General features: G+C 49.0%; 53 protein-coding genes and 1 pseudogene. 26 read left to right on the forward strand and 28 right to left on the reverse strand.

Annotated features, from left to right (window positions below):
• The 5 genes from C7B16_RS16770 to trmL form a co-directional block, all read left to right on the forward strand.
• On the forward strand, positions 1–2579 hold a 2579-nt coding region (locus tag C7B16_RS16770; RefSeq protein ID WP_181244196.1), incomplete at its 5' end, for a YadA family autotransporter adhesin.
• 408 nt (positions 2580–2987) lie between these two features.
• Complete coding sequence (gene lldP / locus C7B16_RS16775; RefSeq protein WP_001055313.1) at positions 2988–4643, forward strand: L-lactate permease; 1656 nt, start codon at positions 2988–2990, stop codon at positions 4641–4643.
• Positions 4643–5419, forward strand: coding sequence for a transcriptional regulator LldR (gene lldR / locus C7B16_RS16780; protein ID WP_107179927.1), 777 nt, complete (start codon positions 4643–4645; stop codon positions 5417–5419). The genes lldP and lldR overlap by 1 nt, the downstream gene beginning before the upstream one ends.
• On the forward strand, positions 5416–6606 hold the full coding sequence (gene lldD / locus C7B16_RS16785) for a quinone-dependent L-lactate dehydrogenase (RefSeq protein ID WP_107179928.1): 1191 nt from the start codon (positions 5416–5418) through the stop codon (positions 6604–6606). Before lldR ends, lldD begins: the two co-directional genes overlap by 4 nt.
• A 47-nt stretch (positions 6607–6653) precedes the next feature.
• Positions 6654–7127, forward strand: a complete 474-nt coding sequence (gene trmL, locus C7B16_RS16790) for a tRNA (uridine(34)/cytosine(34)/5-carboxymethylaminomethyluridine(34)-2'-O)-methyltransferase TrmL (RefSeq protein ID WP_085449447.1) — start codon at positions 6654–6656, stop codon at positions 7125–7127.
• Between the two features lie 55 nt (positions 7128–7182).
• On the opposite strand, the gene cysE is transcribed toward trmL, so the two are convergent.
• The 5 genes from cysE to C7B16_RS16815 form a co-directional block, all read right to left on the reverse strand.
• Complete coding sequence (gene cysE, locus C7B16_RS16795; protein WP_001277564.1) at positions 7183–8004, reverse strand: serine O-acetyltransferase; 822 nt, start codon at positions 8002–8004, stop codon at positions 7183–7185.
• 79 nt (positions 8005–8083) lie between these two features.
• Positions 8084–9103 (reverse strand): NAD(P)H-dependent glycerol-3-phosphate dehydrogenase, encoded by a 1020-nt coding sequence (gpsA, locus tag C7B16_RS16800; RefSeq protein WP_001517467.1) that lies wholly within the window; start codon positions 9101–9103, stop codon positions 8084–8086.
• Positions 9103–9570 (reverse strand): protein-export chaperone SecB, encoded by a 468-nt coding sequence (secB, locus tag C7B16_RS16805; protein WP_000003377.1) that lies wholly within the window; start codon positions 9568–9570, stop codon positions 9103–9105. Before secB ends, gpsA begins: the two co-directional genes overlap by 1 nt.
• A gap of 62 nt (positions 9571–9632) precedes the next feature.
• Positions 9633–9884, reverse strand: a complete 252-nt coding sequence (grxC, locus tag C7B16_RS16810) for a glutaredoxin 3 (RefSeq protein WP_000024387.1) — start codon at positions 9882–9884, stop codon at positions 9633–9635.
• A 139-nt stretch (positions 9885–10023) separates the two neighbouring features.
• Positions 10024–10455: a rhodanese-like domain-containing protein gene (locus tag C7B16_RS16815; RefSeq protein ID WP_001517466.1), complete on the reverse strand. Its 432-nt coding sequence runs from the start codon at positions 10453–10455 to the stop codon at positions 10024–10026.
• A 244-nt stretch (positions 10456–10699) separates the two neighbouring features.
• Between C7B16_RS16815 and gpmM the strand changes: the two genes are divergently transcribed.
• From gpmM to C7B16_RS16835, 3 genes are read left to right on the forward strand one after another with little or no spacing between them, the layout of a single operon-like run.
• Entirely contained in the window at positions 10700–12244 is a 1545-nt protein-coding gene (gene gpmM, locus C7B16_RS16825; protein WP_001517465.1) for a 2,3-bisphosphoglycerate-independent phosphoglycerate mutase, read from the forward strand.
• Between the two features lie 33 nt (positions 12245–12277).
• On the forward strand, positions 12278–13537 hold the full coding sequence (envC, locus tag C7B16_RS16830) for a murein hydrolase activator EnvC (protein ID WP_001517464.1): 1260 nt from the start codon (positions 12278–12280) through the stop codon (positions 13535–13537).
• Positions 13538–13540: 3 nt separating this feature from the next.
• Positions 13541–14500 (forward strand): divergent polysaccharide deacetylase family protein, encoded by a 960-nt coding sequence (locus C7B16_RS16835; protein WP_000483843.1) that lies wholly within the window; start codon positions 13541–13543, stop codon positions 14498–14500.
• Here C7B16_RS16835 and waaH read toward each other — a convergent pair.
• The 3 genes from waaH to kbl form a co-directional block, all read right to left on the reverse strand.
• The gene (waaH, locus tag C7B16_RS16840; RefSeq protein ID WP_107179929.1) at positions 14487–15521 is read right to left on the reverse strand and encodes a UDP-glucuronate:LPS(HepIII) glycosyltransferase; all 1035 of its coding nucleotides are present in this window, start codon (positions 15519–15521) and stop codon (positions 14487–14489) included. The two genes, C7B16_RS16835 and waaH, sit on opposite strands and share 14 nt — an antisense overlap.
• A 238-nt stretch (positions 15522–15759) precedes the next feature.
• Positions 15760–16785 carry an L-threonine 3-dehydrogenase gene (gene tdh, locus C7B16_RS16845; protein ID WP_000645981.1) on the reverse strand — a complete coding sequence of 342 codons (1026 nt, stop codon included), beginning with the start codon at positions 16783–16785 and terminating at the stop codon, positions 15760–15762.
• A gap of 9 nt (positions 16786–16794) precedes the next feature.
• Entirely contained in the window at positions 16795–17991 is a 1197-nt protein-coding gene (gene kbl / locus C7B16_RS16850) for a glycine C-acetyltransferase (RefSeq protein ID WP_001213851.1), read from the reverse strand.
• Positions 17992–18204: 213 nt separating this feature from the next.
• On the opposite strand from kbl, the gene rfaD reads away from it, so the two are divergent.
• Genes rfaD through C7B16_RS16870 form a run of 4 tightly spaced genes read left to right on the forward strand, consistent with a single transcriptional unit; the run spans position 18205 to position 22431 of the window.
• Positions 18205–19137, forward strand: a complete 933-nt coding sequence (rfaD, locus tag C7B16_RS16855; RefSeq protein WP_000587764.1) for an ADP-glyceromanno-heptose 6-epimerase — start codon at positions 18205–18207, stop codon at positions 19135–19137.
• Positions 19138–19146: 9 nt separating this feature from the next.
• On the forward strand, positions 19147–20193 hold the full coding sequence (gene rfaF, locus C7B16_RS16860) for an ADP-heptose--LPS heptosyltransferase RfaF (protein ID WP_000699256.1): 1047 nt from the start codon (positions 19147–19149) through the stop codon (positions 20191–20193).
• Between the two features lie 3 nt (positions 20194–20196).
• The gene (gene rfaC / locus C7B16_RS16865; protein WP_001264628.1) at positions 20197–21156 is read left to right on the forward strand and encodes a lipopolysaccharide heptosyltransferase RfaC; all 960 of its coding nucleotides are present in this window, start codon (positions 20197–20199) and stop codon (positions 21154–21156) included.
• Between the two features lie 9 nt (positions 21157–21165).
• The gene (locus tag C7B16_RS16870) at positions 21166–22431 is read left to right on the forward strand and encodes an O-antigen ligase family protein (RefSeq protein WP_107179930.1); all 1266 of its coding nucleotides are present in this window, start codon (positions 21166–21168) and stop codon (positions 22429–22431) included.
• A 25-nt stretch (positions 22432–22456) separates the two neighbouring features.
• On the opposite strand, the gene C7B16_RS16875 is transcribed toward C7B16_RS16870, so the two are convergent.
• From C7B16_RS16875 to rfaQ, 10 genes are all read right to left on the reverse strand, one after another.
• Positions 22457–23530: a glycosyltransferase family 9 protein gene (locus tag C7B16_RS16875; protein WP_105281920.1), complete on the reverse strand. Its 1074-nt coding sequence runs from the start codon at positions 23528–23530 to the stop codon at positions 22457–22459.
• 32 nt (positions 23531–23562) lie between these two features.
• Positions 23563–24414, reverse strand: coding sequence for a 3-deoxy-D-manno-oct-2-ulosonate III transferase WaaZ (gene waaZ / locus C7B16_RS16880; RefSeq protein ID WP_000790282.1), 852 nt, complete (start codon positions 24412–24414; stop codon positions 23563–23565).
• Between the two features lie 74 nt (positions 24415–24488).
• Complete coding sequence (rfaY, locus tag C7B16_RS16885; RefSeq protein WP_107179931.1) at positions 24489–25187, reverse strand: lipopolysaccharide core heptose(II) kinase RfaY; 699 nt, start codon at positions 25185–25187, stop codon at positions 24489–24491.
• A gap of 17 nt (positions 25188–25204) precedes the next feature.
• Positions 25205–26221: a lipopolysaccharide 1,2-glucosyltransferase RfaJ gene (rfaJ, locus tag C7B16_RS16890; RefSeq protein ID WP_000376837.1), complete on the reverse strand. Its 1017-nt coding sequence runs from the start codon at positions 26219–26221 to the stop codon at positions 25205–25207.
• Between the two features lie 39 nt (positions 26222–26260).
• The gene (waaO, locus tag C7B16_RS16895) at positions 26261–27280 is read right to left on the reverse strand and encodes a lipopolysaccharide 3-alpha-galactosyltransferase (protein WP_105263475.1); all 1020 of its coding nucleotides are present in this window, start codon (positions 27278–27280) and stop codon (positions 26261–26263) included.
• Positions 27280–28359 carry a lipopolysaccharide 1,6-galactosyltransferase gene (gene waaB, locus C7B16_RS16900; protein ID WP_105270815.1) on the reverse strand — a complete coding sequence of 360 codons (1080 nt, stop codon included), beginning with the start codon at positions 28357–28359 and terminating at the stop codon, positions 27280–27282. The genes waaO and waaB overlap by 1 nt, the downstream gene beginning before the upstream one ends.
• Positions 28360–28402: 43 nt before the next feature.
• Entirely contained in the window at positions 28403–29338 is a 936-nt protein-coding gene (gene rfaS, locus C7B16_RS16905; RefSeq protein ID WP_107179932.1) for an LPS core biosynthesis protein RfaS, read from the reverse strand.
• 35 nt (positions 29339–29373) lie between these two features.
• Positions 29374–30171 carry a lipopolysaccharide core heptose(I) kinase RfaP gene (gene rfaP / locus C7B16_RS16910; protein WP_061090976.1) on the reverse strand — a complete coding sequence of 266 codons (798 nt, stop codon included), beginning with the start codon at positions 30169–30171 and terminating at the stop codon, positions 29374–29376.
• Positions 30164–31288, reverse strand: a complete 1125-nt coding sequence (rfaG, locus tag C7B16_RS16915; RefSeq protein ID WP_000634289.1) for a lipopolysaccharide glucosyltransferase I — start codon at positions 31286–31288, stop codon at positions 30164–30166. The genes rfaP and rfaG overlap by 8 nt, the downstream gene beginning before the upstream one ends.
• The gene (gene rfaQ / locus C7B16_RS16920) at positions 31288–32355 is read right to left on the reverse strand and encodes a lipopolysaccharide core heptosyltransferase RfaQ (RefSeq protein WP_107179933.1); all 1068 of its coding nucleotides are present in this window, start codon (positions 32353–32355) and stop codon (positions 31288–31290) included. Before rfaQ ends, rfaG begins: the two co-directional genes overlap by 1 nt.
• Before the next feature lie 406 nt (positions 32356–32761).
• Here rfaQ and waaA point away from each other — a divergent pair, with 406 nt between their 5' ends.
• Together waaA and coaD are read left to right on the forward strand one after the other, a co-directional pair.
• A complete protein-coding gene (gene waaA / locus C7B16_RS16925; protein WP_000891578.1) occupies positions 32762–34039 on the forward strand; it encodes a lipid IV(A) 3-deoxy-D-manno-octulosonic acid transferase in 1278 nt (425 codons plus the stop codon).
• A gap of 7 nt (positions 34040–34046) precedes the next feature.
• Positions 34047–34526 carry a pantetheine-phosphate adenylyltransferase gene (gene coaD / locus C7B16_RS16930; protein ID WP_001171877.1) on the forward strand — a complete coding sequence of 160 codons (480 nt, stop codon included), beginning with the start codon at positions 34047–34049 and terminating at the stop codon, positions 34524–34526.
• A gap of 38 nt (positions 34527–34564) precedes the next feature.
• Here the strand turns inward: coaD and mutM are convergent, their stop codons facing one another.
• The 4 genes from mutM to radC form a co-directional block, all read right to left on the reverse strand.
• Positions 34565–35374: a bifunctional DNA-formamidopyrimidine glycosylase/DNA-(apurinic or apyrimidinic site) lyase gene (mutM, locus tag C7B16_RS16935; protein WP_001114550.1), complete on the reverse strand. Its 810-nt coding sequence runs from the start codon at positions 35372–35374 to the stop codon at positions 34565–34567.
• Between the two features lie 96 nt (positions 35375–35470).
• Positions 35471–35638, reverse strand: a complete 168-nt coding sequence (gene rpmG / locus C7B16_RS16940; protein ID WP_001051798.1) for a 50S ribosomal protein L33 — start codon at positions 35636–35638, stop codon at positions 35471–35473.
• A gap of 20 nt (positions 35639–35658) precedes the next feature.
• Complete coding sequence (rpmB, locus tag C7B16_RS16945; RefSeq protein WP_000091955.1) at positions 35659–35895, reverse strand: 50S ribosomal protein L28; 237 nt, start codon at positions 35893–35895, stop codon at positions 35659–35661.
• A 216-nt stretch (positions 35896–36111) separates the two neighbouring features.
• Entirely contained in the window at positions 36112–36780 is a 669-nt protein-coding gene (gene radC, locus C7B16_RS16950; RefSeq protein WP_001517452.1) for a RadC family protein, read from the reverse strand.
• Positions 36781–36951: 171 nt separating this feature from the next.
• Here radC and coaBC point away from each other — a divergent pair, with 171 nt between their 5' ends.
• The 3 genes from coaBC to slmA all read left to right on the forward strand — a co-directional run bounded on the left by coaBC (position 36952) and on the right by slmA (position 39311).
• On the forward strand, positions 36952–38172 hold the full coding sequence (gene coaBC, locus C7B16_RS16955) for a bifunctional phosphopantothenoylcysteine decarboxylase/phosphopantothenate--cysteine ligase CoaBC (RefSeq protein WP_000050132.1): 1221 nt from the start codon (positions 36952–36954) through the stop codon (positions 38170–38172).
• Positions 38150–38608 carry a dUTP diphosphatase gene (dut, locus tag C7B16_RS16960; protein WP_000976070.1) on the forward strand — a complete coding sequence of 153 codons (459 nt, stop codon included), beginning with the start codon at positions 38150–38152 and terminating at the stop codon, positions 38606–38608. The genes coaBC and dut overlap by 23 nt, the downstream gene beginning before the upstream one ends.
• A 106-nt stretch (positions 38609–38714) precedes the next feature.
• The gene (slmA, locus tag C7B16_RS16965; RefSeq protein WP_000818603.1) at positions 38715–39311 is read left to right on the forward strand and encodes a nucleoid occlusion factor SlmA; all 597 of its coding nucleotides are present in this window, start codon (positions 38715–38717) and stop codon (positions 39309–39311) included.
• 36 nt (positions 39312–39347) lie between these two features.
• On the opposite strand, the gene pyrE is transcribed toward slmA, so the two are convergent.
• Together pyrE and rph are read right to left on the reverse strand one after the other, a co-directional pair.
• Positions 39348–39989, reverse strand: coding sequence for an orotate phosphoribosyltransferase (pyrE, locus tag C7B16_RS16970; RefSeq protein WP_016249415.1), 642 nt, complete (start codon positions 39987–39989; stop codon positions 39348–39350).
• A gap of 65 nt (positions 39990–40054) precedes the next feature.
• Positions 40055–40771: a ribonuclease PH gene (gene rph, locus C7B16_RS16975; RefSeq protein ID WP_001247086.1), complete on the reverse strand. Its 717-nt coding sequence runs from the start codon at positions 40769–40771 to the stop codon at positions 40055–40057.
• A 126-nt stretch (positions 40772–40897) separates the two neighbouring features.
• Between rph and C7B16_RS16980 the strand changes: the two genes are divergently transcribed.
• Positions 40898–41761, forward strand: coding sequence for a YicC/YloC family endoribonuclease (locus C7B16_RS16980; protein WP_000621334.1), 864 nt, complete (start codon positions 40898–40900; stop codon positions 41759–41761).
• Between the two features lie 253 nt (positions 41762–42014).
• Positions 42015–42632 (forward strand): trimeric intracellular cation channel family protein, encoded by a 618-nt coding sequence (locus tag C7B16_RS16985; RefSeq protein WP_001517449.1) that lies wholly within the window; start codon positions 42015–42017, stop codon positions 42630–42632.
• On the opposite strand, the gene ligB is transcribed toward C7B16_RS16985, so the two are convergent.
• Entirely contained in the window at positions 42629–44314 is a 1686-nt protein-coding gene (ligB, locus tag C7B16_RS16990; RefSeq protein ID WP_107179934.1) for an NAD-dependent DNA ligase LigB, read from the reverse strand. The two genes, C7B16_RS16985 and ligB, sit on opposite strands and share 4 nt — an antisense overlap.
• A 257-nt stretch (positions 44315–44571) precedes the next feature.
• On the opposite strand from ligB, the gene gmk reads away from it, so the two are divergent.
• Genes gmk through recG form a run of 5 tightly spaced genes read left to right on the forward strand, consistent with a single transcriptional unit; the run spans position 44572 to position 50435 of the window.
• Positions 44572–45195, forward strand: a complete 624-nt coding sequence (gmk, locus tag C7B16_RS17000) for a guanylate kinase (RefSeq protein ID WP_001517448.1) — start codon at positions 44572–44574, stop codon at positions 45193–45195.
• Positions 45196–45249: 54 nt separating this feature from the next.
• On the forward strand, positions 45250–45525 hold the full coding sequence (rpoZ, locus tag C7B16_RS17005; RefSeq protein WP_000135058.1) for a DNA-directed RNA polymerase subunit omega: 276 nt from the start codon (positions 45250–45252) through the stop codon (positions 45523–45525).
• Between the two features lie 18 nt (positions 45526–45543).
• The gene (spoT, locus tag C7B16_RS17010) at positions 45544–47652 is read left to right on the forward strand and encodes a bifunctional GTP diphosphokinase/guanosine-3',5'-bis pyrophosphate 3'-pyrophosphohydrolase (RefSeq protein WP_000280466.1); all 2109 of its coding nucleotides are present in this window, start codon (positions 45544–45546) and stop codon (positions 47650–47652) included.
• Between the two features lie 6 nt (positions 47653–47658).
• Positions 47659–48348, forward strand: coding sequence for a tRNA (guanosine(18)-2'-O)-methyltransferase TrmH (gene trmH, locus C7B16_RS17015; protein ID WP_001070171.1), 690 nt, complete (start codon positions 47659–47661; stop codon positions 48346–48348).
• A 5-nt stretch (positions 48349–48353) separates the two neighbouring features.
• Positions 48354–50435 carry an ATP-dependent DNA helicase RecG gene (gene recG, locus C7B16_RS17020; protein ID WP_001517447.1) on the forward strand — a complete coding sequence of 694 codons (2082 nt, stop codon included), beginning with the start codon at positions 48354–48356 and terminating at the stop codon, positions 50433–50435.
• A 33-nt stretch (positions 50436–50468) separates the two neighbouring features.
• Here the strand turns inward: recG and gltS are convergent, their stop codons facing one another.
• Complete coding sequence (gene gltS, locus C7B16_RS17025) at positions 50469–51674, reverse strand: sodium/glutamate symporter (protein WP_000468834.1); 1206 nt, start codon at positions 51672–51674, stop codon at positions 50469–50471.
• Between the two features lie 278 nt (positions 51675–51952).
• On the opposite strand from gltS, the gene xanP reads away from it, so the two are divergent.
• Complete coding sequence (gene xanP, locus C7B16_RS17030; RefSeq protein ID WP_001517446.1) at positions 51953–53344, forward strand: xanthine/proton symporter XanP; 1392 nt, start codon at positions 51953–51955, stop codon at positions 53342–53344.
• Positions 53345–53464: 120 nt separating this feature from the next.
• Entirely contained in the window at positions 53465–55174 is a 1710-nt protein-coding gene (locus C7B16_RS17035; RefSeq protein ID WP_107179936.1) for an AsmA family protein, read from the forward strand.
• Positions 55175–55225: 51 nt separating this feature from the next.
• Here C7B16_RS17035 and yicI read toward each other — a convergent pair.
• A pseudogene (gene yicI / locus C7B16_RS17040) lies at positions 55226–56404 on the reverse strand (alpha-xylosidase); the annotation flags it as partial.
• Positions 56405–56417: 13 nt separating this feature from the next.
• A partial coding sequence (locus C7B16_RS25340; RefSeq protein ID WP_224465868.1) for a hypothetical protein occupies positions 56418–56526 on the reverse strand: 109 nt, incomplete at its 5' end.

The raw sequence follows: 56526 nt of genomic DNA on the forward strand, positions 1-56526 counted from the left end.
CCAACGTCATGGCCGGTGACCTGTCAGACACCAGTACCGATGCCGTCAACGGCTCGCAACTGAAAACGACAAACGATAACGTTGCCACCAACACCACCAACATCACCAACCTGACCAATGATGTCGCAGATATCAATACCACAATCACGGGTCTGGAAGATGATTCCCTGCAGTGGAATGGTACGGCGTTCAGTGCCAAACACGGCACCAGCACCACCAACAAAATCATTAATGTGGCGGCGGGAACACTATCGTCGTCAAGTACCGATGCCGTAAATGGCGGACAACTGTATGGTTTGAGCAGTTCTATCGCTAACTATTTGGGTGGAAATGCCTCTGTTGATTCAAGCGGCGTGTTTACTGGACCAACCTATAATATCGGGGGCACTGATTACGATAACGTAGGTGAAGCATTAGCCGCTATTGACTCCTCAGTTGTAGCCTCACTCGGTGATGCCCTTGCCTGGGATGCCAAAACAGGCACATTCACAGCCAGTCATGGTGGTAGTGCCAGTAAAATCACTAACGTCGCCGCCGGTTCAATTTCTAAAGACAGCGCAGACGCAGTGAACGGTGGACAGCTCTATGATGTAAGCAACTCTATTAGTGACATTCTTGGCGGTGGTTCCACTGTTAATGCTGACGGCACAATCAACGCACCAGCCTATACTATCGCTAATACTGACTACGATAATGTAGGCGATGCACTGAGCGCGATAGACTCGACGCTTGATGATGCAATGATTTGGGATGATAACGCAGGTGCCTTTAGTGCGGCCCACGATGGTGATACCACCAGTAAAATCACTAATGTAAAAGCCGGTAACGTGGCGGTTGATAGCACCGATGCGGTTAATGGTTCTCAGTTGTATGCCACAAATGTGCTCATCAACCAGAATAGCGATATGATTAACCAGCTCGCTGGCGACACCAGTACGACCTATATTGAAGAGCATGGTGCAGGTGTAAATTACGTCCGTACAAACGATACCGGCTTGACCTTTATAGATGCCAGCGCAGCGGGCGTCGGCTGCTCTACCGCGTTGGGTTATAACGCGACCGCATCGGGTGAAAACAGCCTCGCTATTGGTCGAGACAGTGTCAGCTCGATCGACTCCGGTATAGCACTGGGCAGTGGCTCAACCTCTGACCGTGTCATCGTCAAGGGCTCCCGTTCTGGCAGCGTAACGGAAAACGGGGTTGTCATTGGTTATGACACCACTGATGGCGAATTACTCGGTGCGCTATCTGTAGGTAAAGATGGTGAAAGTTATCGCCAAATCATTAACGTCGCAGATGGTTCAGAGGCTCATGACGTCGTCACTGTCCGTCAGTTGCAAAATGCGATAGGTTCAGTTGCAAGCACTCCTGCTAAGTACTTCCACTCAAACTCGAAAGAAGAGGATTCACTGGCCGTTGGGACGGACTCTCTGGCGATGGGTGCAAAAACAGTGGTCAATGGTGATGCCGGAATTGGTATTGGTTTTGGCTCCTTAGTGGTACAGGACGCAATTAACGGTATCGCTATCGGTTCCAGTGCTCGCGCGAACCATGCTAACAGCATTGCAATGGGTAATGGTTCTCAAACCACCGTTGGGGCCCAAAGCAACTATACCGCTTACAATATGGATGCCCCGCAAAACTCGGTGGGTGAATTCTCTGTAGGCAGCACCAATGGTCAGAGGCAAATCACTAATGTGGCAGCGGGCTCACAGGATACCGATGCGGTTAATGTTGGCCAGTTGAAAGTGACGGATGCGCGCGTTGAGATCAACACGACCAGTATCAATAACCTGAACAATCAGGTGAGCAATCTCGATACCCGTGTTACCAACATCGAGAATGGTATTGGCGATATTGTTACTACCGGAAGTACGAAATACTTCAAGGCAAATACAACCGGTGCGGATGCCAATGCACAGGGGGCGGACAGCGTCGCTATCGGTTCAGGATCAATCGCTGCTGCAGATAACAGTGTAGCCTTAGGTACAGGTTCGATCGCCGATGAAACTAATACCATATCTGTGGGGTCATCAACTAATCAGCGCCGCATCACCAATGTTGCTGCCGGTAAAAATGACACTGATGCAGTGAACGTCGCACAGTTGAAATCGTCCACTGAGGGTGGTGTTCGTTACAGTACGAATGAAGACGGTACGATTAACTACAGTACGTTAAACCTGGGTGATGGTAAGGGGGGCACGACGCAAATCAGTAATGTGTCAGCCGCTGTGAACGATCACGATGCGGTTAACTACGCACAGCTAAAACAAAGTATCCAGGATACCAATAGCTACACAGACCAGAAAATGGTTGAAATGGATAACAAAGTGAAGGGCGTAGAGAAAAAAATGAGCGGTGGTATCGCTTCGGCAATGGCGATGACTGGTCTGCCTCAGGCCTACACGCCAGGTGCCAGCATGGCTTCTATTGGTGGCGGTACTTATAACGGTGAATCGGCTGTTGCTTTAGGTGTATCGATGGTGAGTGCCAACGGTCGTTGGGTCTACAAATTACAAGGTAGTACCAATAGCCAGGGCGAATACTCCGCCGCACTCGGTGCCGGTATTCAGTGGTAATTATCCATTAACGAATGGGTAAACCCTGATGCGCTACGCTTATCCGGCCTACAGGAGGATTCCACAAATTCCTGTAGGCCGGATAAGGCGTTCACGCCGCATCCGGCAAAATAAGGTGCACCAGGTCAACAATCTGCGGGCAATTCTCTGATGAGGATTGCCCTTTTCTTTACCAGACACCTTCCTCACCCCAAATTGGCCCTACCAATTCTTCCCTTATCTGGCCTCTGGTTCACAGTTCATCAATTCAAACTCACATTAACGTTGCCATTACATAACATTTGGTTAACTATTCATTGTCATTATCCCTACACAACAAAATTGGCAGTGCCACTTTTACACAACGTGTGACAAGGAGATGAGCAACAGACTCATTACACGATGTGCGTGGCCTCCAGGAGACCTGCAATGAATCTCTGGCAACAAAACTATGATCCCGCCGGGAATATCTGGCTTTCCAGCCTGATAGCATCGCTTCCCATCCTGTTTTTCTTCTTTGCGCTGATTAAGCTCAAACTGAAAGGATACGTCGCCGCCACCTGGACGGTCACTATCGCTCTGGCGGTAGCTTTGCTGTTCTATAAAATGCCGGTCGCCAACGCGCTGGCCTCCGTGGTTTATGGCTTCTTCTACGGCCTGTGGCCGATCGCGTGGATTATTATTGCAGCGGTGTTCGTCTATAAGATCTCGGTGAAAACCGGGCAGTTTGACATCATCCGCTCGTCCATTCTTTCAATAACCCCTGACCAGCGCCTGCAAATGCTGATCGTCGGTTTCTGTTTCGGCGCATTTCTCGAAGGGGCTGCAGGCTTCGGCGCACCGGTCGCGATTACCGCAGCCTTACTGGTCGGCCTGGGCTTTAAACCACTGTACGCCGCCGGGCTGTGCCTGATTGTTAACACCGCACCGGTGGCATTTGGCGCAATGGGTATTCCGATTCTGGTTGCCGGGCAGGTAACAGGCATCGACAGCTTTGAGATTGGCCAGATGGTAGGCCGCCAGCTACCATTTATGACTATTATCGTGCTGTTCTGGATCATGGCAATTATGGACGGCTGGCGCGGTATCAAAGAAACCTGGCCTGCGGTCGTGGTTGCGGGTGGTTCGTTTGCCATCGCACAGTACCTCAGTTCCAACTTCATTGGGCCGGAACTGCCAGACATTATCTCTTCGCTGGTATCGCTACTCTGCCTGACACTGTTCCTCAAACGCTGGCAGCCGGTGCGCGTTTTCCGCTTCGGTGATTTGGGGGCGTCACAGGTTGATATGACACTGGCTCACACCGGTTACACCGCAGGTCAGGTATTGCGTGCCTGGACACCGTTCCTGTTCCTGACCGCCACCGTAACACTGTGGAGTATTCCACCGTTTAAAGCCCTGTTCGCTTCGGGCGGAGCGCTGTATGAGTGGGTCATCAACATTCCGGTGCCGTACCTCGATAAACTGGTTGCTCGTATGCCGCCGGTGGTCAGCGAAGCCACCGCCTATGCAGCCGTGTTTAAGTTCGACTGGTTCTCTGCCACCGGCACCGCCATTCTGTTTGCTGCGCTGCTCTCTGTTATCTGGCTGAAAATGAAACCGTCTGACGCTATCAGCACCTTCGGCAACACGCTGAAAGAGCTGGCGCTGCCCATCTACTCCATTGGTATGGTGCTGGCGTTCGCCTTTATTTCGAACTATTCCGGGTTGTCGTCAACACTGGCGCTGGCTCTGGCACACACCGGCCACGCATTCACCTTCTTCTCGCCATTCCTTGGTTGGCTGGGTGTATTCCTGACCGGCTCGGATACATCATCTAACGCCCTGTTTGCCGCTCTGCAAGCCACAGCAGCACAACAAATTGGCGTCTCTGACCTGTTGCTGGTTGCAGCCAACACTACCGGCGGCGTCACCGGCAAGATGATCTCTCCGCAATCTATCGCCATCGCCTGTGCGGCAGTAGGCCTGGTTGGCAAAGAGTCTGATTTGTTCCGCTTTACTGTCAAACACAGCCTGATCTTCACCTGTATGGTGGGCGTGATCACCACGCTGCAGGCCTATGTCTTAACGTGGATGATTCCTTAATGATGGTTATACCCAGACGCCTGTCAGACGAGGTAGCAGATCGTGTGCGGGCGCTGATTGATGAAAAAAATCTGGAGGCGGGCATGAAGTTGCCCGCTGAACGTCAACTGGCGATGCAGCTCGGCGTGTCGCGTAATTCATTACGCGAGGCGCTGGCAAAACTGGTAAGCGAAGGCGTGCTGCTCAGCCGACGCGGCGGCGGGACGTTTATTCGCTGGCGTCATGATGCATGGTCGGAGCAAAACATCGTCCAACCACTGAAAACGCTGATGGCCGATGATCCGGATTACAGCTTCGATATTCTGGAAGCCCGCTACGCCATTGAAGCCAGCACCGCCTGGCATGCGGCGATGCGCGCCACGCCTGGCGACAAAGAGAAAATTCAGCTTTGCTTTGAGGCAACGCTCAGCGAAGACCCGGACCTCGCCTCACAAGCAGACGTTCGTTTTCATCTGGCGATTGCCGAAGCCTCACATAACATTGTTCTGCTACAGACCATACGCGGTTTCTTTGATGTCCTGCAGTCCTCGGTAATGCAAAGTCGCCAGCGGATGTATCTGGTTCCGCCCGTTTTTTCGCAACTGACTGAACAGCATCAGGCAGTCATTGACGCCATTTTTGCTGGTGATGCCGACGGTGCGCGTAAAGCGATGATGGCGCATCTCAGTTTTGTCCACACCACCATAAAACGATTCGATGAAGATCAGGCACGCCGCGCACGCATTACCCGCCTGCCCGGTGAGCATCATGAGCATTCGAGGGAGAAAAACGCATGATTATTTCCGCAGCCAGCGATTATCGCGCCGCCGCACAACGCATTCTGCCGCCGTTCCTGTTCCACTATATGGATGGCGGCGCATATTCTGAGTACACCCTGCGCCGCAATGTAGAAGATTTGTCCGACGTGGCGCTGCGCCAGCGCATTCTGAAAAACATGTCTGACTTAAGCCTGGAAACGACGCTGTTTAATGAGAAATTGTCGATGCCAGTGGCGCTGGCTCCGGTGGGCTTGTGCGGCATGTATGCGCGTCGCGGCGAAGTCCAGGCAGCAAAAGCGGCAGATGCGCATGGCATTCCGTTTACTCTCTCGACGGTTTCCGTTTGCCCGATTGAAGAAGTTGCACCGGCCATCAAACGCCCAATGTGGTTCCAGCTTTATGTGCTGCGCGATCGCGGCTTTATGCGTAACGCGCTGGAACGGGCAAAAGCCGCGGGTTGTTCGACGCTGGTTTTCACCGTTGACATGCCAACGCCGGGCGCACGCTACCGTGACGCACACTCGGGTATGAGCGGTCCGAATGCCGCAATGCGCCGCTACTTGCAGGCGGTGACTCATCCGCAATGGGCTTGGGATGTGAGCCTGAACGGTCGTCCGCATGATTTAGGTAATATCTCAGCTTATCTCGGTAAACCGACCGGACTGGAAGATTACATCGGCTGGCTGGGGAATAACTTCGATCCATCCATCTCCTGGAAAGACCTTGAGTGGATCCGTGATTTCTGGGATGGCCCGATGGTGATCAAAGGGATCCTCGATCCGGAAGATGCCCGTGATGCAGTCCGTTTTGGCGCGGATGGCATTGTAGTTTCTAACCACGGCGGTCGTCAGTTGGATGGCGTGCTCTCTTCCGCCCGCGCACTGCCTGCTATTGCAGATGCGGTGAAAGGCGATATCGCGATTCTGGCGGATAGCGGCATTCGTAACGGGCTTGACGTTGTGCGTATGATCGCACTCGGTGCCGATACCGTACTGCTGGGCCGTGCTTTCCTGTATGCACTGGCCACGGCGGGCCAGGCGGGCGTAGCAAACTTGCTGAATTTGATCGAGAAAGAGATGAAAGTGGCGATGACGCTGACTGGCGCGAAATCAATTAGCGAAATCACGGAAGACTCGCTGGTTCAGGGGCTGGGTAAAGAGTTGCCTGCGGCACTGGCTCCGATGGCGAAAGGGAATGCAGCTTAAGGGTTAGATTAATATCTGCTATCCTGCCCCCGCACTAAGGGGGCAGTATGCTAAACATCGTACTTTACGAACCAGAAATTCCGCCAAACACTGGCAACATCATTCGTCTTTGCGCTAATACCGGCTTTCGTCTGCATATCATCGAACCGATGGGATTTGCCTGGGACGACAAGCGCCTGCGCCGCGCGGGGCTGGACTACCACGAATTTACCGCCGTTACGCGTCATCATGACTATAGCGCGTTTCTTGAGGCGGAAAATCCCCAGCGTCTGTTTGCCCTTACCACTAAAGGTACGCCCGCACATAGCGCCGTAAGTTATCAGGATGGCGATTATCTGATGTTCGGCCCGGAAACACGTGGCTTACCCGCAACCATCCTTAACGCCCTGCCCGCTGAACAAAAAATTCGTATTCCAATGGTGCCGGACAGCCGCAGCATGAACCTGTCCAATGCGGTGTCGGTGGTGGTGTATGAAGCCTGGCGGCAGTTGGGGTATCCGGGGGCGGTGTTGAGAGATTAGTTACTGTAGGCCGGATAAGATGCGTTAGCATCGCATCCGGCACGATCACAGGACATCAGATCCCATCGCCATACTCAAACGTATGGTGAATGCCGTTGAAATGCTGATCCATATCCATTGACGGTTTATCGCTGTCTGGTTTACCGACGATACGCGCCGGAACGCCAGCGGCAGTGGTATGCGGCGGCACTGGTTGCAGCACCACGGAACCTGCGCCAATCTTCGCGCCACGACCAACTTCAATGTTGCCGAGAATTTTCGCACCAGCGCCAATCATCACGCCTTCACGAATTTTCGGGTGACGATCGCCGCTGGTTTTACCTGTACCACCGAGCGTCACGGATTGCAGAATCGACACGTCGTTTTCAATTACCGCCGTTTCACCAACGACGATGCCCGTCGCGTGGTCGAGCATGATACCGCGACCAATTTTTGCCGCCGGATGGATATCGACCTGGAACGTCACAGATACCTGGTTTTGCAAGAAAATTGCCAGTGCACGGCGGCCCTGATTCCACAACCAGTGACCAATGCGATACGCCTGCAAGGCATGAAAACCTTTCAGATATAACAATGGCGTTGAGTATTTATCGACTGCCGGGTCGCGGGTACGCACCGCCTGGATATCGCAGGCCGCAGAAGCGATCATTTCCGGGTCGGCGGCATAAGCTTCTTCAACCACTTCGCGAATAGCAATGGCAGGCATAATGGGCGATGACAGCTTGTTCGCCAGCATATAGCTCAATGCACTCCCCAGGTTTTCGTGCTTGAGTAGCGTTGCGTGGTAAAAACTGGCCAGCATTGGCTCACAGTCCGCCAGCGTTCTGGCTTCAGCTTTAATATTGTTCCAGACAATTTCCAGTTCTTCACACGACATTGCTTACTCCACACGATGAGGTAATGACCGGCCCGTTCTGCGCGAGCCGGGTCATAGCGGTAACAAAAGTTCCCTGGGTTTAGTGGCTGCTGCGCTCGTCCTTGCGTGCACGACCTAATAGTGTCAATGCTGCCTCGCGCGCGTTTTTTCCGCAATATAATACTTGATAAATTTCCTCGGTTATTGGCATTTCAACGCCGAAGCGATGCGCCAGTTCGCGAACCTCTTTCGTATTGCGGTAACCTTCCACCACCTGACCAATCTTCTCCTGCGCACTTTGTACATCCATGCCCTGACCGAGCATCATGCCAAAGCGGCGGTTACGCGACTGGTTGTCGGTACAGGTAAGCACCAGATCACCCAGGCCTGCCATGCCCATAAAGGTGGCAGGCTCGGCACCCAACGCCGTGCCCAGACGCGACATTTCAGCCAGGCCACGGGTGATCAGCGCCGTTCGCGCATTCGCCCCAAAACCGATACCGTCAGACATCCCCGCACCAATCGCAATGACGTTTTTCACCGCGCCGCCAAGTTGCACGCCAATGAAATCCGGGTTGCTGTAGACACGGAAACTTTTGCCGCAGTGCAGCAGTTGCTGGAGATCGTCAGCAAAATCCTGGTCGGTAGAGGCCAGCGAAATAGCCGTTGGTAAACCTGCTGCCAGCTCTTTCGCGAAAGTGGGGCCAGAGATAACCGCCAGCGGAATTTGATCGCCTAACGCTTCGCGCGCCACGTCCTGTAACAGACGCCCGGTTTCCGCTTCCAGCCCTTTGGTTGCCCATACCAGGCGCGCGTCAGGACGCATCAACGGTTTAATCTGCCGCAGTACTTCACCAAAGACATGGCTGGGTACGACGACGAGAATATTACGGCTGGCTGCCAGCGCAGTGGCGAGATCACTTTCAAGGTGGAGCGTATCGGGAAAAGGCACATCGGGGAGAAACGCGGCGTTACAACGGTCGCGTTCAAGCGTCGCGATATGTTCAGGGTCATGGCCCCAGAGGACAACCTCGTGGCCATTTCTTGCCAGGGTGATGGCAAGAGCGGTGCCGTACGAGCCGGCACCGATCACAGTCATTGAAGCATTACGTTGGTTCATCAGGCATCCTGATGTTCTTCAGTACCTTCGCCAGCCTGCTGCTGTAAATAGTTCATGAACAGAGCATCGAAGTTAACCGGCGCAAGGTTCAGTTGCGGGAATGTACCGCGGGATACCATGCTGGTGATGCATTCACGAGCATACGGGAACAGAATGTTCGGGCAGTATGCGCCCAGGCAATGTGCCATCTGGGTGCCTTCGATACCCGCGATGGAGAAAATACCGCCCTGCTGAACTTCGCACAGAAACGCGGTTTCTTCGCCCAGGGATGCCGTTACGGTAACACGCAGTACCACTTCGTAAACGTCATCTGCCAGTTGGGAAGATGCCGTATCCAGATCAAGTTTAACTTCTGGCTGCCAATCTTTCTGGAAAACGTGCGGCGCGTTCGGCGCTTCGAAAGAAATATCCTTGGTATAAATACGCTGGATCTGGAAAGTCATTTCGGTGTTGTTTTGTTCTGACATGTGTAGAAAACCCTTAAGTGTTGTCCTTAAATACTGCGCAATGTAATGCCAACGTTCACACGTTATTTCAGCAGAGGATCCAGTCCACCACGTGCATCCAATGCATACAAGTCGTCACAGCCGCCAATGTGCTGTGCGTCAATAAAAATCTGCGGAACCGTGGTGCGGCCACTGCGTTTGATCATCTCTTCACGCTTAGCGGCGTTGCCATCAATCGGCAGTTCCTGGAAATTCACGCCCTTGCTGCTCAGCAATGCTTTCGCACGATGGCAATAAGGGCAGGTTTCTTTGGTATAAATTTCAACATTGGCCATAATTTAGCTCCTGTTTTTTACCTGTTGTTTTATGTTGCAGGGTAGCGACAAAATAGAATATCCCCAGAAGCTTATATCAATAAGTCACTGGGGGCATAATTGCAGCTAACTATCAGCGGCATAAAAAACGACAGGTAAATTATTTGCCGCGCACCAGAGGCAAGTTCTCGCCAGCCCAGCCAGCTACGCCTTCTTTCAGCACAAATACTTGCGCAAACCCAGCTTTCGTCAGCGCGTTTGCTGGCTCCTGGCACTGCATGCCAGAACCGTCAACCACGATAACCGGTTTGTCTTTGTGCTTATCAAGCTCACCAACATTGTTGGCTTTGATTTCGGTCGGCAACAAATTGATAGAGCCAGCGATATGGCCTTTACGGAAGTCATCACGTTGGCGTAAATCCACAACCACAGCGTCTTCTTTGTTGATCAGACGCGTCGCTTCACCACGTGTAATCACCTTCACTTTCGAGGTCAGGCTTTTGAACGTAGTAACCAGGACCGCCACCAGTAACGCGATCCAGGCGATACTCAGCATGGGATGGCGGCCGACAAATTGCATAATTTCTTGCATGGGGGGTAACAACTCCCGACGTAGTGATTAAAAAAACCAGGAAAGGAGTATACCTGCGCGTTGCGGCAAATACAGCCAGCGCGTGCACTGGAATGCAATTTTGCGGGGCGCTACGAAAAAAAATCGCAAATCAGCCCCCGGCTTTCACTGTGCGGCGTCATAATTTGATCTTCAGAGGCTATTTTATCGATTCAGCTGTAGTAAAATTACGCAAATTTTGACTCTTGAGTATGAGGTTGTCGCAATGTCGGTTTCTAAAAAACCTATGGTACTGGTGATTCTGGATGGCTATGGCTATCGCGAAGAACAGCAGGATAACGCCATTTTTAGTGCAAAAACCCCGGTAATGGATGCACTGTGGGCCAATCGTCCGCATACCCTGATCGACGCTTCCGGTCTGGAAGTCGGTCTGCCTGACCGTCAGATGGGTAACTCCGAAGTAGGTCACGTTAACCTGGGTGCCGGCCGCATCGTGTATCAGGACCTGACTCGTCTGGACGTTGAAATCAAAGATCGCGCGTTCTTCGCTAACCCGGTGCTAACTGGCGCGGTAGATAAAGCGAAAAACGCGGGCAAAGCTGTACACATTATGGGTCTGCTCTCCGCTGGCGGCGTACACAGCCACGAAGATCACATCATGGCAATGGTAGAACTGGCCGCTGAACGTGGCGCAGAAAAAATCTATCTGCACGCATTCCTCGACGGTCGCGACACCCCACCGCGCAGCGCTGAAGCTTCTCTGAAAAAATTCGAAGAGAAATTTGCCGCACTGGGTAAAGGCCGCGTAGCGTCCATTATTGGTCGTTACTACGCGATGGACCGCGACAACCGTTGGGATCGCGTTGAAAAAGCTTATGACCTGCTGACTCTGGCGCAGGGCGAATTCCAGGCTGATACCGCCGTTGCCGGTTTGCAGGCCGCTTATGCTCGTGACGAAAACGATGAATTCGTGAAAGCGACTGTCATCCGTGCCGAAGGCCAGCCAGATGCAGCAATGGAAGACGGCGACGCACTGATTTTCATGAACTTCCGTGCTGACCGTGCCCGTGAAATCACCCGCGCGTTCGTTAACGCTGATTTCGACGGTTTCGCCCGTAAGAAAGTGGTTAACGTTGATTTCGTGATGCTGACCGAATACGCCGCCGACATCAAAACCTCAGTGGCTTACCCACCAGCCTCTCTGGTTAACACCTTCGGTGAGTGGATGGCGAAAAATGACAAAACTCAGTTGCGTATTTCCGAAACCGAAAAATATGCCCACGTCACCTTCTTCTTTAACGGCGGCGTAGAAGAGTCGTTCAAAGGCGAAGATCGCATTCTGATCAACTCACCGAAAGTCGCGACCTACGACCTGCAACCGGAAATGAGCTCCGCAGAGTTGACCGAAAAACTGGTTGCGGCAATCAAGAGCGGCAAATACGACACCATCATCTGTAACTACCCGAACGGCGACATGGTAGGTCACACCGGGGTGATGGAAGCGGCAGTTAAAGCGGTAGAAGCGCTGGATCACTGCGTGGATGAAGTGGCGAAAGCCGTTGAATCTGTTGGCGGTCAACTGCTGATCACCGCTGACCACGGTAACGCTGAACAGATGCGCGATCCGGCTACCGGTCAGGCGCACACGGCGCACACCAACCTGCCTGTTCCGCTGATTTACGTTGGCGATAAGAACGTGAAAGCGGTTGAAGGTGGCAAACTTTCTGACATCGCGCCGACCATGCTCTCTTTAATGGGTATGGAAATCCCGCAAGAGATGACTGGTAAGCCGCTGTTCATCGTGGAATAATCCCTCCCCATGAGGGGAAAGGCGATTAATACCATGACACGGGCCACGAAACCGCGCAGGTTTGCAGTCAGGCCCATCATTTACGCCAGCGTTCTTAGCGCTGGCGTATTGTTGTGCACTTTTTCCGCCCAGGCGGATGACCGCGACCAACTCAAGTCTATTCAGGCCGATATCGCCGCGAAAGAGCGCGCGGTACGCCAACAACAGCAACAACGCGCAAGCCTGCTCGCACAATTGAAAAAGCAGGAAGAGGCGATCTCTGAAGCCACCCGTAAGCTGCGCGAAACGCAAAACACGCTCAATCAACTGAATAAACAGATTGATGAGATGAACGCGTCAATTGCTAAGCTGGAGCAGCAAAAAGCCGCTCAGGAACGCAGCCTCGCCGCGCAACTGGATGCCGCGTTTCGTCAGGGTGAGCATACCGGTATTCAGCTCATTCTTAGCGGTGAAGAAAGCCAGCGCGGCCAGCGTTTGCAGGCTTACTTCGGTTACCTCAACCAGGCGCGACAAGAAACCATCGCTGAGCTGAAGCAGACGCGCGCAGAAGTTGCCATGCAGCGTGCTGAACTGGAAGAGAAACAGAGCGAACAACAAACACTGTTATATGAACAGCGCGCCCAACAGGCGAAGCTGACCCAGGCGCTGAATGAGCGTAAGAAGACGCTGGCAGGGCTGGAGTCTTCCATTCAACAAGGTCAGCAACAGTTAAGCGAGCTGCGCGCCAACGAATCTCGTCTGCGCAATAGCATTGCTCGTGCAGAAGCGGCAGCGAAAGCACGTGCTGAACGTGAAGCGCGCGAAGCCCAGGCAGTGCGCGACAGGCAGAAAGAAGCGACGCGCAAAGGCACCACCTACAAACCAACCGAAAGCGAAAAATCGCTGATGTCCCGTACCGGTGGTTTAGGTGCACCGCGTGGTCAGGCATTCTGGCCTGTTCGTGGGCCAACACTGCATCGCTATGGCGAACAGCTACAGGGCGAGCTGCGCTGGAAAGGGATGGTTATTGGTGCTTCTGAAGGCACTGAAGTTAAAGCGATTGCCGACGGTCGAGTAATTCTGGCTGACTGGCTGCAAGGCTACGGTCTGGTGGTGGTGGTTGAGCACGGTAAAGGCGATATGAGTCTTTACGGCTATAATCAGAGCGCACTGGTGAGCGTTGGCTCGCAGGTTCGCGCGGGTCAGCCAATTGCACTAGTGGGCAGCAGTGGCGGTCAGGGTCGGCCTTCACTCTATTTCGAAATTCGCCGCCAGGGTCAGGCGGTCAATCCACAGCCGTGGTTGGGAAGATAAGTTTTGTTTCCATTTCGTCGTAACGTTCTTGCATTTGCCGCTCTGTTGGCGCTTTCCTCCCCCGTACTTGCTGGCAAACTTGCCATCGTTATTGATGATTTTGGCTATCGCCCGCACAACGAAAACCAGGTGCTGGCGATGCCATCCGCTATCTCCGTCGCCGTGCTACCCGACTCGCCGCACGCCAGAGAGATGGCGACCAAAGCGCATAACAGCGGTCACGAAGTGTTGATTCATCTGCCGATGGCACCATTGAGTAAACAGCCGCTGGAAAAAAATACGTTGCGCCCGGAAATGAGTAGCGACGAAATTGAGCGCATCATTCGCAGTGCAGTCAATAACGTGCCCTATGCTGTGGGGATCAACAACCACATGGGCAGCAAGATGACCTCGAACCTGTTTGGTATGCAGAAAGTGATGCAGGCGCTGGCACGTTACAATCTTTACTTCCTCGACAGCGTAACCATCGGCAATACCCAGGCGATGCGCGCTGCGCAAGGTACTGGCGTGAAAGTTATTAAACGGAAGGTATTCCTCGACGATTCGCAAAACGAAGCGGATATTCGTGTGCAGTTTAATCGCGCAATTGAACTGGCGCGTCGCAACGGTTCGACGATCGCCATTGGTCATCCTCACCCTTCAACGGTACGTGTGCTGCAGCAGATGGTTTATAACCTGCCGCCAGACATTACGCTGGTGAAAGCCAGCAGCTTGCTGAATGAACCGCAGGTCGATACATCGACTCCGCCGAAAAACACCGTGCCCAACGCGCCGCGTAATCCGTTCCGTGGTGTGAAGCTGTGTAAACCGAAGAAACCGCTGGAACCGGTTTATGCTAATCGCTTCTTTGAAGTATTAAGCGAAAGCATCAGCCAGAGCACACTGATCGTTTACTTCCAGCATCAGTGGCAAGGCTGGGGCAAACAGCCCGAAGCGGCAAAACTTAACGCTAGCGCAAATTAAAGGCGCTACGCGTAATGCGATGGTGCGACCGTGTTTTGTCGCGCCATTGCCATAAGCGGAAAGACCACAGCAACGCCTGATAACCCACCTTCACGCTGCGCACATTAGTAATCAGGCGCTTATACATGCCGGAAGTAAATATCTCGGCAATCATCTGCTGGCGGGTAATAATATCCGGCTCTTTACGTACCGCATGGCAAACGCGCAATGCTTCATACGTTATTTGCTGATGAAATTCCGGATAAATCATAATTTTGTCGGCGTACTGGCGATTTAATTTTTCCAGCAGACGCGTGATTTTAATATAGTGGCGTTGATAATTAAGGTTTTTATTCCCTTGTCTATTCAGACGACTCACTGACGAATTATGCAGATAATATTTATATAATGGTTGCTCGGTATATCGCGCGCGCAGCGCGTTAAACATAAATTCTGTTGTCCAGACAATATCCTGATGATGCAATCCGGCAATAAATTTAATGTTATTTTTTACAATAACATCGCGGCGATAAACGCCCATCCAGACAACGTGAGTCCAGCGGCGGGAAGAAAGCCCCATCCGCAGCCAGTCCGGGCCAGTTAACACGCCGGTTGAGCGAAGGCGATCGGTGGGAATAGATTGCCAGGTTTCCCCGGTATCACGAAAACACCAGTCAGCATTGCACTGCGCCACGTCGAGATCGTCCTCTAGCGCCATTGTCATCAGCGTTTCGTACATAGAGGGATAGACTTCATCATCTGCATCGACAAAAGCGACATATTTGCCCGTCGCCGCCTCAATCCCACGATTACGCGCTACCGATGCGCCAGCATTCGCCTGATGCAACAAGCGAACGTGCGGATAGTTTTCCGCGTAATGCTTTGCTATTTCAACAGAATTATCCGTTGAACCATCGTTAATAATAATAATTTCCAGAGCAGTCCAGGTTTGCGCAATTAAAGATTCCATACACGTGCGAAAATCATCGCCCGCATTATATAACGGGATAATAACACTAAGTTTATTGGTGCTGTTCATCATAAGTTACCGACGACCTCTGAAATTACCGTTCCTTTGTACAGGCTTTGCATTAAGAAACTATTAAGCCGGTGAGATATTATTTTTACGGGTGAGAGAGTAACTTCAGGTTAGAGAGATAATGAGAACAGCTATATAAGAGAACAGCGCAATTACTTATTCTTTATTGTACTGACAAGATTTTACATATTTAACGGATTATCCTCAGGAAAAAGGGCTGGAATGCCAGCCCTTTTTTGTGTTAATCCCAGCTCAGGATAACTTTCCCGGACTGGCCAGAACGCATGGCGTCAAAGCCTTTCTGGAAATCATCGATGGAGAAACGATGGGTAATGATTGGCGAGAGATCCAGACCAGACTGAATCAGCGCCGCCATTTTATACCAGGTTTCGAACATCTCACGGCCGTAAATGCCTTTAATGAACAAGCCCTTAAAGATCACTTTTGTCCAGTCGATAGACATGTCAGACGGCGGGATACCCAGCATCGCAATACGACCGCCGTGATTCATGGTGTCCAGCATGGTGCGGAACGCCGCTGGCGCACCGGACATCTCCAGACCAACATCAAACCCTTCGGTCATGCCGAGTTCTGCCATTACATCATTGAGGTTTTCTTTGGCAACGTTAACCGCGCGAGTGATGCCCATTTTGCGCGCCAACTCCAGACGGTATTCGTTAACGTCGGTGATCACCACGTTGCGTGCGCCGACGTGTTTTGCTACCGCCGCCGCCATAATACCAATTGGCCCCGCACCAGAAACCAGCACATCCTCGCCAACCAGATCGAACGACAGCGCCGTGTGTACCGCATTACCGAACGGATCGAAAATCGCAGCTAAGTCGTCGGAGATATTGTCGGGAATTTTGAAGGCGTTGAATGCCGGGATCACCAGATATTCAGCGAAGCAACCCGGACGATTAACGCCGACGCCGATCGTGTTGCGGCACAGATGAGTACGACCACCACGGCAATTACGGCAATGACCGCAAGTAATATGGCCTTCACCGGAAACGCGATCGCCAATTTTGAAGCCTTTCACTTCCTGGCCAATACCAACCACTTCACCAACATATTCATGGCCTACGACCATTGGCACCGGAATGGTTTTTTGCGACCACTCATCCCAGTTGTAGATGTGAACGTCAGTCCCGCAGATGGCTGTTTTACGGATTTTAATCAGCAGGTCGTTATGTCCGAGTTCCGGTTCAGGAACGTCGGTCATCCAGATGCCCTCTTCCGCTTTCAGTTTGGATAACGCTTTCATCTCACATCCTCAGGCGATAACGCCCAGTTGTTTACCAATACGCGTGAACGCTTCGACCGCACGCGTAATTTGCTCAGGAGTATGCGCCGCAGACATCTGGGTACGAATACGTGCCTGACCTTTCGGTACGACCGGATAGAAGAAACCGGTAACGTAAATGCCCTCTTTTTGCAGCTCACGAGCAAATTTCTGTGCCACTACAGCATCACCAAGCATGACCGGAATAATGGCGTGATCGGCACCCGCCAGGGTAAAGCCAGCGGCTGACATCTGCTCACGGAACTGACGCGCGTTCGCCCACAGGCGGTCACGCAGTTCACTGCCCGCTTCGACCATCTCCAGCACTTTAATGGAAGCGGCGACAATGGCCGGTGCCAGCGAGTTGGAAAATAAGTACGGACGAGAACGCTGGCGCAGCCACTCAACCACTTCTTTGCGCGCCGCGGTGTAACCGCCGGAAGCACCGCCCAGCGCTTTACCCAGCGTGCCGGTGATGATATCGACACGGCCCATCACGTCGCAGTATTCATGAGAACCGCGGCCGTTTTCACCGACAAAACCGACAGCATGAGAGTCATCGACCATCACCAAAGCGTCGTATTTATCCGCGAGATCGCAAACTCCTTTCAGGTTGGCAATTACGCCATCCATAGAGAACACACCATCGGTGGCGATTAACACATGGCGCGCCCCGGATTCACGCGCTTCTTTCAGCCGCGCTTCCAGCTCCTGCATATCGTTATTGGCGTAGCGATAGCGTTTGGCTTTGCACAGACGCACACCGTCAATGATCGAAGCGTGATTCAGCGCGTCAGAGATAATGGCGTCTTCTGCGCCCAGCAGCGTTTCAAACAGGCCACCGTTGGCGTCAAAACAGGATGAGTAGAGAATCGCATCTTCCATACCCAGGAATGCTGCCAGTTTCTGCTCAAGCTCTTTATGGCTATCCTGAGTACCGCAAATAAAACGTACTGAAGCCATCCCGAAACCGTGAGAATCCATTCCCGCCTTTGCCGCCGCAATCAGCTCAGGATGGTTCGCCAACCCGAGATAGTTATTGGCACAAAAGTTAATGACGTGGCTTCCATCAGCCACAGTGATGTCCGCTTGTTGCGCAGACGTGATAATGCGCTCTTCTTTAAACAACCCTTCCGCCCTTGCGGTTTCCAGGTCGTTAGTTAACTGCTGATAAAATTCTCCACGCATTGCGACTCTCCAGACAGGACAAATTCCCGCACATATTACCCAAACTTACAGGTCGCGACGAGATGACGCGTTAACACTTCTGTAAAATTTAGAATAAATAACGCCCATCATTCTCACTTTCGGTGAATGGCTGAAGCCAACGCCGTGTAGTGATATGATAGAAGTATTCGTGTCTGAGATTGTCTCTGACTCCATAATTCGAAGGTTACAGTTATGATCATCGTTACCGGCGGCGCGGGCTTTATCGGCAGCAACATCGTTAAGGCCCTGAATGATAAAGGCATCACCGATATTCTGGTGGTGGACAACCTGAAAGACGGCACCAAGTTTGTGAACCTGGTGGATCTGAATATCGCAGACTATATGGATAAGGAAGACTTCCTGATCCAGATTATGGCTGGCGAAGAGTTCGGTGATGTCGAAGCGATTTTCCATGAAGGCGCGTGCTCTTCCACCACCGAGTGGGATGGCAAGTATATGATGGATAACAACTATCAATACTCCAAAGAGCTGCTGCACTACTGTCTGGAACGCGAAATCCCATTCCTGTATGCATCTTCCGCAGCCACCTATGGCGGACGCACCTCCGACTTTATCGAATCCCGCGAATACGAAAAACCACTGAACGTCTACGGTTACTCAAAATTCCTGTTTGATGAATATGTTCGTCAAATCCTGCCAGAAGCGAACTCGCAGATTGTCGGTTTCCGTTACTTCAACGTTTATGGGCCGCGTGAAGGCCATAAAGGCAGCATGGCGAGCGTCGCTTTCCATCTCAACACTCAGCTTAACAACGGTGAATCACCGAAACTGTTCGAAGGTAGCGAAAACTTTAAACGCGACTTCGTCTACGTGGGCGACGTGGCTGATGTGAACCTGTGGTTCCTGGAAAATGGCGTTTCCGGCATCTTTAACCTCGGCACCGGTCGTGCAGAATCTTTCCAGGCCGTGGCGGATGCGACGCTGGCTTATCACAAGAAAGGCCAGATCGAATACATTCCGTTCCCGGATAAACTGAAAGGCCGTTATCAGGCATTCACCCAGGCAGATCTCACTAACCTGCGTGCTGCGGGTTATGACAAACCATTCAAAACCGTTGCCGAAGGCGTAACGGAATATATGGCCTGGTTGAATCGCGACGCATAAGAGCTTTGAATGAAAATACTGGTGATCGGCCCGTCTTGGGTTGGCGACATGATGATGTCGCAAAGTCTCTATCGTACGCTCCAGGCGCGCTATCCCCAGGCGATAATCGACGTGATGGCACCTGCCTGGTGCCGTCCGTTATTGTCGCGGATGCCGGAAGTCAACGAAGCCATTCCCATGCCCCTCGGTCATGGGGCGCTGGAGATTAGCGAACGCCGCAAGCTGGGGCATAGCCTGCGCGAAAAACGTTACGACCGCGCCTACGTCTTACCCAACTCCTTTAAATCAGCATTAGTGCCTTTCTTCGCAGGTATTCCTCATCGCACCGGCTGGCGTGGTGAAATGCGCTATGGTTTACTCAACGATGTTCGCGTACTTGATAAAGAAGCCTGGCCACTGATGGTGGAACGCTATGTCGCGCTGGCCTACGACAAAGGCATTATGCGCACAGCACAAGATCTGCCGCAGCCACTGCTATGGCCGCAGCTACAGGTGAGCGAAGGTGAAAAATCGTATACCTGTAATCAATTTTCCCTCTCATCAGAACGCCCGATGATTGGCTTTTGCCCTGGTGCAGAGTTTGGTCCGGCAAAACGCTGGCCGCACTACCACTACGCGGAACTGGCGAAACAGCTCATTGATGAAGGTTATCAGGTGGTTCTGTTTGGCTCGGCTAAAGATCATGAAGCGGGTAATGAGATCCTTGCGGCATTGAATACCGAGCAGCAGTCGTGGTGTCGTAATCTGGCAGGGGAAACGCAGCTTGATCAAGCGGTTATCCTGATTGCGGCTTGTAAAGCCATTGTCACTAATGATTCAGGGCTGATGCACGTTGCAGCAGCGCTTAATCGCCCACTGGTTGCACTGTATGGCCCGAGCAGCCCGGACTTCACACCGCCGCTTTCCCATAAAGCGCGGGTGATCCGCCTGATTACGGGTTATCACAAAGTGCGTAAAGGTGACGCCGCAGAGGGTTATCACCAGAGCCTGGTCGACATTACGCCACAACTCGTGCTGGAAGAACTCAACACGCTGTTGTTACAAGAGGAAGCCTGACGGATGCGGGTACTGATCGTCAAAACATCGTCGATGGGCGATGTTCTCCACACGCTGCCCGCGCTCACCGATGCACAGCAGGCAATCCCAGGGATTACGTTTGACTGGGTGGTGGAAGAAGGTTTTGCACAAATTCCTTCCTGGCACGCCGCCGTTGAGCGGGTTATTCCGGTAGCGATACGTCGCTGGCGTAAAGCGTGGTTTTCAGCGCCTGTTAAAGCAGAGCGGAAAGCGTTTCGTGAAGCGCTACGGGCGGAAAACTATGACGCGATTATTGATGCGCAAGGACTGGTAAAAAGTGCCGCGCTGGTGACACGTCTGGCGCATGGCGTTAAGCATGGAATGGACTGGCAAACTGCTCGCGAACCACTGGCAAGCCTGTTTTATAATCGCAAGCACCATATTGCGAAACAGCAGCACGCCGTAGAACGAACCCGTGAGTTGTTCGCTAAAAGCCTGGGGTATAGCAAACCACAAACCCAGGGCGATTATGCTATTGCGCAGCATTTCCTGACAAATCCACTACCGGATGCTGGTGAATATGCTGTATTTCTGCATGCCACGACCCGTGATGATAAGCACTGGCCGGAAGAGCACTGGCGAGAATTAATCGGCTTGCTGGCAGATTCGGGGATCCGCATTAAACTCCCTTGGGGCGCACCGCATGAAGAAGCTCGGGCGAAAAGGCTGGCGGAGGGATTTGATTATGTCGACGTATTGCCGAAGATGAGTCTGGAAGGAGTTGCCCGAGTGCTGGCCGGGGCGAAATTCGTGGTTTCGGTAGATACGGGGTTAAGCCATTTAACTGCGGCTCTGGATAAACCCAATATCACTGTTTATGGACCGACCGATCCGGGATTAATTGGCGGGTATGGGAAGAATCAGGTGGTTTGTAGGGCCCCGGGGAAAAGCTTAATTAATCTCAACGGTCACGCAGTTTTGGAAAAATTATCATCATTATAAAGGTAAAACATGCCAACCTTCATTAAACTCCAATCATGGAAACCTTATGCTCTAAAATCATCTACGATTTTAGAGATAATGACTTATATATTAAGTTTTTTTTCGTTGATAATTGCATTCGTCGATAACACTTTCAGCATAAAGATATATAATATCACTGCTGTAGTTTGCTTATTATCACTAATTTTACGTGGTAGACAAGGAAATTATAATATAAAAAAACTTATTCTTCCCCTTTCTATATTTTTTATAGGATTGCTTGATTTAATTTGGTATTCTTTATTTAAAGTAGATAACTCACCATTTCGTGCTACTTACCATAATTACTTAAATACTGCCAAAATATTTTTATTTGGTTCTTTTATTGTTTTTTTAGCCCTTACCAGCAAACTAAAACAAAAAAAAGAAATTGCATTATATGTTATGTATTCTCTGTCATTTATAATTGCCACATATGCATTTTATATTAATAGCATTTATGAACATGATCGCATTTCTTTTGGTATAGGAACGGCAACAGGAGCGGCATATTCAACTATGTTAATAGGCATAGTTAGTGGTGTTGCAATTCTTTATACTAAAAAAAATCATCCTTTTTTATTTTTATTAAATAGTTGCGCGGTGCTTTATGTTCTGGCACTAACACAAACCAGAGCAACCCTACTGCTCTTCCCTGTGATTTGTACTGTTGCATTAATAGCTTATTATAACAAATCACCAAAAAAATTCAGCACCGCTATCATTCTACTAATTACCATATTGGCTAGTGTTGTAATTATATTTAATAAACCAATTCAATATCGTTATAATGAAGCGTTAAATGATTTAAACAGTTACACCAATGCTAATAGCGTGACTTCCTTAGGTGCAAGACTAGCAATGTATGAAATTGGTTTAGATATATTCAAAGAATCACCTTTTTCATTTAGATCTGCAGAGTCGCGCGCTGAAAGTATGAATTTGTTAGTCGCAGAACACAGCAGACTGAGAGGGGCATTAGATTTTTCTAACGTACATCTGCATAATGAGATAATTGAAGCTGCTTCACTGAAAGGTATGATGGGAATTTTTTCCACTATATTCTTCTATTTCTCACTATTTTATACAGCATATAAAAAACGCGCATTGGGTTTGTTGATATTAACGCTTGGTATTATGGGGGTTGGACTCAGTGATGTGATCATATGGGCACGCAGCATTCCAATTATCGTTATATCCGCCATAGTTCTCTTACTCGTTATTAATAATCGCAACAATACTATTAATCAAGAATAGACAAGTTTAAGAAGTGAGTTAAAACTCACTTCTTATCTATACAACTTAATCTCTTTACTGAATCAGTTAAAGTTTCAGTATCGATATCTTTTACCGTAAATGTTGGGGATACTATTTGTATAGATTGATGATTATTCGGAGCCCAAATTAAATGTGAGGGATATTCCGGAGCACGTGAATTAGGATAAAATGCAAGCGTTGGTTTATGATAAGCCGCAGCGATATGAACAAGAGCTGTATCAACAGAAATGACAAAATCACTATACCTGGTCAACGCAACAGTATAAATAAATTCGTTGAAAGGTAGTGTTTCAATTTCAGATATTGGTATTGTCAATAAATCTTGCGGTAACCCGGTAAATATCACTCGATAATTTTTAAACCATATCTTCACTTCTTGATATATAAATTTTATTTGTTCAGGAGTAAGTCGGCATATTTTTTTTGCACCTAATGGGTTAATGATGACTATTTTTGTATTCCCAATAAAATCTTTTATTTTATTTTCAACATCTACAGGTAAATGCAAGTCGTAGTCGGTGGAAAATTCACCCTCACCATAAATATGCTTCAGTATTTCTGTTGCTCGTGTACTCATGTGTTCTTTTAAATATTCATCGTGGGGATGGTAAAATGAATAGTAACGCTTATACCATTGATCAAAACCCAAAATGTAAGAATCTTTTAAACTTGATAATATTAAACTATGCTTAAATGAAGGCATAGTTTCAAAGGGGTCTAATACAATATCGAACTGTAAATCCCGCAGATGCTTACATAGACTAAGCATTTTAAGGAAGCCAGTTGATTCTTTAATACAGAAATCAAATATATTTTTATTATTAGAGAGAAACTCCCCACCCTTTCTATTTGTGAGAATGGTTATTTTAACCCCTTTACTGTAAAGTTCACGATAAATCGAACTTAATACAATTAGATCACCGAGTTTATTATTATCATGAATTATAAGACATGATTTAACTTGCGCAGGTTCTGTAACTTGATTATTAATTTCCCTACGAAATATAAAAGAAAGGAAATTAATCTTGATTTTGTTTATATAAAATCTTTTCTTTTTATGAAAAGTTCCTAGGCGCATTTTTATACCATATTATTTTAGTTTCATGATGTTTAATTAGCATAAGAATCAGTTGAGACTTCATATTGTATTTTTATTCTTGTCTCATCTTTTGATTCTTCGGTACTGATTTCTTGAAGTTTAATGAATGGAATTACATCGTAAGAAATAGCTGTATCATCAGATAAATTATAAATATTAATATCTTCTACATTATCACGCATAAAGCGGAAAAATGGTAATATTTTGAATAAATCCCTACTCAATTCTGAGGGCATGGGATTATTATTTTCATCATAGAATCGCGAGCAGCTACCAGTTAAATCCAGACCAGAACAAATAATCCGTGCATACTTCAGTGAATATGCTATTTGAATTGCAGCAAAGGCAATAGTGTGACATGAGCAATAACCAAGACTGATGTCCTTGCAAAATCCGACCAGACGACCTCTTTTAGACCAAGGTACAGAGATCAGCAGTTCTTTGTGAATCTGACTCAATATATTAAATTTGATCTTCTTTATAAAACCACCTTTTTCCCGGCGGTAAAAAGACCGTAATACAAGGCAGTTCTGGAGGATATAAAGTTTATCTTCTTCGGAAGCGTGTTCATAAACGTCAATGTTTACTATGGTATAACGACTTCTCTGGCTAAATTTATAAAAATCATCACGACGCTGATGTAAAAAGCGAACATCTGTAAGTACATATATAAAGGGAACAATATTATGACTTAACAGATATTGCGCTGAACCATTGACAGCAATAATATCCTTTGCCCGTAATATCGACAAAGGCGTCTTTTGCGATGTGGGACCAGACAGAAAAATAATAACATCATCAGATGTCTTATTTTCTATCAGGTTTTCAACATCTTTTTTGTCAATGTATCTAATATTCTTCATGATAAACCTGTGAAATAAATAACTCCGCTTAAAACTGTCCTGGTGAAGACACGTAATTGTTGGATATTTCTATTTTAGCGTGCTGGTTTCCCTTTCAAACGCCGCATAAAATTGCGCATTTTTTTACGATATACTAAAAGATAATAACCTAGATCTTTAATCTCATTTTTAATACCGTAATGACGCTCTAAATCAATACGATCTTTCGCTTTACGCTGTGCTGAAGCGCGTTTTCCTGAAAGATCAATAATTCTAACCTCACCATTTTTTATAATGAAGTTACCACGATGAGGATCACCAGAAACCATACCATGTTGATGCAATGAATTAATTGATTGCTGAATTTTATTTTTTAGCACATCATCAATATCGGGTATATCACACAACTCTACACCATCAATGTACTCGATAATCATGATATAAGTATGGACGAATCGTAAGGTTTTTCGCTCAGCCAACAAATAAAAATCATTGAGGGTATTTAACCCTTCATTTCGTACTTTTTGAGTTTGCTCAAAAAGACGTTCGTAATAATCACCTTTTAACAGCGACTTAAAGAAACGTTCGTTACGCTTAACTTTCGGAGAAAAGACCTTAAGTATTAATTTACCGTAATCGGTATCAATAAGCATGACTTTCGTATCATCAATAGAACGAAAAACTTTGATGATATTTATATTATAAGACAAGAAGTCATTTAATACATTGAGATACTTTGAATTGTTTTCATCGGTAAAAACAACTAAGTCTTTGATCTTGCTCTTCTGAATCATGATAAACCAGTTAAATGTTATTTACGGTAATATTTTCGGCAAAGATAACAGACTCCTGCTATGATTCCTGAGATATAATGATGTTGCACTAACAGATGTTTATATCTTTTTTTAAATTCAATAATTGATTTTGCATCTCGCGGAGAGTCATCTTTCCAGGGGGAATTTTCTAACGCTATTTTATAGTATTTCACCGATGGATATATTGCCCATTTGTGCCACGGTTTAGTAGCACCTGTATAATGAATAAGAAGAGTACTTTCTGTAATCAACTTTTTATAGTTTTGATGTGTTTTATCTTTTAATTCACTTTTAATTGTATAAATTGTATTGTACTCACGAGGTAAAAATATTGTCATTCCCTTCAGTAAGACATTCATAACATCCTGGTCAGGATATTTATAAATATTATCTTTGCTCATAAGAATAGACAACGCTTTTTCTGTTAGTTTTGCGTCAACCCATTTTTTTAAGTCTAAATAAACGACACCAGAATTAAAGTACTGCCCCAGTAGTTCAGGATCAGACAACCTTGACACTGCCTTTTCCTGCATTGGCTCAACATCTTTAACAACAGCAGCCACCGCTCCGTTTAAATCCAGATGCAATAGCGGGCTAATATCACCTTTACAAACAACATCCGCATCAAGATAAAGCAAACGATCAAGCGTTAAACCCAATAATTGAAATGCAAATAAGCGAAAGTACATTGCTCTTGACCAGACCTGTGTACAAGGCAAGCACTGAAGCTTATCAGTATTAATTCTATATAACGTGATTCTTAATTGGTATTGTTCTGCAAGTTTTGCGACTTTTTGAAAAAAATCATCATTGTAGATATCAGCAATAATATAAAAATCAAGATTAATATGTCGATTATTTAGAACAATTGATGTGATAGAAACACCTACACCATCAAGATAATTAGCATCGACACCATAGGCAACATTTAAACATTCAGAAGTATTTATATCAGCTAGCCGAAAATCCCAGGCTTTAACTTTATCTATCTCTATGGCAGGAAATGAGTCCACAATGCTACCCTTATATCATTATTTTATAGTTTCCCAGCTTTAATGCATTATCTTTTTAATAAAATACAAAAGATAATTGCTAAATCCTTTTAGATATCTATGCTTTTTAAGCATATGTTTTGCGCTATACCTTAATTGATTGCTATTGTTAGGTTTCAGCAACGCCGTATTCTTCCATGGCGAAGCATTTTTTGCCTCCATAAAGGCTTGTGATACAGGATAATCCCAGGCCCAGTCATGCCAGGGCTTGGTTGGACCGATATAATGGATAAAAATAGTATTTTCGTTTACTGGGTTTTTAAAACTTTCTTTGAGTTGATAATTTAAGCTAAACTGGGTGTTATATTTAATATCAGCAAAAATAAGTTTGTCTGCCAGCAGCATATTTAATACATCCTGATCAGGATGTGTTATTTTTTTGATTATTTCTGGTTCATTTAACATTGCAATGGCTCGCGCAGAAACCTGCTCGACTGCCCATTGTTCTGTATTGATAAATAAAAAACCGGAGTTAAAGTAACCTTTAGCAATCCCCGCAACACCTAACGAATGTGCGCGTTTTTCCCACCAGTCAGCCTGGCCTTCCGTAACAACCATTGCGACTTTATAGTCTGGAAACGAGAATTTGATTAGTGGCTCAATAGCCCCCTGGCAAATGATATCTGCATCCAGATAAAGGACTTTAGGCACCTTATTAATAAAGTAATCCGCAATAATAAATCGAAAATATATTGCATAAGTCCAGTTCTTGGTACTTGGCAATGATCGAAGTCGATCACCATTAATCAGATATATTTTAATTCTGGTTTTATACTGTAACGCCAGGGCATCAAAATACTTACGATCATCATCACCAAAATAATCAGTAAAAATATGGAAACACAATCGACTTCCTTCATTATATTTTAATATAGAAGCAATCGATATTCCGCAACCAAAAAGAAAATTTTTGTCAGTTCCATAAGCGATGTCCAGACAAAGATTTTCTGTTTCTACTTTATGATTATAATCAATAACTGAATTAAGAAACTCAGTTTCCTGGAAAAACACCTGCTGCATTATTTCCTCCGGGAAATAGCAGAAATAATTATCTTATGTAATCTGTCGTAATACTTCGGTTTATAAAACTTATCTATCGATGAAGGAATTTTTCCATGTTCGATATGAATTTCACCTGCTATATATTTATTCAGAAGAGTTACAAAACTAGTAATATCTCCCGGTTGATACAGATGACCATTAACATCAGATTGAATAATGTCAGCAGGTCCGGAGACACAATCGGCACTGATACAAGGAATTCCCCATGATAAAGCTTCAAGTAAAGTCATTGGGAAACCTTCAAAAGATGACGTGAGTAATAACGCACTCACTTTTTTAATATCTTGCTGGACTAATTCCCAAGGATGTTGTTGCCAACCATACCAGACAATTCGATCATCAATATTTAATTCTCTACTATAAGCCTGGCATTTTTCAAAATCGGAGCCATCACCCAATACATGGAGTTTCCAGTTACCTTGAGCTTGTGATAAGCCATCAAGGAGGTCTTTAACCCGCTTCTGTCCCTCGAATTTCATACGCCCAACATAAATGAACGTTGCCGTTTCGCCTTCCTCAGGCGCAGGAATGACTGTGTCTTTAGCTTCGACTGGATTAAAAATAACATTTATCGTCGATTCTGGTACACCCCGATTAATCATTTGCTGTTTAATGCCAGAGCTGATTGCTAAATGATAGTCGGCACAGGTGACATATTCAGCATGTTTTTTGTGATCTAAAGAAAAATGTGGCCATGAAAATACTGGCACATCAATTCCTGATTTTTTACGTGCTTTGGCCGCATACAAACACGAGATAACGTCAATACAAATAACAACATCTGGCTGATAATCCTGAAGCCATTTGCTTAAAGCATGAATATGTTTCGTTCGACGCAAAAAACCTAACCGAATATTGGAAAATGAACACGAGTATTCAATACCTTCCAACCATCCCTTATCCATTTTGTCATTGCGACAAAAGAAAAACATTTCACTTTGGATGTGTTGTTGCCTGAAGGTATTAATGACATCGCGGATAACCGTTTCCATGCCACCAAATCCAGAAACCGCTTCTCCGATAAATGCTATTTTCATAGAAACTCTCATTAATTGAGTAAAACTCACTGTTTTAATAGTTTTATTTGCCTATAAAATCAGCAACAATTGTTGACATCATTTTATCAGGACTGAATTTATATAAATTATCATAATCCATTGGTTTAACAGATGAGTTAATAAAATACTCTAATTTATCCCAATCATCATGACCTATTATAAAAAAACGAGACTCACTATAAATTTCTGAACCCAGTATATTTGTATTATTAGTAATTAATTTTTTATTAAAAAATAGTGCTTCAAGTATACGAAGTGTCCAACCAGATTGGTTTTCTTTAGTTATATCAACAATTATATTAGCGTTTAATGTTTTTCTAATATTCTCTTCATACGGTATTTGCTTTTCAAGCAAATACTTTGAATTCAGAGACGATGTTTTATCTTTAACAACATTAAAATCCACCTTACATCCTAATGTTGTTAGTCTGTCGGCTAATTCATTAATTATTTGAAGACGCCCTTTATCACGACCAAGAAAAAAACATATAGGCTGGCTGTTATTATTTTCAGATAAACTATATTTTGAAATATCTTCCATCCCTACAGGAAAAAACTGATCTATTGCTTTGATCTTTTTATTCCCTATAAATCTATGCTCAAAATCATATATAACATCGAAATAATTAGTATTATCAGAAATAAAATCGTCACTAACAGTATTTCTTAGAAGTAGAACTTTATGACAGTTGATATTTTTTAAGATTTGTTTGTTGATACCTTTATTAATCACACTGTCATTAAAGATAATGATATCATCTTTTTTAACATCACTGAGGTAATGTTTTATGAATAATCGTCCCAGCCATGCATTATCCATCCCTATTTTCAAGATCTTCTTGTTAATCCAGTTATATTTCTTTGGTGTTGTTATATTTTTTATCTTGTGCTTTCTTTTCAGGTACTGGATCATTTTTAATTCATAATCTGCAACCCAGTTTATAAAATAAATAGTCATAATAAAGTTAGTTCCAGTACATACTGATAAATATTTTATAAACCTTTTCGTTGTGTTCGCTCTTTAATACGTTCGGCCTTAATGCTTGCCATGTTTAATAAATTTCGTTCAAGAGAGAATATTGTACGTAAAGGCATTCCAAAATAAACCTTCATAAATCGCCATATATCTCTCTGCGTCAGACCAATATTCATTGATGAGAAATATAAGCCAATCAAGTCTTTATCGCGCCAACGGCGCGGTACTTTTGAGCGTATCTGCGCCCGATGTAGATCGATAACCGAAATTTTTAATTCATCTTCCCGGCCAGTAAATGGCAAATGAAGCAAAAAGTGGCAAATGTAACAGTCACGGTGATTTATCCCTGCTGCGTGCATTTTACGCACCATGGTTGCCACTCGCGTGATCAACATACGTTTAATACGCACATCAGGTGGGTTGACTGCCCAATCTGCACAATAATCTTCAAGGCTAATCGTGGGAGTGAGATCTTCGGTAATAATAAATGATGTACGGGTTAATGGATTTAAACCTTTTTCACCAAACCCAATGCCATTCATCGTATCAACACCGACATCACTCAGGCGATGAATAGCATGCCACTCTCTGTCTGCACCCAAAACGGGCATCCGCAATGAGAGCAGATTTTTTATAATCTCTTTTAATGTTGTCCCCTTGTGCCATTTAAGAAAATAGCTTTTCCCGGACAGTTCAAAGCGTAATGTGCGACGTGTCTCCAGTTCGCGGAAGACCTCGCCATTCAGTTCCTTAACTTCGGCAAAAGCATCTTTACCACGCCAAAGTGTGGCAAGCGGCTCTTTTAATTCAACCATCTAAACCACCTGTAATGATATCCGCGGCTTTCTCTGGCAAGCTATACAAATCCTGAGTATCGGCATAATGGCGAGCATTCTCCGCCCAGGCCATTCGCAATGAAGATTGTGTTAATGATTTACGTAAAACTTCATTTAATTGTTCCTGGGAGAAAGGTTCAGCGATAACCGTTCCACAATTGGCATCGGCAATATAATGCGCGTAGCCGCATACCGCTGTTGTCAAAACAGGTAATCCAGCAGTGATCGCTTCAAGGAGAACGATACCAGCAGCTTCCTGATAAGCGGGATGCAATAATAAATCGGCTGCAGCCATTAATTCTGACACATCATTGCGACCGGAAAAGAAATGCACGTTGCTCCGCACGCCGAGTTTTTCTGCCAGCACTTCGAATTTTCGCGGTTTATCCTGGCCAACAACAAACAAAAGCGTATTGTGGCGTAATGATTCCGGTAACGCTGCCAAAGCTTCAATTGAGCGATCCACACCTTTACGAACAAAATCTGATCCAACTTGTAGCAATAAGTTTTGTTGCTCTTTTATGCCATTTTTCTGGCGATAAATTTCACGGCTATTTGGGATTTGCTCGCTGTATTTTCTGTCCGGATAGATGCCGGGGGGAAGAATTTTAAAACGTTCAGGTTCAGTTTGATAATGCTTCTGGAAATCGGTGATTTGCTTATCAGTCAGCATCATGAGTTTCGTCGATTTACCATGCTCGAAAGTCGCTCGCTCAAATGCGGCATAATGACGATAACGTGATGTTAGACGATATAAAAAACCTTTTTCTTGCGCAACTTTCTCGGCGTAACAAACATCAGCGGCAAAATAAACATCCAACCCAGGCATCTTATTAAACCCAACAACGCGATCAGCGGGATGCGCTTTGAGATGATTTTGTACCCAGGCATAATATTCTGCATTGCGTCCATGGTTGGTATGGGACTTAACTGGCACATGAATAAGCTCAAATGTTTTTGGGCACTCACCTTCCCACGACTGCGTATAGACCCGAACATGGTGGCCTCGTGCGGCAACGGTTGATGCAATACGCATAAAATCACGTTGAAGCCCACCAAAAGGAAAATATTTATATAAACAAAACGCCACGATCATTATTGTGCATTCCTGTCAACTGAAGGGACATCTTCTGGCAGCAGCTTTTCCGTAGCGGCGATAACATCTTCCGCGGGGATAACAGAAAGATATTTTTTATTGCGGTCAAGTTCATGTCGGCTCGGCATTTGCTGATAATTCCCCGCCCAGAATTGAATAATATTCTCAGTCCAGGGACGCCAGAATATGTGATCAGTTGCACCAAATAAACTAATTATTGGCGTTTTCACTGCCGCTGCAATATGTCCTGGTGCAGAATCCACACCAATAAAGAGTACGGCATGATCAATTAAAGCACCCAGTTCAGTAAACCGTGTTTTACCCGCAAGGCCAGCGACTGGTTTTGTTTGGCAGCCTTGCACTATTTCATCGATACAGGCGAGATCATCTGCCGAAGGCCCGCAGGTCAGCACAACCTGATACCCTCGCTGTTGCAACGCATCGATAACCTTAGAAAATTTATCGTTATCCCAGCACTTAAATATCTGACGAGCAGTCGGCTGGATAACAACATAATGCTCTTTCACGCCCAGAGCATCTAATTCCTGGCGCATCTTCTTCCAGCAATCTTCGGCGTAACTCATTGTTGTATCAGTGTAGAAATCGGTAATACCTAATGGCTCAAGGACCGATAAATTACGCTCAACAATATGTGTGCCGTGTATTGGCGCTAAGTGTGTAAAGCTTTTTTTCCAGATGCTATGCTGCCGATGACCATAAAGTTGCGATATTTTCACCTGTGCGGGTAAACAACGTACCAACAGTGCCACCATCCACTGATCCGTAAGATTAATGACCAGGTCGTAATTATTCGCACGCAGAGTTTTTATCAATGAAAGCACATTTTTAATTTTATCGAATGTTCCTGCACTTTTATTGCTTATACCGTAGAGCGCATTAATTTCCGGGTTTTCAGACAAAATAGGGATGGTGTCCTGATAAAGCAGCATATCGATTTTTGCATCAGGATAATTCTGCTTGAGCGTACTGATGACAGGAGTGGTTAATAACATATCTCCATGATATCGCATCTTTATGACCAGGATTTTTCGAAATGGCTTTTCCACTAGCGACTCTTTTGTATGATTGTCTGGTTAAGTTAAGCAGAAAAAAAGCACGCTACCGCCCCAGGCTCAACAGCTACCTGAATACTGATAACGTACTTACTTTGACGTGCTAGTGTAGCATTTCTTTCGCAGCAATCCGACCCGAATGATTTTTATACACAAAATATGTTTTAATCATAAAAATCATATAGATAAGAAAAAGCGCGCAGATAATACCGGTATAGCCGATGTAGAGTTGAAAATAGGGTCGAGTTTCAATAAATCGCATAAAAATACAAAAAAACTGGAGATGTAGCGGCAGTTCAGGCCAAACAGAAGCTATTTAAGTCAAAAACGGGAAAAGTAATGGTAAAGCCCCAGCTAAATACATAGAATCCCCAGCACATCCATAAGTCAGCTATTTATTATGCTTGAATTGCTTTACACCGCCCTTCTCTACCTTATTCAGCCGTTGATCTGGATACGGCTTTGGGTGCGCGGACGTAAGGCTCCGGCCTATCGAAAACGCTGGGGTGAACGTTACGGTTTTTACCGCCATCCGCTGAAACAAGGCGGCATCATGCTGCACTCCGTCTCCGTCGGTGAAACCCTGGCGGCGATCCCGTTGGTGCGCGCGCTGCGTCATCGCTATCCTGATTTGCCAATTACCGTCACGACTATGACGCCGACCGGCTCGGAACGCGTGCAATCTGCTTTCGGTAAAGATGTTCAGCACGTCTATCTGCCTTACGATCTACCCGATGCGCTCAACCGTTTTCTTAATAAAGTCGATCCTAAACTGGTGTTGATTATGGAAACGGAGCTGTGGCCTAACCTGATTGCGGCACTACATAAGCGCAAGATCCCGCTGGTTATCGCCAACGCGCGACTTTCTGCACGCTCTGCGGCGGGTTACGCCAAACTGGGCAAATTTGTTCGTCGCTTGTTGCGTCGTATTACACTAATCGCCGCGCAAAACGAAGAAGATGGCGCGCGTTTTGTAGCGCTGGGCGCAAAAAATAATCAGGTGACTGTGACTGGTAGCCTGAAATTCGATATCTCAGTAACTCCGCAGCTAGCCGCTAAAGCAGTAACGCTGCGCCGCCAGTGGGCTCCTCATCGTCCGGTATGGATTGCCACCAGCACTCACGATGGCGAAGAGAGTGTGGTGATTGCCGCACATCAGGCGCTGTTGCAGCAGTTCCCTAATTTATTGCTCATTCTTGTTCCACGTCATCCGGAACGCTTCCCGGATGCGATTAACCTTGTCCGCCAGGCTGGGCTAAGCTATATCACACGCTCTTCCGGAGAAATCCCTTCCGCCAGTACACAAGTGGTAATTGGCGATACGATGGGCGAGCTGATGCTGCTGTATGGCATTGCCGATCTCGCTTTTGTTGGCGGTTCATTGGTCGAACGCGGTGGGCATAATCCGCTGGAAGCCGCCGCACACGCTATTCCGGTACTGATGGGGCCGCATACTTTTAACTTTAAAGACATTTGCGCACGGCTGGAGCAGGCAAGCGGGCTGATTACCGTCACCGATGCCGCGTCACTGGCAAAAGAGGTTTCCTCTTTGCTCACTGACGCCGATTACCGTAGTTTCTATGGCCGTCATGCCGTTGAAGTGCTGTATCAAAACCAGGGCGCGCTGCAGCGTCTGCTTCAACTGCTGGAACCTTACCTGCCACCGAAAACGCATTGAGGTTGTTATGCAAAAACGGGCGATTTATCCGGGGACTTTCGATCCCATTACCAATGGTCATATCGATATCGTGACGCGCGCTACGCAGATGTTCGATCACGTTATTCTGGCGATTGCCGCCAGCCCCAGTAAAAAACCAATGTTTACCCTGGGAGAGCGTGTGGCGCTGGCTCAGCAGGCAACCGCACATCTGGATAACGTTGAAGTGGTCGGTTTTAGTGATTTGATGGCGAACTTCGCCCGTAATCAACAAGCCACGGTACTGATTCGTGGCCTGCGTGCGGTAGCAGATTTTGAATATGAAATGCAACTGGCGCATATGAATCGCCACTTAATGCCGGAACTGGAAAGCGTCTTCTTGATGCCTTCGAAAGAGTGGTCGTTTATTTCTTCATCGTTGGTGAAAGAAGTTGCGCGCCATCAGGGTGATGTCACCCATTTCCTGCCGAAGAATGTCCATCAGGCGCTGATGGCGAAGTTAGCGTAGCTTTTATGCCGGATGGAATGCCATCCGGCTCGCATGAATTACTTCTGGCACTGTCGGCAATAAAATGTCGCCCGCTGCGCATGTTTAGTCGCCACAATCGGCGTACCACAAACCCGACACGGTTCGCCTTTACGCCCGTAAACCTGTAATTCCTGCGCGAAATAACCTGGTTTTCCGTCGCTTTGCAGAAAATCTTTCAGCGTCGTGCCGCCCTGCTCAATAGAACGCAGTAACACTGCTTTAATCACCCGTGCCAGCAGTTCGCACTCCGCCAGCGACAGCGATGACGCCAGCCGATCCGGATGGATCCCCGCAGCAAACAGTGACTCGCTGGCATAGATATTCCCCACGCCCACCACCAGCTTGTTATCCATCAGCCAGGGTTTAATCGCTGTCTTTTTCTTCGCGCATTTCTGATGCAGGTATTCGCCGTTGAAATCATCGCTAAGCGGCTCCGGTCCAAGATGTGCCAACACATTGTGTCCTTCCAGCTCTTTGGTCCACAACCAGGCACCAAAGCGACGAGGATCGGTATATCGCAGCACTTTGCCGTTGCTCATCACCAAATCAACATGGTCATGCTTTTCAGGAGGACGTTCTTCCGTAAGTATGCGCAGACTGCCAGACATACCCAGATGAATGATGATCCAGCCTTCCGGCAATTCCAGCAGCAGATATTTAGCGCGGCGCTGCACACTAAGCACCGGCTGGTCACTTAGACGGTAGATTTCTTCCGAGACTGGCCAGCGCAAACGCCCGTTGCGGACCACCGCATGAAGAATGGTCGCGCCAACGAGATGCGGTTCAATGCCGCGGCGGCTGGTTTCAACTTCTGGTAATTCAGGCATAGCATCTCCTGGAATGAACAGATGCAGTCAATATGGGGGCAAGCAGATAACAAAAAACCCCGCCGGAGCGAGGTTTTTATTACATCAAAGCGAGAATTATTTGATTTTCGCTTCTTTGTAGATCACGTGCTGGCGTACAACTGGATCGAATTTTTTCAGTTCCAGTTTTTCCGGCTTAGTACGTTTGTTCTTCGTAGTGGTATAGAAGTGACCAGTACCAGCAGAAGAAACCAGCTTGATTTTCTCACGAATACCTTTAGCCATGATTTATTTCCTCTAAGTACTTAGTACTTTTCGCCACGGGCACGCAGTTCAGCCAGAACTGTATCGATGCCTTTTTTATCGATTACACGCATACCTTTAGCAGATACGCGCAGGGTGACAAAACGCTTCTCGCTCTCAACCCAGAAACGGTGAGAGTGCAGGTTAGGCAGGAAACGGCGTTTAGTCGCGTTCAGTGCGTGGGAACGGTTGTTACCGGTCACCGGACGCTTGCCAGTAACTTGGCAGACTCGGGACATGTCTATTCTCCAAAAATCAAATTAGCTCGAGCTTCGTATGGGGTATTGGCGCCTCGTCAGGCTTTACAGCCCGGTCATCGCAGTTCTATGTGAACTCTCGATTGCCAGGCCCAAATGCCAAACCCGAGATTCTCAAAGGTGGCGTAGTATACGCTGACTCAGCGATGTGCTCAAGTCCCGAACAGACAAAGATCCCGAAGGATCGCGCATAGCGGGTTAAATCCAGCCGCGTTCGGCAAAAGAAACATACTCTCCACGCCCAATCACGATATGGTCGAGCACGCGTAAATCCATGAACTGACAACTTTTTATTATCCGTTCGGTGATGAGTTTATCCGCTTTACTGGGTTCAGCACAACCCGAAGGGTGATTATGGGCAAGGATCAGTGCCGCCGCGTTTATTTTTATCGCTTCCCGAACAATCTCACGCGGATGGACTTCCACATGGTTTAGTGTGCCGGAAAACAATCGGCTGTGAGTAAGTACCCGGTGTTGAGTGTCGAGAAAGATCACCATAAAGATCTCGCGCTCTTCGCCCGTAAGCTGGCTTTGTAAAAACTCGCGCGTCATCTCCGGGCTAAGTAACGGGCTTTCTTCGCGTATCCGCACGTTGTAGTAACGCCGGGCCAGTTCGGCAATCCCCTTTAACTGGGCGAATTTCGCCACACCTATTCCATGAACGCCTCTAACTTGTTCATATTCAGAGGATAACAAGCCGTAAAGAGAGCCGAAATTCTCCAGCATCTCTTTTGCCAGGGTTAGCACATCTTTTCCGTGCGTTCCTGTACGCAGAAACAGCGCCAGCAGTTCAATATCCGTTAACGCGCTAATACCCAACTTCAGCATTTTTTCACGTGGCATCAACAAGTCAGCATTGCTTTTCACCTTCACCTCCTTTGTGGAGGGCGCATCCTGTCATAGTCGTTTGGTTAAATCGACGGTCAGTTTTCAATCCTGGAAAGCGCCTCGCAAAGTGATTCTCAGGTGAAAGCACGACAACAAAAGTATTGTGATAAAATCGCCAACTTCTGGTGTCACCCAACAGGAAAAATCATCATGAGCCTGGCCGGTAAAAAAATCGTTCTCGGCGTCAGCGGCGGTATTGCTGCCTATAAAACCCCTGAACTGGTGCGTCGTTTGCGCGATCGCGGAGCCGACGTCCGTGTAGCCATGACCGAAGCGGCAAAAGCCTTTATCACTCCACTTAGCTTGCAGGCAGTCTCTGGTTATCCCGTTTCCGACAGTCTGCTGGACCCGGCTGCCGAAGCGGCAATGGGCCATATTGAGCTGGGAAAATGGGCTGATTTAGTGATTCTTGCTCCAGCGACAGCGGATTTGATTGCCCGCGTTGCTGCAGGTATGGCGAATGATCTGGTATCAACGATTTGCCTTGCGACGCCTGCGCCTGTTGCCGTGCTGCCAGCAATGAACCAGCAGATGTATCGGGCTGCAGCTACTCAGCATAATTTAGAGGTACTTGCCTCGCGAGGTTTGTTGATCTGGGGGCCAGATAGCGGCAGCCAGGCCTGTGGTGATATCGGCCCAGGGCGAATGCTCGATCCGTTAACCATTGTTGATATGGCGGTGGCCCATTTCTCCCCCGTCAACGACCTGAAACATCTGAATATTATGATTACCGCGGGTCCGACACGTGAACCACTCGATCCGGTGCGTTACATCTCTAATCACAGCTCCGGCAAGATGGGATTCGCCATTGCCGCAGCAGCAGCACGTAGAGGAGCAAACGTCACGCTGGTTTCTGGCCCGGTTTCGCTACCGACGCCACCGTTTGTGAAACGTATTGACGTGATAACCGCACTGGAGATGGAAGCGGCCGTGAAGGCTTCTGTACAACAGCAAAATATATTTATCGGTTGCGCTGCCGTTGCGGATTATCGCGCAGCTACCGTTGCCCGCGAAAAAATCAAAAAGCAGGCCACGCCGGGCGATGAATTAACAATAAAAATGGTTAAAAACCCCGATATCGTCGCCGGTGTTGCCGCATTAAAAGACCATCGGCCTTATGTTGTTGGATTTGCGGCCGAAACAAATAATGTGGAAGAATACGCCCGACAAAAACGTATCCGTAAAAACCTTGATCTGATCTGCGCGAACGATGTTTCCCAGCCAACTCAAGGCTTTAATAGCGACAAAAACGCATTACACCTTTTCTGGCAAGATGGCGATAAAATCTTACCGCTTGAGCGAAAAGAGCTCCTTGGCCAATTATTACTCGACGAGATTGTGACCCGTTATGATGAAGAAAATCGACGTTAAGATTCTGGACCCGCGCGTTGGGAAGGAATTTCCACTCCCGACTTATGCCACTTCTGGTTCTGCCGGACTTGACCTGCGCGCTTGCCTCGACGACGCCGTAGAATTGGCACCGGGCGACACGACACTTGTGCCGACCGGACTGGCGATTCATATTGCCGATCCTTCACTGGCGGCGATGATGCTGCCGCGCTCCGGGCTGGGCCATAAGCACGGTATCGTGCTCGGCAACCTGGTGGGATTGATCGATTCCGACTATCAGGGCCAATTGATGATCTCTGTATGGAACCGTGGTCAGGACAGCTTCACCATTCAACCTGGTGAACGTATCGCACAGATGATTTTTGTTCCGGTGGTACAGGCTGAATTTAATCTGGTGGAAGATTTTGACGCTACTGACCGCGGTGAAGGCGGCTTTGGTCACTCTGGTCGTCAGTAACACATACGCATCCCAATAACGTCATAACATCGCCGCAAACATTTTGTTTGCGGTCATAGCGTGGGTGCCGCCTGGCAAGTGCTTATTTTCAGGGGTATTTTGTAACATGGCAGAAAAACAAACTGCGAAAAGGAACCGTCGCGAAGAAATACTTCAGTCTCTGGCGCTGATGCTGGAATCCAGCGATGGAAGCCAACGTATCACGACGGCGAAACTGGCCGCCTCTGTCGGCGTTTCCGAAGCGGCTCTGTATCGCCACTTCCCCAGTAAGACCCGCATGTTCGATAGCCTGATTGAGTTTATCGAAGATAGCCTGATTACTCGCATTAATCTGATTCTGAAAGATGAGAAGGACACCACTGCGCGTCTGCGTCTGATTGTGTTGCTACTTCTCGGTTTTGGCGAGCGTAATCCAGGCCTAACCCGTATCCTCACCGGCCATGCGCTAATGTTCGAACAAGACCGCCTGCAAGGGCGCATCAACCAACTGTTCGAGCGTATTGAAGCGCAACTGCGTCAGGTATTGCGTGAAAAGAGAATGCGTGAGGGTGAAGGTTACACCACCGATGAAACGTTGCTGGCAAGCCAACTTCTGGCATTTTGTGAAGGGATGCTGTCTCGTTTTGTCCGCAGCGAGTTTAAATACCGCCCGACGGATGACTTTGACGCTCGCTGGCCGTTGATTGCCGCGCAGTTGCAATAAAATGACGCCGGATGACTTACCATCCGGCGTTTTTTATCAAACCCCGTACTCTTCGCGATAAGCCTTAACGGCTGCCAGATGTTCCGCCATGTCCGGCTTCTCTTCCAGATAAGCAATCAGGTCTTCCAGGGTGATGATAGAGATCACTTTGCAGTTGTAATCACGCTCAACTTCCTGAATCGCTGATATCTCGCCACGACCACGTTCCTGACGATCGAGCGAAATCAGCACGCCAGCAAGCGTCGCGCCATTGGCCTGAATAATTTCCATCGACTCACGAATCGCCGTTCCGGCGGTGATCACATCATCCACCAGCATTACTCGTCCTTGTAACGCGCTACCAACCAGATTGCCACCTTCGCCGTGGTCTTTTGCTTCTTTGCGGTTAAAGCAGTATGGCAGGTCAAGGTCATGATGCTCCGCCAGTGCCACAGCGGTTGTGGTCGCGATCGGAATACCTTTGTAAGCGGGGCCAAACAGCAGATCGAACTCAATGCCAGAATCCACTAACGCTTCAGCGTAAAAACGGCCTAACAGTGCCAGGTCGCGCCCGGTATTAAATAGTCCGGCGTTGAAGAAATAGGGGCTTTTACGCCCGGATTTCAGCGTAAACTCACCAAACTTTAATACCTGTTTGCCAAGCGCAAACTCAATAAACTGGCGCTGATATGGTTTCATGCCTTCGCTCCTCATCTTACTTTTCTACAGACAAAAAAAAGGCGACTCATCAGTCGCCTTAAAAATCAGTTTGCCAGCGCCGCCTTCTGCGTCGCTACAATGGATTCGATTCCCCCTCGGGCCAGCGCCAACAAGGTGAGGAGTTCTTCGTGGGTGAATGGTTCGCCTTCTGCCGTTCCCTGAACCTCAATGATCCGCCCATCTTCGGTCATCACCACGTTCATGTCCGTTTCTGCGGCAGAGTCTTCAACATATTCCAGATCGCAAATCGCTTCGCCATTAACGATACCCACCGAAACCGCAGCTACCATGCCTTTCATCGGGTTGGTTTTCAGTTTGCCATTCTCAACCAGCTTATTCAGCGCATCTGCCAGCGCCACGCAAGCACCGGTGATCGAAGCAGTGCGCGTGCCGCCATCGGCCTGAAGTACGTCGCAGTCCAGCGTAATGGTGAACTCACCCAACGCTTTCAAATCAACCGCTGCACGCAATGCACGGGCGATCAGACGCTGGATTTCCATCGTGCGTCCGCCCTGCTTACCTTTCGCCGCTTCGCGGGCGTTACGGGTGTGGGTGGAGCGCGGCAACATACCGTATTCTGCGGTGATCCAGCCCTGCCCCTGACCTTTCAGGAAGCGCGGCACGCCTTCTTCAATAGAGGCAGTACACAACACTTTGGTATCGCCAAATTCGACCAGCACCGAGCCTTCTGCATGTTTTGTATAGTTACGAGTCAGGGTAACGGGACGCACCTGATTATTGCTACGGCCTGCTGGACGCATATTGAAATCTCCGGCTTGAAACAAATGTGGCTGCGCATTATACGGACTTCCGGCGGTTATTCCTATCCTGACAAGGCATCGATGGCTATAATCCTTCCACCTCTCCTTTCAAAAACAGGAACGTCTATGATCCGCAGTATGACCGCCTACGCCCGGCGTGAAATCAAGGGTGAATGGGGGAGCGCAACCTGGGAAATGCGCTCGGTAAACCAGCGTTATCTGGAAACTTACTTTCGTCTGCCGGAGCAGTTCCGTAGCCTTGAACCTGTCGTTCGCGAGCGTATTCGTTCTCGCCTGACGCGCGGTAAAGTGGAATGCACCCTGCGCTATGAGCCAGATGTTAGCGCACAAGGCGAGCTGATTCTCAACGAAAAGCTGGCTAAACAGCTCGTAACTGCTGCTAACTGGGTAAAAATGCAGAGCGACGAAGGGGAAATCAACCCGGTTGATATCCTGCGCTGGCCGGGTGTGATGGCAGCTCAGGAGCAGGATCTCGACGCCATTGCCGCTGAAATTCTCGCTGCGCTGGATGGTACTCTTGACGACTTTATTGTCGCGCGCGAAACCGAAGGTCAGGCGCTGAAAGCGTTGATCGAGCAGCGTCTGGAAGGTGTCACCGCCGAAGTGGCTAAAGTTCGTGCCCATATGCCGGAAATCCTGCAATGGCAGCGTGAACGTCTGGTAGCGAAACTGGAAGATGCTCAGGTACAGTTGGAAAACAATCGCCTGGAGCAAGAGTTAGTGCTGCTGGCGCAACGAATTGACGTTGCCGAAGAGCTGGACCGCCTCGAAGCGCATGTCAAAGAGACCTACAACATTCTGAAGAAAAAAGAAGCGGTTGGCCGTCGTCTGGACTTTATGATGCAAGAGTTTAATCGCGAGTCGAACACCCTGGCCTCGAAGTCTATCAATGCCGAAGTAACTAATTCAGCTATTGAACTGAAAGTACTGATCGAACAAATGCGCGAACAGATTCAGAATATCGAGTAACCCTCATAATTCCGTAGGCCGTTGTTAAATTACAGCGGCGCTACGTATACAGACTTCTTATTTACTTTAAAACACGCCCTAATATTTCTAATGCATTTTTCTTCTGACAATCTAAGAGAAACGCATTAAAACTACAGAAAACACCAATTTCACATAACTAAATATTATCAATAACCTCTCACCTTAAAAAATCTCAATCGTGACGATGCGTACAAATCGCTACCCTGCCAGACAGATTTTTAGGGAGAGAACCATGCTGTTACACATTTTGTATTTGGTTGGCATTACTGCCGAAGCCATGACGGGTGCGCTGGCGGCCGGACGGCGGCGCATGGATACATTTGGCGTAATTATTATTGCGACCGCCACTGCAATCGGCGGCGGTTCAGTACGGGATATACTTTTGGGCCACTATCCGCTCGGCTGGGTCAAACATCCGGAATATGTGATTATCGTCGCCACCGCCGCGGTACTCACCACTATTGTTGCTCCCGTAATGCCTTACCTGCGCAAAGTCTTTCTGGTGTTAGATGCGCTCGGACTGGTGGTCTTTTCTATCATTGGCGCACAGGTCGCGCTGGATATGGGCCACGGCCCGGTCATTGCCGTTGTCGCTGCGGTGACAACCGGCGTATTTGGCGGTGTTTTGCGCGATATGTTCTGTAAACGCATCCCGCTGGTCTTTCAGAAAGAACTGTATGCCGGGGTTTCATTTGCTTCCGCCGTGCTGTATATCGCACTGCAACACTATGTTTCCAACCATGATGTGGTGATTATCTCCACCCTGGTGTTTGGCTTTTTTGCTCGCTTGCTGGCACTGCGTCTTAAACTGGGATTACCCGTTTTTTACTACAGCCACGAAGGTCATTAAGGTACAAAACCTGCGATCTGCTGGGTAGCCAACCAGCTACCTAGCGTCTTGATTTGCACATTATTCTTCCATTCAATAATCTGGCTGGCGCGACGAGATCCGGTTCCCGGCAGATGCTGCCAATGTTGTTCACTTCTCTGCAAAAGTTGCGTCCAGGACCGTTCATCACCAGCATTAAGCGCCCCCCGGGTTAACGGTATTCCCATTGCCATCACCCAGCGGGTAAAAGGCTGCTTACGAGCCAGATTAAACTGATGCCATAACTGCCCGCTTTTACTTTTCGCTATCCCTGGCGTGTTCTGTAATTGCTCTGGCGTTAATGAAAGCCAGGAAAAGATATGCTCAAAGCGATGCGTCTGATGCAGTGCGCGCCAGCCAGCTTCGCCAATGCCATCCAGCCCCAAAACCTGTTTTGACCCCAACCAGACTAAGCGTGATATGAATTGCTCCAGACAAACATCAGAAGCAAAGTAACAGGTCAACGAGTTAAAGCGGTTTTCTGGCGGTGTCGGCTTTCTGCGTTCCGCACTCCGCCACACCACATCATCAATACGTGGAATACCCTGACCGGCAAGACTTATGAGGATTTGATCGCCAGGCGCTATGTCCCACTCCTGCCAGCGTCTGACGGAACCAATATTCACCCGCTGAACTTTTTTATCATCCAGCATGACTGGTGCGAGTGACGCCACCACCGATATTTTTCCGCTTTTGCCCACTGCAAACTGAATCGAACTCACTTCAGCAACCTGTGCCACAGGTTGATATTTCCACGCCACCAGCCAGTCCGCCTGCCCCGGTAACCAATGGCGGGATTCGGGTTCCTTAGCCGCTCGCACAACCACGCCATCGGTGACGAAGGGCAATTTCGCTTTCCACCACTCATTACGTGCTCGCTCAACCTCATCAGCATTTTTCACCGTGTGAGTGTACGCTTGCGTCAGACTAAATCCCGCGCTTGCAAGCTGCTGCAATCGCTCGGCCATTAACTGCGGTCCATCCGGCCACGCCCAGATAAAAACGCCCAGCGAATTTAGCGTGTCGTTATTGTCCTGGCGCATCAACATACCTGCAACTTTTGCACGCGCATTCATTCCGCCCATTTGCTGCTGGATATGACCTTCGCTCCGGAGAAATATTTCTCCTTGCAGTGTGCTATTAGCTAAAGGTTCGCTGACGGATTGCGGTACAGAAGGAATCGAGCGCACTTTCTGCGTCCAGTCTTCACCTTTCAGGCCATTGCCACGGCTGATCGCCTTAATCAGTTTTCCGTCACGATAGACCAGAGTTACCGCGACACCATCAACTTTTGGCTGCACCCAAAGATCGCTGCGTTCACGCATCCAAAGGCTCAATGCATTTTTATCCGCCAGCTTACGCACTCCAGTATGAGCAACTGGATGCATTACGGTTCCAATTAAAGGCAGTATCATGGCTTCACGAGTTGTCTCTTCACCAAAACAACGTTGCCACTGTGCAAGGCGGGCGCTGAGTTGATCATAAACGCCGTCTTCAACAGCACTTTTTCCCTTTTTCCAGTAATCCTCATCCCACTGTTTTATTTGCTGTTGCAGGCGGGAAATTTCTTCATGCGCTCTGGCTGGCGACCAGACTGGGCAGACTCCCTGCGCCGATGATTGCCAGCACAAAACACTCATTAACACTGCAATCCATACTTTCATCGTCACCTCCGCTGTTGTCAGGCTGGCAGATATACAACGAGGTGAATGCAAAGCCGAGAGGCAAAACTGAAGTGTGCGATGATGCTTCCAGAGAATCGTCCTGATTGCAGTAAATGACAGGGAATAGCGGAAACAGCTACGCAAAACGCAACAACTTTGCGCAAAAAGTGTGAGCAAGGGCTACGTCACATGGCCACGCCGTGTATAATAAGCTCGTATGTAGGCTTTATTTCGCTAATCACATACGAAAGATACTCATGGCTCAAGGCACGCTTTATATTGTTTCTGCCCCCAGTGGCGCGGGTAAATCCAGCCTGATTCAGGCTTTATTAAAAACCCAACCGTTGTATGACACCCAGGTTTCTGTTTCACACACCACGCGCGCACCGCGTCCTGGTGAAGTACACGGTGAGCATTACTTTTTTGTTAATCATGATGAATTTAAAGAAATGATTAGCAGAGATGCATTCCTTGAGCACGCGGAAGTGTTCGGTAATTACTACGGCACTTCGCGCGAGGCCATTGAGCAAGTACTGGCAAGCGGTGTGGATGTTTTTCTTGATATCGACTGGCAGGGTGCGCAGCAAATTCGCCAGAAGATGCCGCATGCGCGTAGTATCTTTATTTTACCGCCGTCCAAAATCGAGCTGGACCGCCGTCTACGCGGTCGCGGTCAGGACAGCGAAGAGGTCATTGCAAAGCGTATGGCGCAAGCAGTTGCAGAAATGAGCCATTACGCCGAATATGATTATTTGATTGTGAATGATGACTTCGATACCGCATTGACCGATTTGAAGACCATTATTCGCGCCGAACGCTTGCGCATGAGTCGCCAAAAGCAACGTCATGACGCTTTAATCAGCAAATTGTTGGCAGACTGAACCTTCTTTCAGTATCATGCCCAGTCATTTCTTCACCTGTGGAGCTTTTTAAGTATGGCACGCGTAACTGTTCAGGACGCTGTAGAGAAAATTGGTAACCGTTTTGACCTGGTACTGGTCGCCGCGCGTCGCGCTCGTCAGATGCAGGTAGGCGGAAAGGATCCGCTAGTACCGGAAGAAAACGATAAAACTACAGTAATCGCGCTGCGCGAAATCGAAGAAGGTCTGATCAACAACCAGATCCTCGACGTTCGCGAACGCCAGGAACAGCAAGAGCAGGAAGCCGCTGAATTACAAGCCGTTACCGCTATTGCTGAAGGTCGTCGTTAATCACAAAGCGGGTCGCCCTTGTATCTGTTTGAAAGCCTGAATCAACTGATTCAAAACTACCTGCCGGAAGACCAAATTAAGCGTCTGCGGCAGGCGTATCTCGTTGCACGTGATGCTCACGAGGGGCAAACACGTTCAAGCGGTGAACCCTATATCACGCACCCGGTAGCGGTTGCCTGCATTCTGGCCGAGATGAAACTCGACTATGAAACGCTGATGGCGGCGCTACTTCATGACGTGATTGAAGATACTCCCGCCACCTACCAGGACATGGAACAGCTTTTTGGCAAAAGCGTAGCCGAACTGGTAGAGGGGGTGTCAAAACTTGATAAACTCAAGTTCCGCGATAAGAAAGAGGCGCAGGCCGAAAACTTTCGCAAGATGATTATGGCGATGGTGCAAGATATCCGCGTCATTCTCATCAAACTCGCAGACCGTACCCACAACATGCGCACGCTGGGCTCACTCCGCCCGGACAAACGTCGCCGCATCGCCCGTGAAACCCTTGAAATATACAGTCCGCTGGCACACCGTTTAGGTATCCACCACATTAAAACCGAACTCGAAGAGCTGGGTTTTGAAGCGCTGTACCCCAACCGCTACCGCGTGATTAAAGAAGTGGTGAAAGCTGCACGCGGCAACCGTAAAGAGATGATCCAAAAAATCCTCTCTGAAATCGAAGGGCGTTTGCAGGAAGCGGGAATACCATGCCGTGTCAGTGGTCGCGAGAAACATCTTTATTCGATTTACTGCAAAATGGTGCTCAAAGAGCAGCGTTTTCACTCGATCATGGACATCTATGCTTTTCGCGTAATCGTCCATGATGCCGATACCTGTTATCGCGTGCTCGGTCAGATGCACAGCCTGTACAAGCCGCGTCCGGGGCGCGTGAAAGACTACATCGCCATCCCAAAAGCGAACGGCTATCAGTCTTTACACACCTCAATGATTGGCCCGCACGGCGTTCCGGTTGAAGTCCAGATTCGTACCGAAGATATGGACCAGATGGCGGAGATGGGTGTTGCCGCGCACTGGGCGTATAAAGAGCACGGCGAAACCAGCACTACTGCACAAATCCGCGCCCAGCGTTGGATGCAGAGCCTGTTGGAGCTGCAGCAAAGCGCCGGCAGCTCGTTCGAATTTATCGAGAGCGTTAAATCCGATCTCTTCCCGGATGAGATTTACGTTTTCACACCGGAAGGGCGCATTGTCGAGTTGCCTGCCGGTGCCACACCTGTCGACTTCGCATACGCAGTGCATACCGATATCGGTCACGCCTGCGTGGGCGCGCGCGTCGACCGCCAGCCGTACCCGCTATCGCAGCCGCTCTCCAGTGGTCAAACCGTTGAAATCATTACCGCACCGGGCGCTCGCCCGAATGCCGCATGGCTGAACTTTGTCGTCAGCTCGAAAGCGCGCGCCAAAATTCGCCAGTTGCTGAAAAACCTCAAGCGTGATGATTCCGTAAGCCTCGGTCGCCGTCTGCTCAACCATGCATTAGGTGGCAGCCGCAAGCTGAATGAAATTCCGCAGGAGAATATCCAGCGCGAACTGGACCGCATGAAGCTGGCAACGCTTGACGATCTGCTGGCTGAAATTGGCCTTGGTAACGCAATGAGCGTGGTGGTCGCGAAAAATCTGCAACATGGTGACGCCTCTATTCCACCAGCGACCCAAAGTCACGGGCATCTGCCGATCAAAGGTGCCGATGGCGTGCTGATCACCTTTGCGAAATGCTGCCGCCCAATTCCTGGCGACCCGATTATCGCCCACGTCAGCCCCGGTAAGGGTCTGGTGATCCACCATGAATCCTGCCGTAACATCCGTGGCTATCAGAAAGAGCCAGAGAAGTTTATGGCTGTGGAATGGGATAAAGAGACGGCGCAGGAGTTCATCACCGAAATAAAAGTTGAGATGTTCAACCATCAGGGCGCACTGGCAAACCTGACAGCAGCGATCAACACCACTAATTCCAATATTCAAAGTCTGAATACAGAAGAGAAAGATGGTCGCGTCTACAGTGCCTTTATTCGTCTGACCGCACGTGACCGCGTACATCTGGCAAATATCATGCGCAAAATCCGCGTGATGCCAGACGTAATTAAAGTCACCCGAAACAGAAATTAATGTTTTATGAACCCAACACGTTATGCACGCATCTGCGAAATGCTCGCCAGGCGGCAGCCTGACCTGACCGTCTGCATGGAACAGGTTCACAAACCCCATAACGTTTCTGCGATCATTCGTACCGCAGATGCCGTTGGCGTACACGAAGTTCACGCTGTCTGGCCTGGTAGCCGGATGCGCACCATGGCTTCGGCTGCTGCTGGTAGTAACAGTTGGGTACAGGTGAAAACACACCGCACCATTGGCGATGCAGTCGCCCACCTGAAAGGTCAGGGTATGCAAATTCTGGCAACCCACCTTTCTGATAAAGCCGTCGATTTTCGCGAAATCGATTACACCCGCCCGACCTGTATTTTAATGGGACAGGAAAAAACGGGCATCACACAGGAAGCATTAGAACTGGCAGATCAGGACATCATCATTCCGATGATCGGCATGGTGCAGTCGCTTAATGTCTCCGTCGCCTCCGCACTTATTCTTTACGAAGCCCAGCGTCAGCGGCAAAACGCGGGTATGTATCTGCGTGAAAACAGTATGTTGCCGGAAGCAGAGCAACAACGCCTGCTGTTTGAAGGTGGCTATCCGGTGCTGGCTAAAGTTGCGAAACGCAAAGGCCTGCCCTACCCCCACGTCAATCAACAAGGCGAGATTGAAGCCGATGCTGAGTGGTGGGCTACCATGCAGGCCGCAGGGTAAGCGCTATGAAAGGTCGCCTGTTAGATGCTGTCCCGCTCAGTTCCCTAACGGGCGTTGGCGCGGCGCAAAGTAACAAACTGGCGAAAATCAACCTGCATACCGTGCAGGATTTACTGTTACACCTTCCCCTGCGCTATGAAGATCGCACCCATCTCTATCCCATAGGTGAGCTGTTGCCGGGCATTTATGCCACGGTGGAAGGCGAAGTACTGAACTGCAATATCTCCTTCGGCGGTCGCCGGATGATGACCTGTCAGATTAGCGACGGTTCCGGCATTCTCACCATGCGCTTTTTCAACTTTAACGCCGCGATGAAAAATAGCCTGGCGACAGGTCGACGCGTATTGGCCTATGGCGAAGCAAAGCGCGGTAAATATGGTGCGGAGATGATCCACCCGGAATACCGCGTACAGGGCGATCTCAGTACTCCGGAGTTACAGGAAACCCTCACCCCGGTTTACCCAACAACGGAAGGTGTAAAACAGGCAACGCTGCGCAAACTGACCGATCAGGCGCTGGATCTGCTCGACACCTGCGCCATTGAAGAACTGCTGCCGCCGGAACTGTCACAAGGAATGATGACGCTGCCGGAAGCCTTGCGCACCCTGCATCGTCCACCGCCAACACTACAGCTCAGCGATCTGGAAACCGGGCGGCATCCGGCACAGCGTCGTCTTATTCTGGAAGAGCTGCTGGCGCACAACCTCAGCATGTTAGCGTTACGCGCCGGTGCCCAACGTTTTCATGCTCAGCCGCTTAGCGCCAGTGACGCGCTGAAGGACAAACTGCTCGCTGCCTTACCGTTCAAGCCAACGGGCGCGCAGGCGCGTGTGGTGGCGGAGATTGAGCGCGATATGGCGCTGGATGTGCCAATGATGCGTCTGGTACAGGGCGATGTAGGTTCCGGTAAGACACTGGTTGCCGCTCTCGCTGCGCTGCGTGCTATCGCTCACGGCAAACAAGTGGCACTGATGGCACCAACCGAATTGCTTGCCGAACAGCACGCCAATAATTTCCGCAACTGGTTTGAACCGCTCGGTATCGAAGTGGGCTGGCTGGCGGGCAAACAGAAGGGCAAAGCGCGGCTGGCACAGCAAGAAGCCATCGCCAGCGGTCAGGTGCAGATGATTGTCGGCACCCACGCTATCTTCCAGGAACAGGTACAGTTTAACGGTCTGGCGCTGGTGATTATCGACGAACAGCATCGTTTTGGCGTGCATCAACGCCTGGCGTTATGGGAGAAAGGCCAGCAGCAGGGCTTTCATCCTCATCAGTTGATCATGACCGCCACGCCGATTCCCCGCACTCTGGCGATGACCGCGTATGCCGATCTCGATACCTCGGTCATTGATGAACTACCGCCAGGACGTACCCCAGTGACGACAGTGGCGATCCCGGATACGCGTCGTAACGACATTATCGACCGCGTGCGCCACGCCTGCATAACGGAAGGCCGTCAGGCGTACTGGGTTTGTACATTGATTGAAGAATCGGAATTACTGGAAGCGCAGGCAGCCGAAGCAACGTGGGAAGAGTTAAAACTGGCGCTGCCGGAACTGAACGTCGGTCTGGTTCATGGGCGGATGAAACCTGCCGAAAAGCAAGCGGTAATGGCGTCGTTTAAACAAGGCGAGCTACACCTGCTGGTTGCGACGACTGTTATTGAAGTAGGCGTCGATGTCCCCAACGCCAGCCTGATGATTATCGAGAACCCGGAGCGTCTGGGTCTGGCGCAGTTACACCAGTTGCGCGGGCGCGTAGGTCGTGGCGCGGTGGCTTCTCACTGTGTTCTGCTTTACAAAACACCACTCTCCAAAACGGCGCAAGTCCGCCTGCAAGTGCTACGCGACAGCAACGACGGATTTGTGATTGCGCAAAAAGATTTAGAGATTCGCGGCCCTGGTGAACTGCTGGGCACGCGCCAGACAGGCAATGCAGAGTTTAAAGTGGCTGATTTGCTGCGCGATCAGGCCATGATCCCGGAAGTTCAGCGCCTGGCACGCCATATTCACGAACGTTATCCCCAGCAGGCAAAAGCCCTGATAGAACGCTGGATGCCGGAGACGGAACGCTATTCGAATGCGTAAAAAGCGGCGGCATTTGCACCGCCGCTTCATCAGTTAACCCGCAAAAATCGGCAACATCAGGTAGAGCTTAATCACCAGGGCATTGACGATATCGATAAAGAACGCACCGACCATCGGCACCACCAGGAAGGCCATATGTGAAGGGCCAAAACGTTCGGTGATCGCCTGCATGTTAGCGATTGCCGTTGGTGTTGCACCAAGGCCAAAACCACAGTGCCCCGCGGCCAGCACCGCCGCATCGTAGTTTTTCCCCATCATGCGCCAGGTGACAAAGATAGCGTACAACGCCATGAAGATGGTTTGCGCGACCAGAATCGCCAGCATCGGCAACGCCAGCGAAGCCAGCTCCCACAGTTTCAGCCCCATCAACGCCATCGCCAGGAACAGCGACAGGCTTACGTTACCAAGTACGGATACCGCGCGCTCAAAGACGCGGTAAAAGCCCAACATTGACAAGCCGTTGCTCAGAATCACGCCCACAAACAGCACGCAAACAAAGGTTGGCAATTCAAAAGCAGTGCCAGCCAAAAGTTGCGCAACGATTTTCCCTACCGTCAGACAGATAGCAATCAGCGCGATAGTTTCAATCAGTACCAGCGAGGTGATCATGCGCCCTACGTCGGGCTTTTCAAATGCGGTGGGGACTTCCTGGTCATCAGGTATGCCGTTCGGCGTGGTGGAGTGTTTCACCAGGTAACGCGCCACCGGGCCGCCAATCAATCCACCCAGAACCAGACCAAACGTCGCACAGGCCATCGCCACTTCCGTCGCGTTGGTGAAGCCATAACGTTCAATGAACAATTTACTCCACGCTGCGCCGGTCCCGTGACCGCCAGAAAGCGTAATAGACCCCGCCAACAGCCCCATCAGCGGATCAAGCCCTAACAGGCTAGCCATGCCAATGCCGATGGCATTTTGCATCACCAACAGACCAACAACCACAATGAGGAAAATCCCCACTACGCGTCCACCGGCACGCAGGCTGGCAATATTGGCGTTCAGGCCAATGGTGGCGAAGAAAGCCAGCATTAATGGATCGCGCAAGGACATATCAAAATTAACTTCCCAGCCCATGCTTTTTTTCAACACCAGCAGAGCCAGTGCCACCAACAACCCTCCGGCAACCGGTTCTGGTATGGTGTATTTTTTCAGAAAGGAGACGGAATGGACCAACTTGCGCCCGAGCAGCAACGTCAGCGTTGCGGCAACAAGCGTTGCTAAAGTATCGAGATGAAACATAGTTACTCCTTTGTATCCGCACCACTCTTCATACTCGTCATACTTCATCGCGCAATCATAGTAAGACGAAATATGACGAGTATCGAGTCATGCTTTCCCGGTTCGAATTCTTAGCTGAAAATAAAAAAATGGCATGGATTTTAAGCAGAAAACAACCAAAAGTTATATAAAAAAGTGCATTTATCGCATTTAAATATTTAGAAGAATGATTGGCAAACGTTTGCTTTTGCCTTTCGGTCAGCTAAAATGCCCGCTTTGCTACCACGGGATTGTTTTCGATGTCTGTTTCCACCTTCGAGTCAGAAAATGCGCAACCGGTTGCGCAGACTCAAAACAGCGAACTGATTTACCGTCTTGAAGATCGTCCGCCGCTTGCTCAAACTCTGTTTGCCGCCTGTCAGCACCTGCTGGCGATGTTTGTCGCGGTAATCACGCCAGCATTGTTAATCTGCCAGGCGCTGGGTTTACCAGCACAGGACACGCAACACATTATTAGTATGTCGCTGTTTGCCTCTGGTGTGGCATCAATTATTCAAATTAAAGCCTGGGGTCCGGTTGGCTCCGGTTTGTTGTCTATTCAGGGCACCAGCTTTAACTTCGTTGCTCCGCTGATTATGGGCGGAACAGCGCTGAAGACCGGTGGTGCCGATGTTCCTACGATGATGGCGGCTCTGTTCGGCACACTGATGCTGGCAAGCTGCACCGAAATGGTTATCTCCCGCGTTCTGCATCTGGCGCGCCGCATTATTACGCCGCTGGTTTCCGGCGTCGTGGTGATGATTATTGGCCTGTCACTGATTCAGGTTGGGCTGACATCCATTGGTGGCGGTTATGCGGCCATGAGCGATAACACCTTTGGTGCACCGAAAAATCTGCTACTGGCGGGCGTGGTCTTAGCTTTAATCATCCTGCTTAATCGCCAACGTAACCCCTACTTACGCGTAGCCTCGCTGGTGATTGCAATGGCGGCAGGATATGCACTGGCGTGGTTTATGGACATGTTGCCAGAAAGCAACGAGCCGATGACGCAAGAGCTGATTATGGTGCCAACGCCGCTCTATTACGGACTTGGTATTGAATGGAGCCTGCTGCTACCACTGATGCTGGTCTTTATGATCACCTCACTGGAAACTATTGGCGATATCACAGCCACCTCCGACGTTTCCGAACAACCGGTTTCTGGCCCACTGTACATGAAACGTCTGAAAGGCGGCGTGCTGGCAAACGGCCTGAACTCGTTTGTGTCGGCGGTGTTTAACACCTTCCCGAACTCCTGCTTCGGGCAGAACAACGGTGTGATCCAATTGACCGGTGTTGCCAGTCGTTATGTCGGTTTTGTCGTGGCGCTGATGTTGATCGTGCTGGGTCTGTTCCCTGCGGTGAGCGGTTTTGTCCAACACATTCCCGAACCTGTTCTGGGCGGCGCTACGCTGGTGATGTTTGGTACTATCGCCGCATCCGGTGTGCGTATCGTTTCTCGTGAGCCACTGAACCGTCGGGCGATTCTGATTATTGCCCTGTCGCTGGCGGTCGGTCTGGGTGTTTCTCAGCAGCCACTGATTTTGCAGTTTGCCCCTGACTGGCTGAAAAATCTGCTCTCCTCCGGGATTGCCGCTGGCGGTATCACTGCCATTGTACTGAATCTGATTTTCCCGCCAGAAAAGCAGTAATTTACTCGCGGCGGTAAAATTCTTTACCGCCGTAACCACTCTCTTTCTCCATTCCTGCCTTGAGGAATGCGCGTAAATCGTGCATAACTCCCTTATGTGCATTTCACGGGATGGAAGACCATGAAATTTATTGGGAAGCTGCTTCTCTACATTTTCATCACGCTGTTAGTGGCGGTAGTTGGCCTCTATTTCCTTCTGCAAACCCGCTGGGGAGCAGAGCATATCAGCGCATGGATTTCCGAGAATAGCGACTATCATCTGGCCTTCGGGGCGATGGATCACCGTTTTTCCGCGCCGTCTCATATCTTGCTGGAGAACGTCACATTCGGTCGTGATGGTCAACCCGCCACTCTGGTTGCAAAAAGTGTCGATATCGCGCTAAGTAGTCGGCAACTGAGCGAGCCACGGCATGTCGATACTATCCTGCTGGAAAACGGGACGCTGAATCTCACCAACCAGACCGCGCCGCTACCGTTTAAAGCGGATCGTTTGCAACTGCGTGATATGGCATTTAACAGTCCCAATAGCGAGTGGAATCTTAGCGCACAGAGAGTCAATGGCGGCGTCGTTCCGTGGTCGCCGGAAGCCGGTAAAGTACTAGGCTCAAAAGCACAAATTCAGTTCAGTGCTGGCTCTCTGTCGCTCAATGATGTTCCTGCCACCAATGTGTTGATTGAAGGGAATATTGATAACGATCGCGTCACACTGACTAATCTGGGTGCCGACATCGCCCGCGGGACATTAACCGGAAATGCGCAGCGTAACGCCGACGGTAGCTGGCAGGTGGAAAATCTGCGCCTGGCGGATATCCGTCTGCAAAGCGAAAAATCGCTCACCGACTTCTTTGCGCCCTTGCGCTCTGTCCCGTCATTGCAGATTGGCCGCCTGGAAGTGATCGACGCCCGCCTGCAAGGCCCGGACTGGGCGGTGACCGATCTCGATCTCAGCTTGCGCAATATGACCTTTATTAAAGATGACTGGCAGACACAGGAAGGCAAGCTGTCAATGAACGCCAGCGAGTTTATTTATGGTTCGCTGCATTTATTTGACCCGATTATAAACGCGGAATTTTCCCCGCAAGGCGTAGCACTGCGCCAGTTCACCAGCCGCTGGGAAGGGGGGATGGTCAGAACGTCAGGAAACTGGCAGCGCGATGGAAAAACGCTGATCCTCGACGATGCAGCGATAGTTGGACTGGAATATACCTTACCTAAAAACTGGCAACAGTTGTGGATGCAGCAAACTCCCGCCTGGTTAAACACTCTGCAACTGAAGAGATTCAGCGCCAGCCGCAATCTAATCATTGATATTGACCCAGCCTTCCCGTGGCAGCTCACAGCACTGGATGGCTACGGCGCGAATCTGACACTGGTAGCCAATCATAAGTGGGGCGTCTGGAGTGGCACGGCAAATCTGAATGCTGCCGCTGCAACGTTCAATCGTGTTGATGTGCGCCGCCCGTCGCTGGCGCTGACCGCCAACGGCAACACGGTGAATATCAGCGAACTTAGCGCGTTTACCGAGAAAGGTATTCTGGAAGCTACAGCCAGCGTTTCGCAAACGCCGCAGCGCCAGACCCATATCAGCCTGAACGGACGCGGTGTGCCGGTGAATATTCTGCAACAGTGGGGATGGCCAGAGTTACCGATTACGGGCGATGGCAATATTCAGCTCACTGCCAGCGGCGATATTCAGGCCGATGCACCGCTAAAACCCACGGTTAACGGACAGCTCCACGCCGTAAATGCTGAAAAACAACAAGTGACCCAAACCATGAATGCTGGCGTGGTTTCCAGTGGTGAAGTTACATCGACGGAGCCGGTACAGTAAAATCAATCTCGCCGGGTACGACACAGACGTACCCGGTATTTCTTCAACAAATTACAGCGTAATTGTCAGCTCATTCCCTTGCGGGGTCACCACCACACCCAACTCACTTTCAGCCTGCGAACCACCTTGCAGACCATTTACTTTAGCGATATTGCGCAAGCACAGCGTCCAGTTCTTCGCTTCTCCCGTACCAGTCACAGTGATGATGTTGCCAGTACGTGCCGCTTTCAGGGAGAAGATCACCGAACCATCAGCGGCTGGGACTTCGCAGACGGCTTCACGCCCGTCTTGCAGATTAAAGAGCTGGAAGGCCGTGCCTTCGTGCCACGCATAATCGGGGCGTTGTTCATTGTTGCCCAGCCCCAGTAGGGTGTTATCACGCACATATACCGGCAGACTCTGAAAGCCGTGTTGTTGTTTATGCCAGCGGCTGCCGTCTATTTCATCGTTATGCCACAGGTGCGTCCAGCGACCTTCAGGCAAGTAGAATTGCACATCGCCAGCTTCAGTGAACACCGGCACGACCATCACGCTGCCGCCCAACATGTATTGGCGATCAAGGTAATCACAGGCCGGATCGTCCGGAAACTCCATTACCATTGCGCGCATCATCGGCGTACCCAGCGCGTTCGCACGAGCAGCTTCACGATAAAGATACGGCATCATGCGGCATTTCAGTTGCGTGAAGAAGCGCACCACGTCACAGGACTCATCATCGTAGACCCACGGCACACGATAAGATTTGCTGCCATGTAAACGGCTATGGCTGGAGAGCAAACCAAACGCGCACCAGCGTTTGTAAACGTGCGCCGGAGCGGTATTTTCAAAGCCGCCGATATCGTGGCTCCAGAAGCCAAAACCTGAAAGGCCAATAGACAAACCACCGCGCAGGCTTTCCGCCATTGATTCGTAGTTAGCGTAACAGTCGCCACCCCAGTGTACCGGGAATTTCTGCGCACCGACGGAGGCCGAGCGGGCAAACAAGACTGCTTCTTCCTCTCCGACGGTTTCCTTGAGCACGTTCCACACCAGTTCGTTGTAGATGTATGCATAATGGTTATGCATTTTCTGTGGATCACAACCGTTAAACCACTGAACGTCTGTTGGAATACGTTCGCCAAAGTCGGTCTTAAAACAATCGACACCCATCGCGATCAGACCTTTCAGTTTATCGGCGTACCATTTGCAGGCATCCGGATTAGTAAAGTCATAAATCGCCAGCCCTGGCTGTAATGCCAGTCAGTTAAGCAACTGACTGGCTCTTTTTCGGGGCTGTGGGGTATTTCCAGGGCCTCTCCTTTACCACTCTCGGGAAGGCCCTTTCCCTTCTTGTCGGTAATTTCACAAGTTGT

The sequence above is a fragment of the Escherichia sp. 20412-1 genome (assembly GCF_003027595.1).
GTDB classification, from domain to species: domain Bacteria; phylum Pseudomonadota; class Gammaproteobacteria; order Enterobacterales; family Enterobacteriaceae; genus Escherichia; species Escherichia marmotae.

Coding starts and splice junctions, on each gene's coding strand:
- lldP (WP_001055313.1), top strand. CDS start 2,988: ATGAATCTCTGGCAACAAAACTATGATCCCGCCGGGAATATCTGGCTT.
- lldR (WP_107179927.1), top strand. CDS start 4,643: ATGATGGTTATACCCAGACGCCTGTCAGACGAGGTAGCAGATCGTGTG.
- lldD (WP_107179928.1), top strand. CDS start 5,416: ATGATTATTTCCGCAGCCAGCGATTATCGCGCCGCCGCACAACGCATT.
- trmL (WP_085449447.1), top strand. CDS start 6,654: ATGCTAAACATCGTACTTTACGAACCAGAAATTCCGCCAAACACTGGC.
- cysE (WP_001277564.1), bottom strand. CDS start 8,004: ATGTCGTGTGAAGAACTGGAAATTGTCTGGAACAATATTAAAGCTGAA.
- gpsA (WP_001517467.1), bottom strand. CDS start 9,103: ATGAACCAACGTAATGCTTCAATGACTGTGATCGGTGCCGGCTCGTAC.
- secB (WP_000003377.1), bottom strand. CDS start 9,570: ATGTCAGAACAAAACAACACCGAAATGACTTTCCAGATCCAGCGTATT.
- grxC (WP_000024387.1), bottom strand. CDS start 9,884: ATGGCCAATGTTGAAATTTATACCAAAGAAACCTGCCCTTATTGCCAT.
- C7B16_RS16815 (WP_001517466.1), bottom strand. CDS start 10,455: ATGCAAGAAATTATGCAATTTGTCGGCCGCCATCCCATGCTGAGTATC.
- gpmM (WP_001517465.1), top strand. CDS start 10,700: ATGTCGGTTTCTAAAAAACCTATGGTACTGGTGATTCTGGATGGCTAT.
- envC (WP_001517464.1), top strand. CDS start 12,278: ATGACACGGGCCACGAAACCGCGCAGGTTTGCAGTCAGGCCCATCATT.
- waaH (WP_107179929.1), bottom strand. CDS start 15,521: ATGATGAACAGCACCAATAAACTTAGTGTTATTATCCCGTTATATAAT.
- tdh (WP_000645981.1), bottom strand. CDS start 16,785: ATGAAAGCGTTATCCAAACTGAAAGCGGAAGAGGGCATCTGGATGACC.
- kbl (WP_001213851.1), bottom strand. CDS start 17,991: ATGCGTGGAGAATTTTATCAGCAGTTAACTAACGACCTGGAAACCGCA.
- rfaD (WP_000587764.1), top strand. CDS start 18,205: ATGATCATCGTTACCGGCGGCGCGGGCTTTATCGGCAGCAACATCGTT.
- rfaF (WP_000699256.1), top strand. CDS start 19,147: ATGAAAATACTGGTGATCGGCCCGTCTTGGGTTGGCGACATGATGATG.
- rfaC (WP_001264628.1), top strand. CDS start 20,197: ATGCGGGTACTGATCGTCAAAACATCGTCGATGGGCGATGTTCTCCAC.
- C7B16_RS16870 (WP_107179930.1), top strand. CDS start 21,166: ATGCCAACCTTCATTAAACTCCAATCATGGAAACCTTATGCTCTAAAA.
- C7B16_RS16875 (WP_105281920.1), bottom strand. CDS start 23,530: ATGCGCCTAGGAACTTTTCATAAAAAGAAAAGATTTTATATAAACAAA.
- waaZ (WP_000790282.1), bottom strand. CDS start 24,414: ATGAAGAATATTAGATACATTGACAAAAAAGATGTTGAAAACCTGATA.
- rfaY (WP_107179931.1), bottom strand. CDS start 25,187: ATGATTCAGAAGAGCAAGATCAAAGACTTAGTTGTTTTTACCGATGAA.
- waaO (WP_105263475.1), bottom strand. CDS start 27,280: ATGCAGCAGGTGTTTTTCCAGGAAACTGAGTTTCTTAATTCAGTTATT.
- waaB (WP_105270815.1), bottom strand. CDS start 28,359: ATGAAAATAGCATTTATCGGAGAAGCGGTTTCTGGATTTGGTGGCATG.
- rfaS (WP_107179932.1), bottom strand. CDS start 29,338: ATGACTATTTATTTTATAAACTGGGTTGCAGATTATGAATTAAAAATG.
- rfaP (WP_061090976.1), bottom strand. CDS start 30,171: ATGGTTGAATTAAAAGAGCCGCTTGCCACACTTTGGCGTGGTAAAGAT.
- rfaG (WP_000634289.1), bottom strand. CDS start 31,288: ATGATCGTGGCGTTTTGTTTATATAAATATTTTCCTTTTGGTGGGCTT.
- waaA (WP_000891578.1), top strand. CDS start 32,762: ATGCTTGAATTGCTTTACACCGCCCTTCTCTACCTTATTCAGCCGTTG.
- coaD (WP_001171877.1), top strand. CDS start 34,047: ATGCAAAAACGGGCGATTTATCCGGGGACTTTCGATCCCATTACCAAT.
- mutM (WP_001114550.1), bottom strand. CDS start 35,374: ATGCCTGAATTACCAGAAGTTGAAACCAGCCGCCGCGGCATTGAACCG.
- rpmG (WP_001051798.1), bottom strand. CDS start 35,638: ATGGCTAAAGGTATTCGTGAGAAAATCAAGCTGGTTTCTTCTGCTGGT.
- rpmB (WP_000091955.1), bottom strand. CDS start 35,895: ATGTCCCGAGTCTGCCAAGTTACTGGCAAGCGTCCGGTGACCGGTAAC.
- coaBC (WP_000050132.1), top strand. CDS start 36,952: ATGAGCCTGGCCGGTAAAAAAATCGTTCTCGGCGTCAGCGGCGGTATT.
- dut (WP_000976070.1), top strand. CDS start 38,150: ATGATGAAGAAAATCGACGTTAAGATTCTGGACCCGCGCGTTGGGAAG.
- slmA (WP_000818603.1), top strand. CDS start 38,715: ATGGCAGAAAAACAAACTGCGAAAAGGAACCGTCGCGAAGAAATACTT.
- pyrE (WP_016249415.1), bottom strand. CDS start 39,989: ATGAAACCATATCAGCGCCAGTTTATTGAGTTTGCGCTTGGCAAACAG.
- rph (WP_001247086.1), bottom strand. CDS start 40,771: ATGCGTCCAGCAGGCCGTAGCAATAATCAGGTGCGTCCCGTTACCCTG.
- C7B16_RS16980 (WP_000621334.1), top strand. CDS start 40,898: ATGATCCGCAGTATGACCGCCTACGCCCGGCGTGAAATCAAGGGTGAA.
- C7B16_RS16985 (WP_001517449.1), top strand. CDS start 42,015: ATGCTGTTACACATTTTGTATTTGGTTGGCATTACTGCCGAAGCCATG.
- ligB (WP_107179934.1), bottom strand. CDS start 44,314: ATGAAAGTATGGATTGCAGTGTTAATGAGTGTTTTGTGCTGGCAATCA.
- gmk (WP_001517448.1), top strand. CDS start 44,572: ATGGCTCAAGGCACGCTTTATATTGTTTCTGCCCCCAGTGGCGCGGGT.
- rpoZ (WP_000135058.1), top strand. CDS start 45,250: ATGGCACGCGTAACTGTTCAGGACGCTGTAGAGAAAATTGGTAACCGT.
- trmH (WP_001070171.1), top strand. CDS start 47,659: ATGAACCCAACACGTTATGCACGCATCTGCGAAATGCTCGCCAGGCGG.
- recG (WP_001517447.1), top strand. CDS start 48,354: ATGAAAGGTCGCCTGTTAGATGCTGTCCCGCTCAGTTCCCTAACGGGC.
- gltS (WP_000468834.1), bottom strand. CDS start 51,674: ATGTTTCATCTCGATACTTTAGCAACGCTTGTTGCCGCAACGCTGACG.
- xanP (WP_001517446.1), top strand. CDS start 51,953: ATGTCTGTTTCCACCTTCGAGTCAGAAAATGCGCAACCGGTTGCGCAG.
- C7B16_RS17035 (WP_107179936.1), top strand. CDS start 53,465: ATGAAATTTATTGGGAAGCTGCTTCTCTACATTTTCATCACGCTGTTA.